The 57,671-nt window shown below is 38.5% G+C and carries 61 protein-coding genes, 1 tRNA gene, 1 riboswitch and 1 other annotated feature (2 of these 64 only partly in view); of the genes, 8 read left to right on the forward strand and 54 right to left on the reverse strand.

The features are described 5' to 3' along the window. From ACWPVF_RS05160 to gyrA, 22 genes are all read right to left on the reverse strand, one after another. Positions 1–289, reverse strand: partial view of a glucose-1-phosphate adenylyltransferase gene (locus tag ACWPVF_RS05160; protein WP_414307418.1) — the beginning only. Its footprint begins 854 nt before the window's first position; 289 of the gene's 1,143 nt are visible here — the first part of the coding sequence; the start codon lies at positions 287–289; its stop codon lies beyond the left edge, outside the window. Further along, on the reverse strand, positions 279–2,207 hold the full coding sequence (gene glgB, locus ACWPVF_RS05165) for a 1,4-alpha-glucan branching protein GlgB (RefSeq protein WP_454385075.1): 1,929 nt from the start codon (positions 2,205–2,207) through the stop codon (positions 279–281). Before glgB ends, ACWPVF_RS05160 begins: the two co-directional genes overlap by 11 nt. A gap of 408 nt (positions 2,208–2,615) precedes the next feature. Continuing rightward, positions 2,616–4,898 carry a type I pullulanase gene (gene pulA / locus ACWPVF_RS05170; RefSeq protein WP_454385077.1) on the reverse strand — a complete coding sequence of 761 codons (2,283 nt, stop codon included), beginning with the start codon at positions 4,896–4,898 and terminating at the stop codon, positions 2,616–2,618. A 105-nt stretch (positions 4,899–5,003) separates the two neighbouring features. Next, a complete protein-coding gene (ligA, locus tag ACWPVF_RS05175) occupies positions 5,004–6,962 on the reverse strand; it encodes an NAD-dependent DNA ligase LigA (RefSeq protein ID WP_414307421.1) in 1,959 nt (652 codons plus the stop codon). A 92-nt stretch (positions 6,963–7,054) separates the two neighbouring features. Further along, positions 7,055–8,314 carry a nucleobase:cation symporter-2 family protein gene (locus ACWPVF_RS05180; protein ID WP_247912398.1) on the reverse strand — a complete coding sequence of 420 codons (1,260 nt, stop codon included), beginning with the start codon at positions 8,312–8,314 and terminating at the stop codon, positions 7,055–7,057. Then, the gene (locus tag ACWPVF_RS05185) at positions 8,314–8,895 is read right to left on the reverse strand and encodes a xanthine phosphoribosyltransferase (protein ID WP_414307422.1); all 582 of its coding nucleotides are present in this window, start codon (positions 8,893–8,895) and stop codon (positions 8,314–8,316) included. Before ACWPVF_RS05185 ends, ACWPVF_RS05180 begins: the two co-directional genes overlap by 1 nt. Before the next feature lie 76 nt (positions 8,896–8,971). After that, positions 8,972–9,068: riboswitch (purine riboswitch) on the reverse strand. Further along, positions 9,062–10,045 carry a GMP reductase gene (gene guaC, locus ACWPVF_RS05190; RefSeq protein WP_414307423.1) on the reverse strand — a complete coding sequence of 328 codons (984 nt, stop codon included), beginning with the start codon at positions 10,043–10,045 and terminating at the stop codon, positions 9,062–9,064. (Overlaps the previous riboswitch by 7 nt.) A gap of 198 nt (positions 10,046–10,243) precedes the next feature. Continuing rightward, positions 10,244–11,023, reverse strand: a complete 780-nt coding sequence (locus ACWPVF_RS05195; protein WP_454385080.1) for an L-threonylcarbamoyladenylate synthase — start codon at positions 11,021–11,023, stop codon at positions 10,244–10,246. Positions 11,024–11,046: 23 nt separating this feature from the next. After that, positions 11,047–11,640 (reverse strand): 3-isopropylmalate dehydratase small subunit, encoded by a 594-nt coding sequence (leuD, locus tag ACWPVF_RS05200; RefSeq protein WP_414307425.1) that lies wholly within the window; start codon positions 11,638–11,640, stop codon positions 11,047–11,049. A 9-nt stretch (positions 11,641–11,649) separates the two neighbouring features. Further along, positions 11,650–13,032, reverse strand: a complete 1,383-nt coding sequence (leuC, locus tag ACWPVF_RS05205) for a 3-isopropylmalate dehydratase large subunit (RefSeq protein ID WP_454385082.1) — start codon at positions 13,030–13,032, stop codon at positions 11,650–11,652. A 3-nt stretch (positions 13,033–13,035) separates the two neighbouring features. Then, positions 13,036–13,305: a DUF1294 domain-containing protein gene (locus ACWPVF_RS05210; protein WP_414307427.1), complete on the reverse strand. Its 270-nt coding sequence runs from the start codon at positions 13,303–13,305 to the stop codon at positions 13,036–13,038. Beyond that, positions 13,302–14,339, reverse strand: a complete 1,038-nt coding sequence (leuB, locus tag ACWPVF_RS05215) for a 3-isopropylmalate dehydrogenase (RefSeq protein WP_414307428.1) — start codon at positions 14,337–14,339, stop codon at positions 13,302–13,304. Before leuB ends, ACWPVF_RS05210 begins: the two co-directional genes overlap by 4 nt. A gap of 11 nt (positions 14,340–14,350) precedes the next feature. Next, entirely contained in the window at positions 14,351–15,913 is a 1,563-nt protein-coding gene (locus ACWPVF_RS05220; protein ID WP_414307429.1) for a 2-isopropylmalate synthase, read from the reverse strand. Positions 15,914–16,228: 315 nt separating this feature from the next. Continuing rightward, on the reverse strand, positions 16,229–16,885 hold the full coding sequence (locus tag ACWPVF_RS05225) for an MmcQ/YjbR family DNA-binding protein (protein ID WP_414307430.1): 657 nt from the start codon (positions 16,883–16,885) through the stop codon (positions 16,229–16,231). Between the two features lie 43 nt (positions 16,886–16,928). Continuing rightward, a complete protein-coding gene (locus tag ACWPVF_RS05230) occupies positions 16,929–17,561 on the reverse strand; it encodes a copper homeostasis protein CutC (protein ID WP_414307431.1) in 633 nt (210 codons plus the stop codon). 93 nt (positions 17,562–17,654) lie between these two features. Beyond that, positions 17,655–18,014 (reverse strand): YbaN family protein, encoded by a 360-nt coding sequence (locus tag ACWPVF_RS05235; protein ID WP_004253454.1) that lies wholly within the window; start codon positions 18,012–18,014, stop codon positions 17,655–17,657. Between the two features lie 109 nt (positions 18,015–18,123). Next, entirely contained in the window at positions 18,124–20,211 is a 2,088-nt protein-coding gene (topA, locus tag ACWPVF_RS05240; protein WP_414307432.1) for a type I DNA topoisomerase, read from the reverse strand. Positions 20,212–20,330: 119 nt separating this feature from the next. Beyond that, positions 20,331–21,188, reverse strand: coding sequence for a DNA-processing protein DprA (gene dprA / locus ACWPVF_RS05245; protein WP_349815557.1), 858 nt, complete (start codon positions 21,186–21,188; stop codon positions 20,331–20,333). Positions 21,189–21,294: 106 nt separating this feature from the next. After that, the gene (gene dapA, locus ACWPVF_RS05250; protein ID WP_454385085.1) at positions 21,295–22,230 is read right to left on the reverse strand and encodes a 4-hydroxy-tetrahydrodipicolinate synthase; all 936 of its coding nucleotides are present in this window, start codon (positions 22,228–22,230) and stop codon (positions 21,295–21,297) included. A 234-nt stretch (positions 22,231–22,464) separates the two neighbouring features. Continuing rightward, on the reverse strand, positions 22,465–23,541 hold the full coding sequence (locus tag ACWPVF_RS05255) for an aspartate-semialdehyde dehydrogenase (protein WP_223332945.1): 1,077 nt from the start codon (positions 23,539–23,541) through the stop codon (positions 22,465–22,467). A gap of 142 nt (positions 23,542–23,683) precedes the next feature. Then, positions 23,684–24,433, reverse strand: a complete 750-nt coding sequence (locus ACWPVF_RS05260; protein ID WP_454385087.1) for a class A sortase — start codon at positions 24,431–24,433, stop codon at positions 23,684–23,686. Continuing rightward, positions 24,433–26,901, reverse strand: coding sequence for a DNA gyrase subunit A (gene gyrA / locus ACWPVF_RS05265; protein WP_454385089.1), 2,469 nt, complete (start codon positions 26,899–26,901; stop codon positions 24,433–24,435). The genes ACWPVF_RS05260 and gyrA overlap by 1 nt, the downstream gene beginning before the upstream one ends. 195 nt (positions 26,902–27,096) lie before the next feature. Between gyrA and ACWPVF_RS05270 the strand changes: the two genes are divergently transcribed. Further along, positions 27,097–28,083: an L-lactate dehydrogenase gene (locus ACWPVF_RS05270; protein ID WP_061863164.1), complete on the forward strand. Its 987-nt coding sequence runs from the start codon at positions 27,097–27,099 to the stop codon at positions 28,081–28,083. A gap of 59 nt (positions 28,084–28,142) precedes the next feature. On the opposite strand, the gene sdbB is transcribed toward ACWPVF_RS05270, so the two are convergent. From sdbB to ACWPVF_RS05320, 10 genes are all read right to left on the reverse strand, one after another. Then, positions 28,143–28,706 carry a thiol-disulfide oxidoreductase-associated lipoprotein SdbB gene (sdbB, locus tag ACWPVF_RS05275; protein WP_414307438.1) on the reverse strand — a complete coding sequence of 188 codons (564 nt, stop codon included), beginning with the start codon at positions 28,704–28,706 and terminating at the stop codon, positions 28,143–28,145. A gap of 12 nt (positions 28,707–28,718) precedes the next feature. Further along, positions 28,719–29,426, reverse strand: a complete 708-nt coding sequence (ccdA2, locus tag ACWPVF_RS05280; protein WP_414307439.1) for a thiol-disulfide oxidoreductase-associated membrane protein CcdA2 — start codon at positions 29,424–29,426, stop codon at positions 28,719–28,721. 125 nt (positions 29,427–29,551) lie between these two features. Continuing rightward, positions 29,552–30,412, reverse strand: a complete 861-nt coding sequence (locus ACWPVF_RS05285) for a methionyl aminopeptidase (protein ID WP_414307440.1) — start codon at positions 30,410–30,412, stop codon at positions 29,552–29,554. 15 nt (positions 30,413–30,427) lie between these two features. Beyond that, positions 30,428–31,705: a CBS-HotDog domain-containing transcription factor SpxR gene (spxR, locus tag ACWPVF_RS05290; RefSeq protein WP_045615002.1), complete on the reverse strand. Its 1,278-nt coding sequence runs from the start codon at positions 31,703–31,705 to the stop codon at positions 30,428–30,430. Further along, complete coding sequence (locus ACWPVF_RS05295) at positions 31,698–32,249, reverse strand: GNAT family N-acetyltransferase (protein ID WP_045615003.1); 552 nt, start codon at positions 32,247–32,249, stop codon at positions 31,698–31,700. Before ACWPVF_RS05295 ends, spxR begins: the two co-directional genes overlap by 8 nt. A 16-nt stretch (positions 32,250–32,265) precedes the next feature. Next, complete coding sequence (locus ACWPVF_RS05300) at positions 32,266–33,525, reverse strand: UDP-N-acetylglucosamine 1-carboxyvinyltransferase (protein ID WP_454385094.1); 1,260 nt, start codon at positions 33,523–33,525, stop codon at positions 32,266–32,268. 274 nt (positions 33,526–33,799) lie between these two features. Further along, positions 33,800–34,093: a 50S ribosomal protein L27 gene (gene rpmA / locus ACWPVF_RS05305; RefSeq protein ID WP_006149998.1), complete on the reverse strand. Its 294-nt coding sequence runs from the start codon at positions 34,091–34,093 to the stop codon at positions 33,800–33,802. Positions 34,094–34,109: 16 nt separating this feature from the next. Next, the gene (locus ACWPVF_RS05310; RefSeq protein WP_414307442.1) at positions 34,110–34,454 is read right to left on the reverse strand and encodes a ribosomal-processing cysteine protease Prp; all 345 of its coding nucleotides are present in this window, start codon (positions 34,452–34,454) and stop codon (positions 34,110–34,112) included. A gap of 15 nt (positions 34,455–34,469) precedes the next feature. Continuing rightward, the gene (gene rplU / locus ACWPVF_RS05315; RefSeq protein ID WP_003002830.1) at positions 34,470–34,784 is read right to left on the reverse strand and encodes a 50S ribosomal protein L21; all 315 of its coding nucleotides are present in this window, start codon (positions 34,782–34,784) and stop codon (positions 34,470–34,472) included. A 36-nt stretch (positions 34,785–34,820) separates the two neighbouring features. Next, positions 34,821–34,907, reverse strand: a sequence feature (ribosomal protein L21 leader region). A 54-nt stretch (positions 34,908–34,961) separates the two neighbouring features. Then, positions 34,962–35,657 (reverse strand): YoaK family protein, encoded by a 696-nt coding sequence (locus tag ACWPVF_RS05320; RefSeq protein ID WP_414307443.1) that lies wholly within the window; start codon positions 35,655–35,657, stop codon positions 34,962–34,964. Between the two features lie 146 nt (positions 35,658–35,803). Between ACWPVF_RS05320 and ACWPVF_RS05325 the strand changes: the two genes are divergently transcribed. Both ACWPVF_RS05325 and ACWPVF_RS05330 read left to right on the forward strand, forming a co-directional pair. Then, positions 35,804–36,781 carry a Gfo/Idh/MocA family protein gene (locus tag ACWPVF_RS05325; protein ID WP_454385097.1) on the forward strand — a complete coding sequence of 326 codons (978 nt, stop codon included), beginning with the start codon at positions 35,804–35,806 and terminating at the stop codon, positions 36,779–36,781. Then, positions 36,778–37,860 (forward strand): DEAD/DEAH box helicase, encoded by a 1,083-nt coding sequence (locus ACWPVF_RS05330; RefSeq protein WP_454385099.1) that lies wholly within the window; start codon positions 36,778–36,780, stop codon positions 37,858–37,860. Before ACWPVF_RS05325 ends, ACWPVF_RS05330 begins: the two co-directional genes overlap by 4 nt. Before the next feature lie 24 nt (positions 37,861–37,884). Here ACWPVF_RS05330 and ACWPVF_RS05335 read toward each other — a convergent pair whose 3' ends face one another. Then, the gene (locus tag ACWPVF_RS05335) at positions 37,885–38,262 is read right to left on the reverse strand and encodes a DUF1934 domain-containing protein (protein WP_454385101.1); all 378 of its coding nucleotides are present in this window, start codon (positions 38,260–38,262) and stop codon (positions 37,885–37,887) included. Positions 38,263–38,334: 72 nt separating this feature from the next. On the opposite strand from ACWPVF_RS05335, the gene ACWPVF_RS05340 reads away from it, so the two are divergent. Both ACWPVF_RS05340 and yidA read left to right on the forward strand, forming a co-directional pair. Further along, on the forward strand, positions 38,335–39,639 hold the full coding sequence (locus tag ACWPVF_RS05340; RefSeq protein ID WP_454385103.1) for an HD domain-containing protein: 1,305 nt from the start codon (positions 38,335–38,337) through the stop codon (positions 39,637–39,639). Positions 39,640–39,651: 12 nt separating this feature from the next. Then, entirely contained in the window at positions 39,652–40,458 is an 807-nt protein-coding gene (gene yidA / locus ACWPVF_RS05345; RefSeq protein ID WP_454385105.1) for a sugar-phosphatase, read from the forward strand. 75 nt (positions 40,459–40,533) lie between these two features. Here yidA and ACWPVF_RS05350 read toward each other — a convergent pair whose 3' ends face one another. The 14 genes from ACWPVF_RS05350 to ACWPVF_RS05415 form a co-directional block, all read right to left on the reverse strand. Beyond that, positions 40,534–40,860 carry a 50S ribosomal protein L7/L12 gene (locus ACWPVF_RS05350; RefSeq protein WP_454385107.1) on the reverse strand — a complete coding sequence of 109 codons (327 nt, stop codon included), beginning with the start codon at positions 40,858–40,860 and terminating at the stop codon, positions 40,534–40,536. A 103-nt stretch (positions 40,861–40,963) separates the two neighbouring features. Next, the gene (locus tag ACWPVF_RS05355; RefSeq protein ID WP_454385109.1) at positions 40,964–41,836 is read right to left on the reverse strand and encodes a hypothetical protein; all 873 of its coding nucleotides are present in this window, start codon (positions 41,834–41,836) and stop codon (positions 40,964–40,966) included. 394 nt (positions 41,837–42,230) lie between these two features. After that, the gene (locus ACWPVF_RS05360; RefSeq protein WP_454385111.1) at positions 42,231–42,425 is read right to left on the reverse strand and encodes a hypothetical protein; all 195 of its coding nucleotides are present in this window, start codon (positions 42,423–42,425) and stop codon (positions 42,231–42,233) included. Between the two features lie 120 nt (positions 42,426–42,545). Continuing rightward, positions 42,546–43,283: a hypothetical protein gene (locus ACWPVF_RS05365; RefSeq protein WP_454385113.1), complete on the reverse strand. Its 738-nt coding sequence runs from the start codon at positions 43,281–43,283 to the stop codon at positions 42,546–42,548. Between the two features lie 297 nt (positions 43,284–43,580). After that, complete coding sequence (locus tag ACWPVF_RS05370; protein WP_454385115.1) at positions 43,581–44,102, reverse strand: hypothetical protein; 522 nt, start codon at positions 44,100–44,102, stop codon at positions 43,581–43,583. 167 nt (positions 44,103–44,269) lie between these two features. Further along, a complete protein-coding gene (locus tag ACWPVF_RS05375; RefSeq protein ID WP_454385117.1) occupies positions 44,270–45,250 on the reverse strand; it encodes a hypothetical protein in 981 nt (326 codons plus the stop codon). 60 nt (positions 45,251–45,310) lie between these two features. Further along, entirely contained in the window at positions 45,311–45,973 is a 663-nt protein-coding gene (locus ACWPVF_RS05380; protein ID WP_454385119.1) for a DUF443 family protein, read from the reverse strand. Positions 45,974–45,975: 2 nt separating this feature from the next. Then, positions 45,976–46,620, reverse strand: coding sequence for a DUF443 family protein (locus tag ACWPVF_RS05385; protein WP_454385121.1), 645 nt, complete (start codon positions 46,618–46,620; stop codon positions 45,976–45,978). 202 nt (positions 46,621–46,822) lie between these two features. After that, positions 46,823–46,894, reverse strand: a tRNA-Arg gene (locus ACWPVF_RS05390). A gap of 44 nt (positions 46,895–46,938) precedes the next feature. Beyond that, positions 46,939–47,286 carry a 50S ribosomal protein L19 gene (gene rplS / locus ACWPVF_RS05395; RefSeq protein ID WP_001068669.1) on the reverse strand — a complete coding sequence of 116 codons (348 nt, stop codon included), beginning with the start codon at positions 47,284–47,286 and terminating at the stop codon, positions 46,939–46,941. Positions 47,287–47,404: 118 nt separating this feature from the next. Then, on the reverse strand, positions 47,405–47,734 hold the full coding sequence (gene crcB / locus ACWPVF_RS05400; RefSeq protein WP_454385123.1) for a fluoride efflux transporter CrcB: 330 nt from the start codon (positions 47,732–47,734) through the stop codon (positions 47,405–47,407). Then, positions 47,728–48,102 (reverse strand): fluoride efflux transporter CrcB, encoded by a 375-nt coding sequence (gene crcB, locus ACWPVF_RS05405; RefSeq protein ID WP_414307450.1) that lies wholly within the window; start codon positions 48,100–48,102, stop codon positions 47,728–47,730. Before crcB (ACWPVF_RS05405) ends, crcB (ACWPVF_RS05400) begins: the two co-directional genes overlap by 7 nt. Then, positions 48,099–48,365 (reverse strand): chorismate mutase, encoded by a 267-nt coding sequence (locus ACWPVF_RS05410; RefSeq protein ID WP_303942613.1) that lies wholly within the window; start codon positions 48,363–48,365, stop codon positions 48,099–48,101. Before ACWPVF_RS05410 ends, crcB (ACWPVF_RS05405) begins: the two co-directional genes overlap by 4 nt. Before the next feature lie 115 nt (positions 48,366–48,480). After that, on the reverse strand, positions 48,481–48,924 hold the full coding sequence (locus ACWPVF_RS05415) for a flavodoxin (protein ID WP_251935818.1): 444 nt from the start codon (positions 48,922–48,924) through the stop codon (positions 48,481–48,483). A gap of 103 nt (positions 48,925–49,027) precedes the next feature. Between ACWPVF_RS05415 and ACWPVF_RS05420 the strand changes: the two genes are divergently transcribed. After that, complete coding sequence (locus ACWPVF_RS05420) at positions 49,028–49,966, forward strand: DHH family phosphoesterase (RefSeq protein WP_414307451.1); 939 nt, start codon at positions 49,028–49,030, stop codon at positions 49,964–49,966. Between the two features lie 92 nt (positions 49,967–50,058). Continuing rightward, complete coding sequence (locus ACWPVF_RS05425) at positions 50,059–50,301, forward strand: type B 50S ribosomal protein L31 (RefSeq protein ID WP_000710764.1); 243 nt, start codon at positions 50,059–50,061, stop codon at positions 50,299–50,301. 211 nt (positions 50,302–50,512) lie between these two features. Here the strand turns inward: ACWPVF_RS05425 and ACWPVF_RS05430 are convergent, their stop codons facing one another. The 4 genes from ACWPVF_RS05430 to ACWPVF_RS05445 form a co-directional block, all read right to left on the reverse strand. Then, positions 50,513–50,788: an HU family DNA-binding protein gene (locus ACWPVF_RS05430; RefSeq protein WP_004253345.1), complete on the reverse strand. Its 276-nt coding sequence runs from the start codon at positions 50,786–50,788 to the stop codon at positions 50,513–50,515. 106 nt (positions 50,789–50,894) lie between these two features. Then, positions 50,895–51,731 carry a DegV family protein gene (locus ACWPVF_RS05435; RefSeq protein ID WP_414307452.1) on the reverse strand — a complete coding sequence of 279 codons (837 nt, stop codon included), beginning with the start codon at positions 51,729–51,731 and terminating at the stop codon, positions 50,895–50,897. Positions 51,732–51,910: 179 nt separating this feature from the next. Then, a complete protein-coding gene (locus tag ACWPVF_RS05440; RefSeq protein ID WP_414307453.1) occupies positions 51,911–53,143 on the reverse strand; it encodes a tetratricopeptide repeat protein in 1,233 nt (410 codons plus the stop codon). After that, positions 53,133–54,296: an AI-2E family transporter gene (locus ACWPVF_RS05445; RefSeq protein ID WP_454385127.1), complete on the reverse strand. Its 1,164-nt coding sequence runs from the start codon at positions 54,294–54,296 to the stop codon at positions 53,133–53,135. Before ACWPVF_RS05445 ends, ACWPVF_RS05440 begins: the two co-directional genes overlap by 11 nt. Before the next feature lie 188 nt (positions 54,297–54,484). Here ACWPVF_RS05445 and ACWPVF_RS05450 point away from each other — a divergent pair, with 188 nt between their 5' ends. Continuing rightward, the gene (locus ACWPVF_RS05450) at positions 54,485–55,498 is read left to right on the forward strand and encodes a lactonase family protein (RefSeq protein WP_454385129.1); all 1,014 of its coding nucleotides are present in this window, start codon (positions 54,485–54,487) and stop codon (positions 55,496–55,498) included. A gap of 42 nt (positions 55,499–55,540) precedes the next feature. Here the strand turns inward: ACWPVF_RS05450 and ACWPVF_RS05455 are convergent, their stop codons facing one another. From ACWPVF_RS05455 to ACWPVF_RS05465, 3 genes are all read right to left on the reverse strand, one after another. After that, a complete protein-coding gene (locus ACWPVF_RS05455) occupies positions 55,541–55,960 on the reverse strand; it encodes a F0F1 ATP synthase subunit epsilon (protein WP_006148659.1) in 420 nt (139 codons plus the stop codon). A 10-nt stretch (positions 55,961–55,970) separates the two neighbouring features. Further along, positions 55,971–57,377, reverse strand: a complete 1,407-nt coding sequence (atpD, locus tag ACWPVF_RS05460; protein WP_373074602.1) for a F0F1 ATP synthase subunit beta — start codon at positions 57,375–57,377, stop codon at positions 55,971–55,973. 191 nt (positions 57,378–57,568) lie between these two features. Beyond that, a protein-coding gene (locus ACWPVF_RS05465; RefSeq protein WP_004253324.1) for a F0F1 ATP synthase subunit gamma crosses the window boundary here: on the reverse strand, positions 57,569–57,671 show its 3' portion. The gene runs 776 nt beyond the window's last position; only the last 103 of its 879 coding nucleotides appear in the window; its start codon lies off the right edge, out of view; it ends in the stop codon at positions 57,569–57,571.

Below are 57,671 nucleotides of genomic sequence, written 5' to 3' on the forward strand. Positions count from 1 at the left end.
GATTTCCTTCACTTGCAGAGTATGGTTGAAGGATAGAAACACCTGAATCAATTACATCTAGACCCCAGCTCGAACCGTTCCCGATGTGATTGTTAAGAGCAAGAGGTTGATACTGTGTGATAACCCCAACATTGTGGATACCAGAGTTGGCACAGTTAGAAAGAGCAAAGTCAATGATACGGTAGCGCCCACCAAATTGCACAGCTGGTTTTGCAATGCTTTGGGTAAGTTTACCGAGACGAGTCCCTTGCCCACCGGCAAGGATTAAAGCTAGCATTTCATTCTTCATTTTCTACTCCTTTTTGAGATTTATTTGATTCTTTTTTTGTAGGTTTCAAGCGGCGTTTGATTTTCCAGATACTTGCACCCATAGCTGGCAAAGTAAAGGTCAATGTCTGCTCATAATCCTTCCATAACCCTTCTTGAGTTTGAACAGTTTGGTTGTGTTCTTTCCAAACTCCACCCCATTGTTCCAACTCTGTATTCCAAATTTCTTCGTAAATACCTGCAACTGGTAATCCAATTGTAAAATCAGGACGTTCAACCGGTGCCATGTTGAAGACACAGACTAGCATCTCGCCTTTTTTACCCTTACGAATAAAGGATAGAACACTTTGATCTCTATTATCAGCATCGATGATTTCAATTCCATCATAACTTGTATCAATTTCCCAAAGACAACGATGGTCTTTGTAAAGTTGATTCAGTTGAGAAGTGAAGTATTTCATCTTAGCATTCATTGGGTCTTCAAGGTTTGACCACTCTAATTGCTCTTCTGATTTCCACTCTAAAAATTGACCGAATTCGCTACCCATAAAGAGTAATTTCTTACCAGGGTGAAAAATTTGATAAGTATAAAGGTTTCTCAAGCCTGCAAACTGATTGTAGCGATCTCCCCACATCTTATGCATCATACTCTTCTTACCATGAACCACCTCATCATGTGAGAATGGTAGAAGATAATTTTCATTAAAGACATACATAAAACTGAATGTTACAAGGTTAAAATCATACTTGCGGTAAATTGGATCTTCTTCGTAAAAACGGAGAATGTCATTCATCCAGCCCATGTTCCACTTGTAGTCAAACCCAAGACCACCAATCTCTTTTGGACCTGTTATTTTAGTAGCTGAAGAGCTCTCTTCTGCAATCATCATGACATCAGGGTGAGCTAGCTTAATAACAGTATTTAAACGCTGAAGGAAATAATAGCCTTCATAGTTGAGATTGCCACCATCTTTATTTGGTGTCCAAGGTGCATTATCATAATCAAGATAAAGGATGTTACTTACAGCATCTACACGGATACCATCTAAATGATAAAAATCAATCCAGAACTTAATGCTAGAAATCAAGAAGGATTGCACTTCGTTTTTCCCTAAGTCGAAGTTTAATGCTCCCCAACCATAGTTATGAGCTTTGTTATGGTCTTGATATTCAAAAGTTGGTGTTCCGTCATAATAAGCTAGAGCATCATCATTGATTGTAAAGTGACCAGGAACCCAGTCCACAATAACTCCGATATTGTTTAAATGACACTCTTCAACAAAGTCTTGAAACTCTTCTGGTCTTCCGTAAGAATGTTCCAAACCAAAATATCCCATCAGTTGATAGCCCCAGCTCAAACCAAGCGGATGCGCCATCAAAGGCATAAACTCAATATGAGTGTAGTTCATCTCAACTAAGTAAGGAATCAACTCTTCTTTTAATTGAGCAAAACTGTATGGAGTTCCATCTGGATTTCGTTTCCACGAACCAGCATGTGCTTCGTAAATATTAACTGGTCTTTCAAAGAATCCCAAACGTTTTCTACGAGCTAACCAAAGTCCATCCTTCCATTTCTTTTCTGGAATTTCTGTTAACACAGCCCCTGTGCCTGGACGTGCCTCATACCGAACAGCTAAAGGATCAATCTTCATAAGCTGATGACCGTTAGCACGTGTGATATGATATTTATAAATCTGACCTTCTTGGGCTAAAGTTGTAAAAACTTCCCAAACTCCAGATTCATTTCGAACCATAGGGATTTGATTTTCAACCCAATTCGTGAAATCACCAACTAGATGAACAGCTTGCGCATTTGGAGCCCAAACACGGAATGTGTAACCCCATTCCCCATCTTTCTCCTCACTATGAGCGCCCAAATAGTGTTGAAGATGGAAATTTTCGCCTGTTGTAAAAGTTCTTAAAGCTTCTAATGTATCCATAAATCCCCCTTTATATTGTAAGCGTTTTCTATATTTCTATTATACAATCTTTTAAGAAAACTTTCAACCAATTTCCGAATTATCATAAATATTTTTTAGAAAATCTTCAAATAATTATCTTGACATTTCTTATATTTTCACTATTTAATGATATTCTACCTTGATTTCAGTTCTTGTAGCATTAAATTGCTTACAATATTTTTTTCAATCCTAATTTTGCAAAACAGACACCACAAAAAACTTAACATTATTTTCATAAATTAATATTTTTGTTCGGATAAAGTATCTTAAGTACAATTTTATCAAATTTTCTGAAATTTTCAACTATTTTTAGTAATATTTCCATATTTTTTATTAGGACAAATTTATATATAAAAAAACTCAAGATTAATCTTGAGTTTCATTTTTTTAAACTAAAACATTCATGACTGCTACACTCACATTATCAAGAGTGTTTTCTTGGTTTGAACGACTATTAGTGATTCGCATTTCAAGGTTTCCCGCATTTTCATAATAGTGGGATTCTCCTTTAGCATTAAAGACCACTAAGTAATGCTCGTCATCTTCCTGAATTTCATAGACAATCCAGCCACTATTTTCAATAGCTGTGTGAACAAAGACGTGACGGTATACTTCCTCGTATGTAGGGTATGAAAAGGCACTACTCTTTGTTTTAAGACCTATAATCTGACGAATAAATTCAATACTATCCTGACGCTCATTGATTAAGTCCCAGTCCACCTGGTTAACAGCGTCTGGAGCATTGTAACTGTTCATGGCACGTTCGCGATCATCATGAGTCAACTCACCGTTTTCACCTGTAGGAACCAGTTTGGTACGTCCAAACTCTTGACCAAGTTCCATAAAGGAGATACCTTGCATGAGTAGATTCATGGCAGTTGCTGTTTCTACCTTTTTCATGATACTTGCTTGGTCTTCTGTTGGATGAAGTGTCGCTAATAAATCATGCAAGTTATAGTTATCATGGGCTTCTACATAGTTGACAACCTGGTTAGGGCTTAGATAAGAGCCCAGTTCTCGACTACCAAGGATAGCTTTGGCAACAATTGGTTCAGTGGCAGCACCACTTACGAAGCCTGATTTGATATCACCATAAACTTCAGCACCCTTAACCGCATTACGTTGATCATCATTGAAAAATCCAATATTAGGCAACTGATAAGCATTGTCTTTCTTAGCCTTATCGTAAGGTGCTAGACCAGTACCCATATCCCAACCTTCTCCATAAAGGATGATTTTAGGATCGACTTCATCCATTGCCCAACGGATCATCTGCATGGTTTTAATGTCATGGATTCCCATCAAGTCAAAGCGGAAACCATCAATATTAAACTCATTCACCCAATAAAGAAGTGAATCAATCATGTACTTACGGAACATTTCATGTTCACTAGCAGTCTCGTTTCCTACACCAGTACCATTTTGATAACTTCCATCGCGGTTCATTCGGTAATAATAGTCTGGAACCGTTGTTTGGAATGGGGCATCAACAGTTGAAAACGTATGGTTATAGACGACATCCATAATGACGCCAATTCCAGCATCATGATAAGCTTGAATCATCGTCTTCAAATCGCGGATGACTTGACCTGGATCATTTGGATTCGTAGACATGCTGGTTTCTGGTGCATTGTAATTTTGTGGATCGTAACCCCAGTTGTAGGTCACATTTCCATCTGCATCATACTCTTTGTGACGATCAGCAATTGGTTGCAGTTGAACATAGTTCACACCAAGTTCTTTGATGTAGTCAAATGCAGTAGACTGACCATATTTGTTGACAGTTCCAGTTTGGGCAGCACCTAAGAAAGTACCTCTTAATTCTGGAGCAACACCTGAAGTTTCAGACTTAGTCAAGTCACGAATGTGCATTTCGTAAACAACCGCTTGACAAGGATTTTCCAATCGCCAAGTTGCTTCCGTTCCATTCTTAACTTCAAAACCTTCAACTTGACGTTCTTTTTCTGAAAGGATTGCTGAACGTTTGCCATCTGGACTTGTCGCAATGGTATATGGATCGCGGGTCAATGATTGATGATGTGGAAAATCAATCTGATATTGATAGGCACGACCTGCAAGACTTTCAGGAATTGTCAAATTCCAAACGCCAATTGTATTATCCTTGTGACTGTAGGAATAACTATTCCCACGTTTCATTTCATAGGTTTTTAGAATTGGAGCATCATTACTGGCTGATTCATAGACTACAACTTGTACAGTTGTTGCTGTTGGCGACCAAAGTTTAAAGCTTGTTTCTTCTTCAGAAACATGGCATCCCAACTCTCCTTGGTAACCCCAGTGGTGATCAAAACTAGCACTGTTAATCGCTTTGTCAAAAGCAAATGGATTTTGATCTTTATAGTGTGGACTTGCAATAGCTGGATTTTCAGAATAATAAACAGTGTCATCTCCATCTAAAATCCATACTTCCGTTAGAAGAGGATAATAATTAAATCGGATTGGATATTCTTTAGTTTCCCCATCTTTTTCTACTCTAAAAACCATTTGTGAAAGAGGACTTTCACTTGATTGAGTAAATGACAACTTCTCTCCAAAGTATTCTTCCTCTTTAACAAATTCTACTGAATCAGCTAGCCCCTTACTAAAGTTGCAATTCTGATATGCTCCATCCTTACGATGATAATGAATAAGTACAGGATAATTGTACATAGTTCTCCCTAATTTCTAATTGTTAAATTTTAAAAAATAATTTCTTGTTTATATTTTCGAGTTGGATCAAGAAATCTAAGATAGTCATTCTTTAGTGTGTAATGATTATAAACTCTCCAACCAAGCTTCATCTCGAATCTCAATTCCAAGTTCTTGTGCTTTTTGGAGTTTGCTACCTGCATCTGCTCCTGCTACCACAAGGTCAGTCTTCTTCGATACACTACCCGTTACCTTGGCTCCAAGATTTTCGAGTTTACTTTTAGCTTCCGAGCGAGTAAGACGTTCAAGTTTTCCTGTCAATACGACTGTTAGACCTGATAAGGCTGCATCTGCTGCAACGACCTGTCCTTTGTAGTCTAGATTAACATCTAATTCTTTCAATTCTCTTAAAAGGATTTTAGCGCCCTCAGTCTCAAAATAAGATTGGAGACTTTGAGCAATGACACTTCCTAAACTTTCAATGCCTGCAACTTCTTCAGGACTTGCTTGAGCCAGTGTTTCGATTGAGTGGAAATGTTGTAAGAGTAACTGACTTGCCTTGCTTCCTACATGTCGAATTCCCAAACCAAATAAGAGTTTTTCGGCAGAATTTTCTTTAGAAGCTTGAATAGCCTGATAAAGTTTTTGAGCCGATTTCTCCTTGATGCCGTCTAACAGGAGAAAATCTTCAATCGTCAATCGATATATATCTGCAACATCCTTGACCAATTGTGCATCAAAAAGTTTTTCAACGACTGATGGACCGAGGCCAGAGATATTCATGGCATCACGGGATGCGAAGTGAATTAGACCTTCCTTGATTTGAGCTGGACAACGTGGGTTTATACAACGAAGAGCCACCTCATCTTCAAAGTGTAATAGCTTGCTCTCACAACTTGGACAGTTTGTTGGAATATCTAGTTTCTCCCCAGACACACGCTTAGATTCCACCACTCGTAAAACGGCTGGAATGATATCTCCTGCCTTATAAACGATGACAGTATCATCCTTGCGGATATCCTTTTCAGCAATATAGTCAACATTATGAAGGGTTGCACGACTAACTGTTGTACCTGCCAACTGCACCGGAGTAAGATTAGCAGTCGGAGTTACAACTCCTGTTCGTCCTACTGTCCAGTCAACAGAAAGAAGTTTTGCTTCTTTTTCTTCTGCAGGGAACTTATAAGCGACTGCCCACTTTGGTGCTTTGACTGTAAATCCAAGTTGCTCTTGACCAGCTAGGTCGTTGACCTTAATCACGACACCGTCGATATCATAAGGCAACTGGTCTCTTTCTTGACCTACTTCTTGGATAAACTCCCAAACCTCATCCATGCTGTGGGCTAATAGGCGTCTTGGATTGACAACAAAGCCCAATTGTTTCAAATGGTCCAAAACCTTCTCTTGACTATCTCGTGTTGAAGGACTAGCTTCCTGATAGAGGAAGGTTGCAAGATTACGCTTAGCTACTACTGCTGTGTCTAACTGGCGAAGAGTTCCTGCAGCAGCATTTCGTGGATTAGCAAACTCTGGCTCCCCGTTTTCTTGACGCGTTTGATTGACCTGATCAAATGATGCCCTCGGCATATAGCATTCACCACGAACAGTGATATCTAATTTTTCTGGTAAAGTTAAAGGAATATCTTTCACTCGTTTAAGATTTTCAGTGATATTTTCACCAAAAGAGCCATCACCACGAGTTGCTCCAGCAACAAAAAGTCCTTGCTCATAAGTCAAGGAAATCGATAATCCATCAATTTTCAACTCACAGATATAAGTAACATCATCCAATTCCTTACGAACACGCGCATCAAAGGCATCGAGTTCTTCACGTGAAAAAGCATCCTGCAAACTATAGAGAGGATACTGATGACTATATTTTTCAAATCCATCTAGAATCTTACCGCCAACACGGTGGGTTGGACTATCTGGCAAGACTTGCTCTGGGTGAGCTTTTTCTAACTCTACCAGTTCACGATAGAGACGATCATACTCACTATCAGATACAGATGGGTTATCACTTGTATAATACTCTGTCGCATAGCGATTGAGCAACTCAACGAGCTCTTTCATTCTTTCATTCATAGAACCATTTTACCATAAAAAGGACTATAGAAACAATACAGAAGCTCTAAAAAACAAAATGAGAAGGATATTTCTATCCTTCTCACTTATTTTTATTTTTTACGATTCAAAATAGCGTTCAAAATGATGGCCACTGTACTTGCAATGACGATACCATTTGAGAAGAACATTTGTAATTCAGTCGGTAAAGTATTGAAGAGGTTACTTCCGTTTAATCCTACCCCAGCCGAGATAGACACTGCTGCAATGAGGAAGTTGTGTTCATTGTGCTCAAAGTCCACACGAGACAAGATTTGCATCCCTTGTAGAGAAACAAAACCGAACATGACGAGCATGGCTCCACCTAGAACAGGGCTAGGAATAATCTGTGCCAAGGCACCAAACTTAGGCAAGAGACCAAGTAAAATGAGGAATCCTGCTGCATAGTAGATCGGCAAACGTGTACGAATACCTGAAAGTTTCACCAAACCTACGTTTTGTGAAAAACCTGTATAAGGGAAGGTATTGAAAAGTCCACCAAGTAAAACAGCAAGACCTTCAGCACGATAACCATTACGGAGACGAGTGCTATCAATTGGATCTTTAGTAATATCAGAAAGGGCAAGATATACACCAGTTGATTCTACCATTGATACAGTAGCGATAATACACATCATTACAATAGAAGAAATCTCAAATTGTGGAGCACCGAAGTAGAATGGAGTTGGAATATGAACAAGTGGAGCTTCTGCTACTGGAGAGAAATCAACCAAGCCCATAGTCGCAGCGATGATAGTACCTGCAATCAAACCAATCAAAATTGAAATAGATTTAATGAATCCTTTTGTAAAGATATTAACCAAAAGAATGATGAGAATGGTGATTGTTGCTAATGCTAAACTTTGTCCCGTTGGTTTTTCGACGTTATTTCCCATATTTCCGATAGCTACAGGAATCAAAGTTAAACCGATTGTTGTAATGACAGAACCTGTTACGATTGAAGGAAACAGATTTGCAACCTTAGAAAATACGCCAGCTACAAGAACGACATAAATACCAGAAGCAATCAAGGCACCAAACATAGCACCACTACCGTGACTTTGTCCAATCATAATAAGTGGAGCAACAGACTGGAAGGCTACCCCAAGAACAATAGGTAAACCGACACCAAAATATTTATTAAGTTGCAATTGTAAGAGAGTTGCGACCCCACACATAAAGATATCTGTAGAGATAAGGTATGTCAGTTGTTGAGGTGAGTAACCTAGGGCACCTGCAATCATGATTGGTACCAGGATTGAACCTGAGTACATGGCAAGTAAGTGTTGCAAGCCCAATACGGCCGCTTTTGAGTGGTTTTCTTTTTGATTCATTAGATGTCTGCCTCCTTGAAGATAACTCTTCCATTTTCAAAACGCTCTAAACGAGCAAGTGATACGACTTGATGACCTGATTTTTCTAACAGTTCACGACCATATTGGAAAGATTTTTCAATCACAATTCCGACGGCCTCGACTGTAGCACCAGCTTGTTCGATAATCTGAATCAAACCATTAGCTGCTTGACCATTAGCCAAGAAATCATCAATAATTAATACTTTATCTCCAGGAGATAAGAACTTCCCTGCAATGGATACGGTACTAGTAACTTGTTTAGTGAAAGAATAAACCTCAGCAGTCAAAATTCCTTCATTCATGGTAATATTTTTTGCCTTCTTAGCAAAAATCATGGGTACATCCAACTGCTCAGCTACATAAAGAGCTGGTGCAATTCCAGATGCTTCAATGGTTACGACTTTGGTAATACCTGCATTTTTAAAAAATTCTGCAAAGGTGCGACCAATCTCGCGCATTAAGGAAAAATCCACTTGGTGAGTCAAGAATGAATCCACCTTAAGAATATTCTCACCTAGAATATTCCCATCTTTTAAAATACGTTCCTCTAGTAATTTCACAATAACCTCCGAAATAAAAAGGGACTCACAAAGTAAGCCCCTTAGAGAGATTGAAACAGATAGCTCTGCTTCTTGTATCTCTCTTCGACTTACTCATTGTTAGGTATTTACGGTACCTTGTAGAAACGCCACGCCTATTCATGGCATAAATAAGTAATGATATTTTTTAGTGAGCATCTCCATTCCAGATAGAGTTCTTCACAATTACATAATCTACATGTCTAAGATCAGCTACTTTACGACCTCCAGCATAAGAAATCGAACTTTGCAAATCTTGTTCCATTTCAGTTAGGGTATCTTGTAAGTGCCCTTTAGCTGGAAGAAGGATTTTCTTTCCTTCAACATTCTTATAAGCACCTTTTTGGTATTCAGAAGCTGATCCATAGTATTCTTTGAATTGTTTACCATCGACTTCAACTGTTTTACCAGGGCTTTCGATATGACCTGCAAATAGTGAGCCAATCATAACCATACTTGCACCAAAGCGAATTGACTTAGCAATATCTCCGTGTGTACGGATACCACCATCGGCAATAATTGGTTTACGGGCAGCCTTAGCACACCAGCGAAGAGCCGCTAACTGCCAACCACCAGTACCAAAACCAGTTTTAACCTTAGTAATACATACTTTACCTGGACCAATTCCGACCTTAGTAGCGTCTGCTCCAGCATTTTCAAGTTCACGAACTGCCTCGGGAGTACCAACGTTACCAGCGATGACAAAGGTATCTGGCAATTCTTTCTTGATGTGCTGAATCATTGAAATGACACTGTCTGCATGACCATGAGCAATATCAATCGTGATGTACTCAGGAGCATCTTCCTTTAATTGACTAACAAAGTCATACTCATAATCTTTAACACCAACAGAAATAGAAGCAATCAAGCCCTTATCATGCATGCGTTTCACAAAAGGAATGCGTCCAGCTTCATCGAATCGATGCATGATATAGAAATAACCACCTTTTGCAAGCTGTTCTGCAACATCTTCATCTAGGATTGTTTGCATATTTGAAGGAACAACTGGTAATTTAAAGGTGTGCTTCCCAAGTGTCACGTGTGTGTCAGCTTCTGCACGACTTTTAAGAACACACTTGTTAGGGATTAGCTGAATATCTTCATAGTCAAAGATCGGAAATTCGTTTAACATTTCGATGTCTCGTTTCTTTTATAATGACCTACCTATGCTTTCGCATCACTACGTCTTTTCCGACGTTTCCTCTAACGATTATAAACTAAGGTAAAGTTTTTGTCAATTATTTTGAAACCTAAAATTTATAACGTTCGGATTTTGCTTATTTTTCTATAAAAAAATAGAGAGATTATGAGCTCTCTAATTTTTACTGTCTTAATAATACTCACCTTGACGGTAATCCCATGAGTTAAAGGTATCTGATAAGTGCATCATGATTTTATCAATATCAAGTCCTTTACGAATCACAACTGGAGCTGGTGAGATTGAACGTGCTCCACCTTGTTCTGGGATGAGTTTTCCATCCTTATCAACCATAGAGACCATCACACCTTGCTCGTAACGAGTTTCAATCGTTTTGTCTGGTTGGATAGATGCAACATAGTCGTCAGCTTCGATGACAAGATCCACTGCTCCTTCGATACGTTCTCCGATACCTTCAACCTTACCTCGGTTTCCTTTCCCAGATGGGTTAGCTGATGAGGCGTAAACCATCTTGCCTTCTTCCCAAAGTTTGGCAGCTAATTGTTCACCAGCTTTCCCAAACTTGATAACGAAACAGCTCGTTCCACGCACATCGGTCATGAGTTCTTCACGACTATCACCGTATGCTTTCAATTTTTCAAAAGCTTCTGGTTTCCATGGAAGAATACAACCGAGAAGAATGTCTTCATCCCAATGTTTTTGATAGAAGGCTTCAATTTCTGGGTTGAGTTGTGCTAAAGCGCGAAGCTCGTCCATGCTACCACAGAGGACTACTCCTGGTTTATTACGATTACGTTCTTTGGCTTCAAACTTGCGCTCAAGTCCTGCCTTATCGCTAGTCATGATAATGTAACCAACTTTTGTAGGGCAAACGATACATCCGCCCTCACCTTTTAAAATTTCATAGCCTTCTTGCGAAAGTGTTCCGTTCCATTGAATGTGTTTTGTCATAGTTCTATTTCCTTTTCTATTTTTTATTCTTGCCAGTAGGCTGGTCGTTGTTTTTCATAAGCAGCAATCAAGTCTTCATACTGCAAGGTAATACCGATATCATCTAAACCATTTAAGAGCTTGTGTTTCCATTCGCTATCGATTTCAAAGAAGAATTCTCCAACTGGTGTGATGATTGTTTGTTGTTCCAAGTTCACAGTTACCTGGTCAGTCGGTTTAAGTTGGGCTAGCTTTTCTCTGATTTCCCTAGGCTGAACAATAGGCAACATACCATTATTGAGCTCATTATTGTAATGAATATCTCCAAAAGAGCCAGCAATCACGACCTTAAAACCATAGTCTGCTAATGCCCAAGCTGCGTGTTCCCTCGAAGAACCAGCCCCAAAATTATCTCCTGTGATGAGAATAGTGGCTTTGCGATATTTAGGTCGGTTAAAGACAAAGTCTGGATCCTCAGTATACTGATCATCCACATAACGCCAAGCATACATAAGGTATTTCCCAAAACCTTTCTTATCAATTAACTTCAGAAACTGTTTGGGAAGAATTTGGTCGGTATCGATATTGTCATTCATAAGAGGAACTGTTGTTCCCGTATAAACAGTAAATTTTTCCATATCCTCTCCTTACTGGGCTTCAGGCATTTGCCGTACATCTACGAAACGTCCTGCGATTGCTGCTGCTGCTGCCATGGCAGGACTACAGAGATGGGTCTTAGCACCAAATCCCTGCCGATCTTCAAAGTTACGGTTGCTTGTCGAGGCACAGTGAACACCATCTGGTACCTTGTCAGGGTTCATTCCTAGGCACATGGAGCATCCAGGGTCTCTCCACTCAAAGCCCGCATCTAGAAACACCTTATCCAAACCTAACCTCTCAGCTGCTCGCTTGACTGGTCGAGAACCAGGTACTACAATTGCAGTTAGATTTGGAGCGATTTTCTTCCCTTCTACAAACCGAGCTGCTAGTTGTAAATCGCTGAGTCGAGCATTGGTACAAGAACCTATAAAAACATAGCCAAGTTCGATATCTGCTGGTTTCTGACCTGGTTGTAAATCCATGTAATGATAAGCACGTTCATCATTCATATCTTTTATTTCTGGGAAGCTAGTCTCAAAGTCAACTCCCATGGCTGGATTGGTGCCCCAAGTCACCATAGGAGCCAATTCAGAGACATCCATTCGGATAACCTTGTCATAAACAGCATCGTCATCACTAACAAGCCTTTCCCAATCAGCAACTGCTACATCAAAATCCTTGGGAACACACTCACGTCCCTCAAGATAGTCATAAGTTGTCTGATCTGGGTTCATGATTCCCATCTTGGATCCAAACTCGATGGACATATTGCAGATGGTCATTCGCTCTTCCAAGCTAAGTGCATCAATGGCCTGACCTCGATACTCCACCACGTATCCTACACCACAGGCAACGCCGTACTTTGCAATCAAGGCTAGGATGAAATCTTTGGCATAAACTCCTTTTTGAGGAACTCCTGTGAATTCCACCAACATTTTCTTGGGTTTAACCTGCCAAATAGTTTGAGTAGCAAATACGTGCTCGACCTCACTAGTCCCAATTCCGAAGGCGATGGCTCCAAAAGCTCCATGGGTCGCTGTATGGCTATCTCCGCAGACGATAAATTTTCCTGGTTGTGTTCGTCCTGTTTCTGGACCAACCATGTGAACGATGCCTTGTTTTTCAGAACCGTGGGCCGCATGTTCAATCCCGAATTCCTCAACATTTTCTGCCAACTTATCAATTTGAGCCTTGGATATTACATCTCGAATATCATAAATATTAACCGTCGGGACATTGTGGTCAAAGGTACCAAATGTTAAATCTGGTCTCCTCAATCTTCTCCCTGAATCTCGTAATCCTTGAAAAGCTTGAGGACTGGTCACCTCATGGATGTAGTGCTGATCCACATACATGAGTTGCGGTTGTCCCTCTTCTCCTGTGATTACATGGAGGTCCCATAATTTATCAAAAATCGATTTTCCTACCATTCATTACCTCCATAACAAATACAAAGTTACTAGTGTAGTCACTATTCCTAGGAACCAAATCGTTTTAAAATACCATTTTCTAGTCTTGTGGTGAAAGGTAACACCTGCCAACCAAGCACCAAAACCACCACATAAGAATGCAAATGATAATAAATATTTTTCAGGGATACGCCAAGCACCTCTTTTGGCTTTGGATTTATCAATGCCATAAATCATAAATACCAATAGATTCCAAATCAAGAGAGCAAAAGTAATTCCTTCGTTTAGTTTCATAGTCTTGCGATAATGGCTTCTGTCATTTCCCTAGTCGAAGCCTGTCCTCCTATATCTCTCGTTAAAATGCCAGCAGCTAGACTTGCCTCAACAGCACGCTCGATACGCTCCGCATCCTCATAACGTCCAAAACTATCACGCAACATCATTGCAACTGATAAAATCATAGAAATGGGATTGGCAATGCCTTGACCTGCTATATCAGGTGCTGAACCATGAATTGGTTCATAAAGGCTCGGTCCATTTTCAGAGTGACTAGCCGATGGCATAACTCCAAGTGTACCAGATAGAACGCTTGATTCATCAGATAAGATATCTCCGAAAAGATTCTCTGTCACAATAACATCAAACTTGGCTGGATTTGTAATCATGAGCATGGCAGCTGAGTCAACTAGCTGATGCTCCAAGGTTACATCCGGAAAATCTTTTGCAACTTCTTCAGCCACTTTCCTCCAGAGTTTTGAAGTTGCTAACACATTTTGCTTATCGATACTAGTAACAATTTTATTTCGACCTTTTGCAATTTCGAAGGCCTTGCGTATAATCCGCTCTACTTCCTCATAGCTATAGTCGTTGATATCACGCGCTTTGCGCTCTTCAAGGATATGATCTCCAAAGTAAATCCCACCTGTCAACTCACGCACTACTACAAAGTCAACACCAGCAATTCTCTCTGGTTTAAGCGGTGACAAGTGCTTGAGACTCTCAAATATCTTTACCGGACGAATATTAGCATAGAGATTGAGTTCCTTACGAAGAGCCAGAAGCCCTTGTTCAGGTCTAACTGGAGCATCATCATAATGAGGACTACCAATTGCAGCTAGGAGAATAGCATCTGCTTCTCTAGCAGCCTTGAGTGTTTCATCTGGTAAAGGATGCCCTGTAGCATCAATACTTGCACCTCCAAATGGTCGTCTGTCTATCTCAAAGTCAAATCCTGTTTTTTCGGCTATCGATGCAAGAACTTCTAAACCAGCTTCCATGATTTCTGGTCCAATTCCGTCGCCTGCTAGGGCAACTATTTTCTTTGTCATAGAATTCTCCTTTAAACACTAGGCATGTCACGGTAGGAAAGATTTGGGCCGATCTCGCCAGTATTCTCTTTTTGAACAAAAGTATTGGCATTGATATAAGCAATAGCTGATGCTTTCAACACATCAAAATCAAGACCTGCTGCGTTAAAGATTGTTTCAGTATCTCTGTTTTCAACAGTAACCAAGACACGTGCCTGAGCATCAATCCCGTCTGTTACTGCATCAATTGTGTAGGATACCAAGCGAACAGATTGATTAAAGAATTTGTCGATAGCGTTAAAGATTGCCTCAACCGAACCTTGTCCTGTTGCATTAAATTCAACCTTTTCACCATCTAAATTAGCCAAGCTAACAGTCGCTTCAATATCATTTTCCGCATGAGTTTGGAGTTGTAGATCATCGAAGTGGAACCCTTCTGGATTTTCAACCATGGTACCAGCTACTAGAGCTCGAATATCTGCATCAGTGACTTCTTGCTTCTTATCAGCCAAAGCTTTAAACTTAGCAAAAAGTGGCTTGATATCTTCGTCTGTAAAGTCTAGAGCCAAATCTCTTAGTTTCTCAACAAAAGCATGGCGACCAGACAATTTCCCAAGCGGAAGACTGTTGCTCTTGACACCCACCAGTTCAGGTGTGATGATTTCATAAGTGAGAGGATTTTTAAGAACACCATCTTGGTGAATACCTGATTCGTGAGAGAAGGCATTTCCACCGACAACTGCCTTATTTTTTGGAACTGGAATTCCTGAGAAGCGAGAGACCATTTCGGACGTATTAATCGTTTCGTTTAGAACAATACTTGTCTCTGCTTGATAATAATCTTGGCGAATATTGAGAGCTACTGCTATTTCTTCTAAAGCAGCATTCCCAGCTCGTTCTCCGATTCCGTTAATGGTTCCTTCAACGCGTCCTGCTCCATTCTTTACAGCAGCAAGGCTATTTGCAACCGCCATTCCAAGGTCATCGTGACAGTGAGGCGAATAGATAATCTGACGATCCGTTTGAACATTGTCAATCAGATATTTAAAGATACTTCCATATTCCTCTGGAGTTATAAAACCTACTGTATCAGGAATATTGATATAAGTCGCACCTGCGTCTACCGCTGTTTGAACGACTTGTAAGAGGAAATCTAGCTCAGTTCTAGTCGCATCTTCAGGAGAGAATTCTACCACTTCAAATTTAGAACGTGCATAGGAAACATGCTCTTTAATAGCTTCCAATATTTCCTCTTTACTCTTATTCAACTTAAATTCACGATGAATAGGACTAGTAGCGATAAAAACATGGATTTGTGGATACTTGGCATCCTTCAGTGCCTCATAACAAGCGTCAATGTCAGATTTAACAGAACGAGCTAACCCTGTCACTGCTGTTTTTTTCATAGCCTTAGCAATTTCTTGGACAGCTGTGAATGAATCTGGACTAGCTGCCGGAAAACCAGCTTCGATTGCTGAAATACCCCATTTCTCTAGCTGTTTTGCTATAGCAACCTTTTCCTTTATTGAAAAATTGACACCTGGTGTCTGCTCACCATCTCGGAGGCTGGTATCTAAAAACTCAACTACACACATGAGAATTCTCCCTTCACATTTTCGTTATAGAAAAAAACATCTCGCTCGGAGTTCCAAGCGAGATGTTGATTTACTCCCGCTTGGTAAGCCAAACAGGACTAATGCTTTTGCACTAGTCCGAGTATCTCAACAACAAAGCAAATTGATTAAACTTAGCTGTTTTCATGTTTGGCTTTCTCCTTTGTTTGATGTCTTGTTTAGTATTCTAGCATAGGAAAAATCACTTGTCAAGAAAAAATCCAATATTTTCTGAAAATTTCTTCAATAAAGAATATTTTGCCGATTGAAAGTATTTGAAAACTCAAATATGTTCCTTCACTTCTTAGAGGTTAAAAACCAGCTTCTCTCAAATAGTTCAAGAATCTGTTCATCCGATAAAGTATCATCAAGTGGCAGACTTATCCAATAACGTTTATTCATATGAAAAGCTGGGTAAATGCCTTTTTCTACTAATAAATCAGCTACTTGATCATGCTTAAGATTTACGACTTCTACTTGTCCTTCCCGTGACTTATCTAGTTTTTCCCAGGAAATCTTCATTAATACTGCGTACCACTTCTGATTGTCATCATGACGTAAAACTGCCGTATCAGGCGATTTCTCCCATAAGTATTCTAATTGATTTTCATACTTTTCTTGGACTAGAGTCATAATTCTCTCTGTCTGCGGACAGAGAAATTCCTGTACCTCAAAACAAGCCTTTCGAATGCCATAAAGAACTTCTAAACAAGCCTCTCGAACACTTCCGACAAAAGTACCTCTCATACTTTCCATATGAACTTGAGGATAGAGGTCACCAGTTTCTTGGTCATAAACTTGAATATTTAAGTCTCCATTCTTAACTGTAAGCATCATGAGAAAATCTCCCTGCAAGATAGTCGAATTATAGGTCCATACACCTTGGTTTTCTACAAATCCATACTCTTTAGCCTTTTTACTATTAAACTGATAGGCTTTAAAAATTTCAAACATAAGCGAAAACTGCTACCATAAGCTAGCAGTTCCTTTCTATTTTTTAAAAGACAACCTTAGTTCCATGCAATTGTGTCACACCCAGTTGGTCAATAAAGGTTTGTCGGTTGTCCATGTCAATCCCACCACCAGGTAATATTTCAATTTTACCTGCAGCTTGTTCTAGAATTCTGCGGTAGTGAGCAAAACGTTTCTCTAACGAATCACCAGATACACCAGCACGAGTCAGGATGCGTGTCACTCCAGCTTGACTAAGCCAATCAATAGCTTCCAACTGATCTTCATCGCTTAATTCATCAAAAGCCATATGGAAAACAATTTCCATGCCTTTAGAGGCAGCAATCAATTTTTCAAGGTTGAATTTATTCAGCTTCTTATCCGCTGTCAATGCACCAAAGACAACCCCTTGACTACCTGCCTGAGCAGTTACACGAATGTCCTCAAGCATAATGGAAATTTCTAGATCATTGTAAACAAAATCACCACCACGTGGACGAATCATAGTCATGATAGTCGTATCGTAGTTAGATGCCAGTTCTACAGCTGCCTTAGTTACTCCATAACTCGGTGTCGTTCCACCAACAGCAAGATTGTCACAGAGCTCAATACGGCGAGCTCCTGCCTGCATAGCTTTTTCAAGCAAGGTTACATTTTCAGCACAAAATTCGTATATCATTTGATACTCCTTGATGATTCATTTGATATTATTATATCATATTGTTTTAAGTAACCCCTACTTTTTATCAAGGAAAAACGCTACTTATTAAAGCTATTCCTTATCTGGAATCACCTTAAAGAGGTAATAGGTTATAAATATTGTTAAACAACCTAAAGCAATTTTTACGGGTAAAAGCGGAGCGAAATAAATGGAGATTCCCATCAAGATATAGATCGAAACAATAATCTTCTTCTTGCGTTCACGTGCGATAGACTTTGTTTCTCTAAAATCAGCCACATATGTTTGATAAAGTTTGGTATGATAGAGCCAATCTTCAAAACGCTTAGAAGATTTAGAAAAACAGGCAATTGATAATAAGAGGAAGGGAGTTGTTGGCAATAGCGGTAAGACTACACCAACGATAGCCAAAGCTAATGAAATAAAGCCAATACTGAGATAAATGATACGCATGTCTACTCCTAGTTAAGAATAATCTTCTTCTAGTTTCGCATAAAAAGATGAAATCTGTCAAGTTTAAATTAGAAAAAGGCCTGAAGTATCTACTTCAGCCCTCTCACTATTATTTAATCTTTTCTTCTTCGTAGTCACCATTGCTACATACAATTTGTTTGCCACCACCACGGATTTTCTTCTCCATCAGGAAGTGGCCACACTTAGGACAATCACGTCCAACCGGTTTATCCCAAGAAGTAAAGTCACATTCTGGATAACGATTGCATCCATAAAAAATGCGATTACGTTTAGTTTTGCGTTCGATGATTTGCCCTTGATGGCATTTTGGACATGTGACACCAACTTCTTTAACAATGGCCTGTGTGTGTCGACAATCTGGGAAATTACTACATGCGTAAAACTTACCAAATCGTCCAATCTTAATCACCATCGGACTACCACAGACTTCACAGTCAAATCCAGCTGGTTCATCCTTGATTTGAATTTTTTCCATCTCTTCTTCAGCTTTTGCAACCTCTTTAGAGAATGGTTTATAAAACTCATCGATGACTCTTTGCCATTGTTCTTTTCCGACTTCGACATCATCTAGCTTCCCTTCCATTTCAGCAGTAAATTTCACATTAACAATGTCAGGGAAGTATTCGACAATCAGCTTGTTCACGACTTGTCCCAAATCAGTCGGTTCAAAACGTTTAGATGCGAGTCTTACATAGTAACGTTTTTGAATGGTTTCAATGGTTGGAGCATAGGTAGATGGGCGACCAACTCCGTTTTCTTCCAAAGTTTTAATCAATGTTGCTTCTGAATATCGTGCAGGAGGTTGTGTGAAATGCTGTTCAGGTTTGCTATTGACCTGTTTCACTACATCTCCTACTTTCATATCGGGTAGCATCTTATTCTTATCAGAATCGTTGTAAATGGCCAAATAACCATCAAACTTAACTTGACTACCATTAGCAGCGAATTGAACCCCATTTTGCGAAAGCTTAACAGCCATGGTATCAAAGATAGCACCAGTCATCTGACTCGCCACAAAGCGGTTCCAGATGAGGGTATACAGTTTAAGCTGGTCTTTATCCAAATACTTAGCAATTTTTTCAGGTGTATTGAAAACACTTGAAGGACGGATAGCTTCGTGGGCATCCTGAGCACCAGAAGCATTTTTTACCCGACTACCATGCTTAGAATAATTACTACCAAAACGTTCATTGATGTAGCTTGCTGCTTCATTCTGGGCAACCGGACTGATACGAGTAGAATCCGTACGCATATAGGTAATCAAACCTTGAACACCTGTACCAATATTGATACCTTCATAGAGTTGTTGGGCGACCATCATGGTTTTGCGTGTACGGAAGTTGATCTTGTTAGCAGCATCCATCTGCATAGAAGACGTTGTATATGGAAGAGGAGCATTGCGCTTTCTTTCCTTTTTATCTACTTGATCAACAGTAAAGTCTTTACTGCTAAGGTGAGATAAAACTTCTTTGACTTCTTCATTGGTAGTCAACTTCATCTTCTTGCCATTCATTCCATAAAAAGAAGCTTGGAATTGCTTGGTACCTTTTTTAAAGACACCATCAATAGTCCAATATTCTTCTGGTTGGAAGGCATTGATTTCATTTTCGCGATCAATGATTAGCTTAAGAGCAACAGACTGAACACGTCCTGCCGATAAGCCTTTTTTTACTTTTTTCCAAAGAATTGGTGAAATTGAATACCCTACTAAACGGTCCAAAACACGACGGGCCTGTTGGGCATCGACCAAATCCATATTGATTTTACGAGGTTCTTTAAAGGCATTTTTAACTGCATCCTTGGTAATCTCGTTGAAAACAACACGGTTGGTGTCATTCTCGTCAAGATTTAAAATATGAGCCAAATGCCATGAAATAGCCTCCCCTTCCCGGTCCGGGTCACTTGCAAGAAAGACTTTATCGGCTTTCTTAGCTTCTTTTTTCAAATCATTGATGAGAGGACCTTTCCCACGAATATTGATGTATTGCGGCTCGTAATTATTTTCAACGTCAACTGACATACTTGACTTTTTCAAATCACGGATATGACCGACGCTAGCTAAAACCTTATAATTACGCCCTAGATATTTTTCAATCGTCTTCGCCTTAGCAGGTGACTCCACGATTACAAGATTCTTTTTACTTGTTGATTTTTTCTTTTTGGTTGCCGTTACCACAGTATCACACCTTCTCAAAGTAATTAAACTTTATAAAGTGTAAACCATTTTTAAAAACCTGTCAAGACTTAACACCCATACAATAGAAGAAAAGTTTGCTAAATGAAATGATTCTATGTCTAAAACTCAAACTCAGCGAGAATATCCTGCCCACATGTTGCTAGTTTTGCTCCTTCTTGGATCAAATGATGACAGCCGTCTGAGCGTCCATCTAAAATGGAACCTGGAATCGCAAAGACATCTCTACCTTCCTCCATAGCACGCTCACAAGTGATTAAGCTACCAGATCTCATTTTAGCTTCTGCAACGATAACTCCTCGACACAATCCTGCAATAATGCGATTTCTGGCAGGAAAATGAAATTTCAAGGGTTCTTCCCCTGGTCCGTACTCACTTAGTATTAAATGATTGTCTCCAATGTATTCTTGAAGACGTTTATTGGAGCGGGGATAATAGACGTCTAAACCAGTCCCGATCACTGCAATCGTTTTGCCACCAGTTTGAAGAATTGACATATGGGCTGCTGTGTCAATTCCTCTAGCAAGTCCGCTCACCACAACTAATTCATTCTCCAGTTCTTCGATGACTTTCCGGACTGATTTGGTTCCGGTTTGACTACAAGAGCGACTCCCTACAACTGCTATCTTTGGTAATTTTAAGAGATTTAAATCTCCTTTATAAAAAAGCAATACAGGTGCATCGTAAATTTCACTAAGCGAAATGGGATAAACATCATCCAGAATCGAAAATGATGGGAACTTTTCAAAATCTTTCTTTAATCGTTCCATGCTTTCAAAAGTCAGTTTATGATATCGCTCCATAAAAACTACTGGATTACGACACTCTGAGGCTTCAGCAATTGTCTCTAAACTCAATTCCTGATCATAAATTTCTCCGTATTGAAGTACTTTCAGAACCTGCTGATTACTTAAACCTGCTTGCTTTAACTTATAAATCTCGAAATTATCAATCTTAATTTTCATGATCGACTCCTTTTTCTCTCTCTATTTATCTATTCGTAGAAAAAGAAAAAAACTCCCAACAATTTTACTTGTTAGGAAGTTTCTATTTATCTTTGTTATGTTAGTAATCAGGTCGAAGAACACCAGTGACAGTCTCTTTAGTCGCTTCATAGTCTCCGTCAATAACAACCTTGATAATGCGTTTAGCATCCTCTTCAGGCGCAGGGACCAATGGGAGGCGAGTTGGACCAGCTTCAAATCCCATATAGTTAAGGACTGCCTTGACAGGAGCAGGACTTGGATAAGAGAAAAGAGCATTAACTTTAGGAATAAATTTACGTTGAATCGCTGCCGCCTTCTTCATATCACTCTCTTCAATCGCAGTGAACATTTCATGCATTTCATCACCATTGGTATGAGAAGCAACAGAGATAACCCCGTCAGCACCCAAGTTCATAGCATGGAAGGCGTCTCCGTCTTCTCCGGTGTATATCAAGAATTCTTCTGGTTTGTGCTCAATCAAATAGGCCATATTTGCAAGGCTGGTACATTCTTTAACTCCGATGATATTTGGATGTTCCGCTAAGCGAAGCATGGTTTCCGGAGTCAATTCAACTACTACACGACCTGGGATGTTATAGATAATAATTGGCAAATCTGATGCATCCGCAATAGCTTTAAAGTGCTGGTACATCCCTTCTTGAGAAGGTTTGTTGTAGTACGGTACGATAGCAAGTCCAGCCGCAAAGCCTCCAAATTCTGCTACTTCTTTGACGAACTCAATAGAGTCGCGTGTATCATTAGTACCAACACCAGCAATTAAAGGAACACGGCCATTAACAACTTTCTGAACTGCTGCAAACAACTGCAACTCCTCATCGTGAGTAAGAGTCGGACTCTCAGCAGTCGTCCCCGCCAAGAGAATTCCGTCTGTATGATGTGCCAATAAATGTTCAATCAACTTTGGAATAGCGTCGAAATTTATGGAACCATCCTCATGGAAAGGGGTAATAAAAGCAGTGATAATTTTACACTCTTTTAAATCTTGATAAGCCATAGAAAAAACCTTTCTCTATATAAGAAAGAGGCTGGGGCATACTTGCCTTTGCCTCCTGTTCTGTACATAAAATAAGAGGAAGAAATCAAACTCTTCGAGATACTGATTTCTGTTTCATAACGCAGTGGTTGATTGGAACTACTCATGTTTGCAACATTCGTACTTACTAATCAACTGTGCGGGGGCAAAACTACGAAATCAAACTCTTCGAGTTACTGATTTCTGTTTTGCTCCCTATTTCAATTCAAATTTTAATTCTGTAGTTGGACGAACCAAACCACGTTCATGTAAAGTCTCTGCAATTTGAACTGAGTTCCAAGCAGCACCCTTGAGAAGGTTATCAGATACCACCCACATATGGATCCCTTTTTCAGCATCCAAGTCTTTACGGATACGTCCGACAAAGGTATCGCGAGAACCAACCGCATTGATAGCTTGTGGATAGATTTGATGAGCCACATCGTCTTCAAGAACTGCACCTGGAAAGGCAGCAATCGCAGCTTTGACTTCATCGATTGGAGCCACTTCTTTTGTTTCAATGTAAACAGACTCAGAGTGAGCTGACAAGACAGGAATACGCACGCAAGTTGCTGAAACGGCAATGCTATCATCTTCCATGATTTTCTTAGTTTCGTTTGTCATCTTCATTTCTTCATAAGTGTAGTCATTATCAGTGAAGACGTCAATTTGAGGAAGGGCATTAAAAGCAATTGGATAGTGTTTCTTATCGCCACCTGATGGCAAGATTTCCGCATGTAAATCACGTGGATTTACACCATCATTCAATACTTCACGCAATTCACGTTGTGTCTCAAGAATGGCTCCCATACCTGCACCTGAAACAGCTTGATAAGTTGAAACGATGATACGATCTAAGCCCCATTTTTGACGAACTGGTTCAAGAGCTACCATCATTTGAATAGTTGAACAGTTAGGACATGCAATGATCCCGTTATGAGCATCAAGAGCATGGGCATTTACTTCAGGAACGACCAATGGCACATCTGGATTTTGACGGAAATAAGAAGTGTTATCTACTACTACTGCCCCTGCTTTAACAGCATAAGGTGCGTATTTTGCAGAAGTTGAACCACCAGCTGAGAAGAGAGCAATATCAACACCTTCAAAAGCTTCTTCTGTTGTTTCTTCAATAGTCACATCTTGGCCCTTGAATTGCAAGACCTTTCCTGCAGAACGTGCAGACGCAAGGTAGCGAATCTTATCGATTGGAAGAGTTGATTCTTCCAACATTTTGATCATTTGAGCACCAACGGCACCTGTAGCACCGACAACAGCAACTGTATATCCCATAACAAACCTCTTTTGGAATTTTCTAAAAATTTCTATAATAGAAACATTATACTACTTTTTAGAAAAATTGAAAAGTCTTTACCTTATCTATTTTCTGAAATTGACAAGAAAAAAGCTCGCTATCATTAGCGAACCTTTTCTATTATTCATAAAATTGTTTATATGGCTTATTAAAAGCATCTAAAATCTTTGATGGAGTATCTAAATAAGATTTTGTCTCAGTCCAATTTCCTTTAACAATAATTCTTTCAGCCGCATTAGCATCTTCACAGGTCACTAGGGTGATTTCATTAATCCCCTCACGATCCTCAATTAAATCTACCCGGTCAGGAGTAACAATTTTAACTTCATCTATCTCATACGTATAGACTTTTTCTTTATCTGTTAGATAAATTTTCATCCCTTTCTCAGCTCGAGCTAGAGGTGAAAATAATTTCTTGTCTGCATTATTACCAGTAAATATACGGTGACTAGCTAGAGAATAGTTCCCTTCTCCCATTACTTGATTAGCTTTCATTGTACCAGCACCATAAAAAAGGTTGACGTTATCGAGTCCCTTAAATATTGGAAGATTCATTTCAAGTTCTGGAATAGCAATTCCTCCAATAACCGGGAGTTGCTGAGAATTCCATTGAGCTGAAAGAACTGCCTCTGATGAAAGTGCTTTGACAGAGTCGAAGTCAAAATTTCCTTCTGTTTCTTGATTCTTCTCAATATTTTCCTTCGTTACTTGACTAACCTGATACTTATTAGTATTTAAAATCATAAAAATATCACGTATCTTCGAATTAAAAATCAAAGCTAGAGACAAAAGGATTAGAAAGCCAGCCAAAATATTAATCAGCAGATTCTTACGCTTATTTTTTTTACTTTTTATTCTTTTTTGAGACATTATTCTTCACTTTCTGTTTCGTTTTCTGTCCCAACTTCTTCTTTCTCTGTTGCTGCAACTGTTGTAAAGGTTACAATCTTAGCATTTTCATCTAGACGCATAACTTTTACTCCCATAGTTGAACGTCCAGTCTGTGAAATATTGGCAACATTTGTTCGAATCATGACACCTGTATCTGTGATAACCATCAAGTCTTCATCGCCTTTTACTGTGAGAAGGCCTGCAAGTTGACCGTTTTTATCAGTAATATTAGCGGTTTTCATACCTTTACCAGCACGACCTTTAGTTGGATATTCAGTGGCAACTGTACGCTTACCGTATCCTTTTTCGGTTATAATGAGGACCTCATCTTGGTCAGTGATTACTCTAGCTCCAACTACAGCATCTCCTTCACGAAGATTTACCCCTTTAACACCAGTAGCACTACGACTCATGCTACGAACGGATGACTGGTTGAAACGAACTGCATAACCTAATTTAGTACCGATAATGATGTCAGTATCTTCTTGAGTAAGAAGAACATTAATCAATTCGTCCCCATCTTTCAAATTCAAGGCTTTTAGACCATTTTGACGAATGTTGGCAAATTCTTTAACGCTAGTTCTCTTAACAATACCTGCTCGAGTCGTAAAGAAGATGTATGCATCATCACTACGTTCTGATTCGACATTAATGATGGTTTGAATGCTTTCTCCCTCATCCAGTTTCAAGAGGTTAACTACTGGCAATCCCTTGGCTGTACGACCATATTCTGGGATTTCATAACCTTTCAAACGATAGACACGACCTTTGTTAGTAAAGAAGAGCAAGTGATCATGGGTGCTAGTAGAAACCAATTCACGCACAAAGTCATCGTCCTTAACTCCAGTTCCCTGTACGCCACGTCCACCACGTTTTTGAGCAGTGAACTCATCTTGGTCCAAACGTTTGATATAACCTTTATTTGATAGAGTGATAAGAACATCAGACTCTTCAATCAAGTCTTCATCTTCGAGCGTCAAAACCTCTCCCACCATCAACTCTGTGCGACGTTTATCAGCAAATTTGCGCTTCACTTCATCAAGTTCTTCTTTGATAATTTGCGCAACACGTTCTGGTTTAGCAAGAATATCTGCCAAATCAGCAATCAAAGCAATAAGGTCATCATATTCAGATTGTATCTTATCACGTTCCAAACCTGTCAAACGACGGAGACGCATGTCAAGAATTGCTTGACTTTGACGTTCAGAAAGCTTGAACTTGCTCATCAATTCTGCTTGAGCTTCTTGGTCAGTTTCGCTGGCACGGATGATACGAATGACTTCATCAATATGATCCAGAGCAATTAGCAAACCTTCCAAGATATGCGCGCGTGCCTCAGCTTTTTCTTTATCAAATTGAGTGCGACGAGTCACAACTTCTTTTTGGTGCTCAATGTATGCATCCAAGATTTGGCGAAGCGATAAAATCTTTGGAACACCATTTTGGATAGCAAGCATATTAAAACCAAAGCTAGTCTGCATCTGAGTCATCTTGAATAAGTTGTTCAAAATAACATTAGCTGATGCGTCGCGTCTAACTTCAATAACAAAGCGAACACCCTCACGGTTAGATTCATCACGAACAGCTGTAATTCCTTCAATACGTTTCTCTTGAACCAGACGCACAATATGTTCATGTACTTTGGTTTTGTTGACCATATATGGGAATTCAGTAACAACGATACGTTCGCGACCTGTTTTAGTTTCTTCAATTTCCGTACGAGAACGAAGAACAATAGATCCCTTACCAGTCTCATACGCCTTATGAATACCTGATTTACCCATAACTAGGGCACCAGTTGGGAAGTCTGGACCAGGCAAAACTTCCATCAAATCTTTGGTTGTAACTTCAGGATTGTCCATGACGAGTTTAACAGCATCAATGGTTTCACACAAATTATGAGGTGGAATATTGGTCGCCATACCAACGGCAATACCTGTGGCACCATTGACCAAAAGATTTGGGAAACGAGCTGGTAAAACAACAGGTTCTCGTTCATTGGCATCATAGTTATCTACAAAATCAACGGTATTTTTATTGATATCACGAAGCATTTCAAGAGCAATCTTGCTCATACGTGCTTCGGTATAACGTTGCGCGGCAGCACCATCACCGTCCATAGAACCAAAGTTACCGTGCCCATCTACAAGCATGTAGCGGTAGCTCCACCATTGAGCCATACGAACCATAGCTTCATAGATAGATGAGTCCCCGTGTGGGTGGTATTTACCCATTACGTCCCCTGTAATACGGGCAGATTTCTTATGAGGTTTATCAGGCGTAACTCCTAATTCGTTCATTCCGTACAAAATACGACGATGAACAGGTTTCAACCCATCACGAACATCAGGAAGAGCACGCGATACGATTACACTCATGGCGTAGTCGATAAAGCTAGTCTTCATCTCCTTGGTCAGATTGACATTCACTAAATTTTTATCTTGCATTAACAAATGCCTCGTTTCACTATTAGTAATTACATATATTATACCATAGTTTGGACTATTTTACAGTCTAACAACACGTGTAAAACGTTTACATGTTTATCCCGAAGGTATATCCGTGACAAAGCTTAGCAAAAGTGATAGAATGAAATCAAATGGGGTTTCCCTCTTAATAAAATAAAGGAGATGTTTAGACAAATGACAGCAACTAAACAACACAAAAAAGTTATCCTCGTCGGTGACGGTGCCGTAGGTTCATCTTACGCTTTTGCCCTCGTAACACAAGGAATTGCACAAGAACTTGGTATCATTGAAATTCCTCAATTGTTTGAAAAAGCAGTTGGTGATGCTGAAGATCTTAGCCACGCGCTAGCTTTTACTTCACCTAAAAAAATCTATGCAGCTAAGTACGAAGACTGTGCGGATGCTGACCTTGTAGTTATCACTGCTGGTGCTCCTCAAAAACCAGGCGAAACTCGTCTTGATCTTGTTGGTAAAAACCTTGCTATCAACAAATCAATTGTTGAACAAGTTGTTGCATCTGGATTTGACGGTATCTTCCTTGTTGCTGCTAACCCAGTTGACATTTTAACTTACTCAACTTGGAAATTCTCAGGATTCCCTAAAGAACGTGTTATCGGTTCAGGTACTTCACTTGACTCAGCTCGTTTCCGTCAAGCACTTGCTGAAACTATCGGTGTTGATGCTCGTTCAGTTCACGCCTACATCATGGGTGAGCACGGTGACTCAGAATTTGCCGTTTGGTCACACGCTAACGTTGCCGGTGTTAAATTGGAACAATGGTTACAAGCTAACCGTGACTTGAATGAAGCAGATCTTGTTGAACTCTTCATCTCAGTTCGTGACGCTGCTTACTCAATCATCAACAAAAAAGGTGCAACATACTACGGTATCGCGGTAGCTCTTGCTCGTATCACAAAAGCTATTCTGGATGATGAAAATGCAGTTCTTCCACTTTCAGTATTCCAAGAAGGTCAATACGGTGTTGAAAACGTCTTTATCGGTCAACCAGCTATCGTTGGTGCTCACGGTATCGTTCGTCCAGTTAATATCCCATTGAATGATGCTGAAACTCAAAAAATGCAAGCATCTGCTCGTGAATTACAAGAAATTATCGATGAAGCATGGAAAAATCCAGAATTCCAAGCTGCTTCTAAAAACTAATTATATTAAACTAAAAAAAGAAATGTCTAGATAAAATTGTCTAGACATTTTTTATAACTCTAATTCATTTGAGCAAAAGCTGCTTCAGCATCTGCGTTACTAATTGCCCCTAATTGAATCTTAGCAATTTTACCCTGTGAATCAATTAAATACTCTGTAGGGATACTACGAATTTGATAGGCTTGAAAAACAGATCCTTTTGTATCATATAAAACGGGAATGTCTTTATAGCCTTGATCCTCAAACCACTTTGGAAATTGATCTACAGTTTTTTCACCTTGAAGCCCTGGCGCAATGACAGATAAAATTTCGAAATCACGATCTTCCTTAGCAGCAAGCTCCATCAATTCTGGCATACTCTTCTTACATGGTCCACACCAAGATGCCCAAAATTTAAGATAAACTTTTTTACCTTTATAATCAGATAATTTCACTTCTTTTCCATCCATCGATTGAAGGCTAAAGTCAGGTGCCTCTGCTCCTACAGCCACTTGCTTCACAGTTGTTTGCTGTTGTGGCTGACTTGTTTGATTTTGTTGACTTGATTTTTTTTCTTCCTTGCCACAAGCAATCAAAAGAAAGATAGATAAGAAACTAAGTCCAAAATAGATAATTTTTTTCATGAATAACTCCTTTTATCCTAATATTCCAGATAAGATATTTAATTGTCCCAACATTAATAAAATTCCCATGAGGATAATCAGTAAACCACCAATTCTCTTCAATAAGAGGAGGTGAGATTTGATTTTATTAAAATAGGGCATAATAAGACCTGATGCCAAGGCAAGAACTAAAAATGGAAGCGCCATTCCGAGAGTATAGATAAGGGTTAATAAAGCCCCCTGAAGAGCTCCATTTCCTCCCGAGGCAGCCAATGCTAAAACAGAACTTAAAACTGGACCAATACATGGAGTCCAACCAAAGCTAAAGCTGATACCAAGTAAAAAGGCCGACAGATATTTACTAGACTGTTTTTGCTTAAATGTTACTGTTTTTTGGAACTCTAATTTACGTAGATGAAGGATTTCCATCTGATGCAACCCCAATATGATAATCATGATTCCCATGACATAACGGAACCAGTCAGCATAAAGTAAATTCCCAAGGAATCCTGCTCCAAATCCAAGAATAAAGAAAATGAGAGAGATACCAGCAATAAAACAGAGGGTACGAATCAATCCTGACCAGGCAACATCTTTACCCAAAAAACGAAATGTCTTTGACTCCTCTTGATCATCTAATAGAACACCTGCATATACTGGTAGCAGGGGAAAGATACAGGGAGAAAAGAACGATAAAACCCCAGCAAAAAATACAGAAATAAAAAATAAAATACTTTCCAATTAAGAACCTACTTTCATTTAGTTATATTTTATTTTACTATAAAAGAAAACGTTTGTAAGATATCTGCTACGCAAATTTATTTTCAACTTGAAAGAATCAAAAAAGGAGCTCAGCTCCTTTTTGATTAATAAGTTCCCTCTTCACCTTGACTGGTCAAGATTACAGGGCCATCTTTGGTAATAACAAACTGATGCTCGTACTGACAAGATAGACCGCCGTCAATCGTTTTATGAGCCCATCCTGTTTTCATATCTGTATCGATTTCCCAATCACCTGTATTAATCATTGGTTCAATCGTCAAAACCATACCTTCACGTAAGCGGAGACCACGACCTGCGATACCATAGTTAGGAACCATTGGCTCTTCATGCATAGTTGGACCAACACCATGTCCTACAAGATCGCGAACAACTCCATAGCCACGACTTTCAGCATATTCCTGAATAGCAGCTCCAATATCACCGATACGGTTTCCTACAACAGCCTGTTCAATTCCCTTATACATAGCTTCCTTGGTCACGTCCATTAAGTTTTTAACTTCTTCTGACGGTTTACCAACAGCGTATGCCCAACAAGAATCAGCTAATCCACCTGTAAAGTTTTGAGTATATTTTTTCATCTTCTCAACGTTGTTAAAATTGAGTTTAGAAACATTGAGGTCAGACTTAGCGATTGGTCCTCCAAGAACCATATCAACCTTGAGTAAATCACCTTCTTTTAAAATATAGTGGCGTGGAAAAGCATGGGCTACTTCGTCATTGAGTGAGCAGCATGTTGCATAAGGATAATCCATGATGGCTCCATCGACACCGATCTGTAGTGGAAGGAAATTTTCTTCTTTACAACGACGGCGCACATATTCTTCTACTTCCCACATGTCTACACCTGGTTTGATGATATCGCGCAAGCCAATGTGGATGCTTGCAAGAAAATCACCAGCCTTGTCCATAGCTTCAATCTCTCTAGCTGATTTTAATGTAATCATGTTCTCTCCTAGATTCTAATTAATTTTTACAGTAACATTTGCTTTTGATACAATTTGATGATTGAGATAAATGTCATAATCAATAATAGCCGATCGTCTCGTATGATGAATAATTCTAGCCTGAATACGTAGAACATCATCAATCTGAACAGCCTGTAAGAAGTAAATCAACATTTGTTCAATGATGAGGTTACGCCCACTATTAACGACCAAGTCTTGCGTCATATGAGTCAAGATTTCTGAAAGAACACCATTTGCAAGGACACCATTTTTCTCAAGCATGAAAGGTTCTACTGTAATGACAACCTCATCATGATGATAAGACAACTTTTGCCCAATCTGCTCAGAAAATGTTGGTAGAGCTGAAACCTGAGAACGACTCATTTTTTCCATGACATCCCGTCTAGTAATGACACCAAGTAAGGTTTGATTGCTCCTCACAACGGGTACCATTTCAAAGTCTTCAGCAATCATTCTCTGACTAACGTTAGCGATATTTGTTGCTAATCCAGTCATGTAGACAGTTCTAGTCATAACCTTATCAATGGTTGTTCCTGGAGATTTATCTCCTGCATCTCGCATGGTGACTACCCCAACAACGACCTGATGCTGATTGATGACAGGGAAACGACTATATCTATTCTTTCGAACCAAGTCTAAATAATCCTTTACAGTATCTGTTTCCTGTAAAAAACCATATTCATGACTAGTACGATAAATCTTTTCAACTGTTAAAATATCGGTTTTGATTTGAACATTTGACAAAGCACGGTTAATCATCGTCGCTATTGTAAATGTATCATGCTTGCTTCGTAATACTGGAATATTCTTCTTATCAGCTGCATTCAAAACATCTTTATGAACTTCAAATCCACCTGTTACCAAGACAGCATTCTCATTTTCAAGTGCCAACAATTGGATACGTGTTCGGTCACCAACAATGACTAATCCACCATCATGAAGGTATGAAAGTATATTTTTCTCAGTCATCGCCCCGATGGAAAATTTACTAAATTCTCTATTCAAACCAGCTTGTCCGGCTAAAACTTCTGAACCAGTAACTTCTGCAATTTCTGCAAATGTTAGCTTTTCGATGGCAACTTTTTTAGACTTAACACGAACAGTCCCACTTCGAGGACGTGTTTCAACTAAACCTCTATTTTCAGCCTCTTTGATAGCACGATAAGCCGTACCATCACTAACACCCAGGCGATTGGATATACTTCGAACACTGACTCGTTTTCCAACTGGTAATTCTTCCAAGTAGGCTAATATTTCTTGGTGTTTACTCATTTAGTTCCCCTTTTGTATAGCGAAATTCTAGATAATCTCGCATCTTACGAGTATAGCGATCGCTACCTTTGAAACGACGTGATAAAACAAAGCCTGATTTTTGTGCAACCTTTTGGCTGGCAGTATTTTCCAGATGCGTCACAATCAATAATTGCTTTATGTCGAATTCGGTCATGGATAAATCCCGCAATTTGCTAACAGCTTCAGTCATATATCCCTGAGACCAAAATTCTTTCCTTAAAAAATAGCCAATTTCTGCTTCTTTCCTAATTTCATCCAACTTCTCAAACTTGATTGCTCCAATCATTTTTTCTTCTTTTTTATCACAAATGGCCCAGATTCCCAATGGAGATTTCATGAAATAGTTAGCAAGGGCATATTGGCTTTCTTCAATACTTGCTTGCGTTGGAAAAATAAACTGGAGATTTTCAGGGTCTGAAGCTAACTGGTGGAAGTCTTCTACGTCCGTAAAAAAGAATGGACGGAAATACAATCGTTCCGTCTCATAGAAAGAAAACATTGCTAATTTTGTCCAGATATTCATACTTATCCTCAAATTACTAATCTTCGATTAGCTCAATATCTGCTCCAAGATTACGCAATTTTTCGATAATATTTGAGTAGCCTCGAAGGATAAATTCAACATTGGTAATCTCTGTTTTGCCTTCAGCCATTAAACCAGCAATAACCAAGGCGGCTCCAGCACGTAGGTCTGTCGCCTTAACTTTTGCACCCTGTAAAGGATTTCCGCCCTTATAAAGGATGTGGTCGTTTGTAGTTGAAATATCTGCATTCATTTTGGCTAATTCAAAAACATGGTTAACACGTTTTTCATAAATTGTATCAATCAATGTTCCACGACCTTCTGCTTTTAATAGCAAAGGAGTAATTGGCTGTTGAAGATCTGTAGCAAATCCCGGATATGGTGCTGTTTTGATATTAACAGCCTTTAAATTTGTTTGCTCTTCGACAAAAATACTGTCTTCAGAAACAGTCATGTGAACTCCCATCTCTTCAAGTTTAGCAATAAAAGCTTCTAAATGCTCATAGAGTACATTATTGATACGTATCCCTTGGCCAACTGCAGCAGCCATTGAAATATATGTACCAGCTTCAATACGATCAGGAATAACTTGATGACGAGTTCCATGTAAAGACTCAACTCCATCTATGGTAATCATATCTGTACCAGCCCCACGAATGTGAGCTCCCATATTATTTAATAATGTAGCCACATCAATGATTTCAGGCTCTCGAGCAGCGTTCTCAATGACTGTACGACCTTGAGCCTTTACCGCTGCAAGCATCGTATTAATAGTTGCTCCGACACTGACAGTGTCCAGATAGATGTGTGCACCTTGCAATTTAGAACCATTTGTTGAGAGATTCATATTGTTTCCCTCATAGGATGTGTTAGCTCCCATAGCTTCAAAGGCTTTTAAGTGCAAATCAATCGGACGAGGACCTAAGTCACATCCACCAGGTAAACCAACTGTTGCTTCACCGAAACGTCCAAGCAGACTACCGTAGAAATAATAGGATGCGCGAAGACTATTAATCTTACCATATGGCATTGGTTTATTTTGAACACCACGAGGATCAATTTCTAAAACGTCATCATAGCGCTTAACACTAGCTCCCATGATTTCCATAATTTCAATTAAACTGGCTACGTCTGAGATGTCTGGTACACAGTCCAAGATAACAACATCATCTGACAAAATAATAGCCGGAATCAGAGCTACCACACTATTTTTTGCTCCGCTTATAGTTAACTCACCCTTTAATGGACGGCCACCGTTAATGACAATTTTTTTCATTAATTACTATATACTCTTTCACTATTTATTCATAAGGTCTCACCCTATATTATACCATATTTCTTTCTTATTATCTATCAGTATAAATGAAATATATTGCTAATCTCTCAAGTAATTTCTACTAGTTTTAGGTTAAATTTTATCAGTTCGTCTATCACTGCTTTTTATTTATAAAAAAGCTTCCCGAAAACTCGGAAAGCTTTATTTAATGCTACTTAGAGCTTCCTCGCCTTTTTATTTCAAGGCTCGGGATAAAAAGGTTCACTGGACCTTTTTATTTTGCGATTGGATAAACAGAAACTTGTTTCTTATCGCGACCTTTACGTTCAAAGCGTACTACGCCTTCAACTTTAGCGAACAAAGTATCGTCTCCACCACGACCAACGTTTACACCTGGATAGATGTGTGTACCACGTTGACGGTAAAGGATTGATCCACCAGTTACAGTTTGTCCGTCAGCTGCTTTAGCTCCAAGACGTTTAGCTTGTGAATCGCGTCCGTTTGATGTAGAACCTCCACCTTTTTTGTGGGCGAAAAGTTGCAAGTTGCTAAGAGTCATTTTTAACATAATGTTTTCCTCCGTGTTAGTTTTCTGTGATAACTCTGGTTTGGACGAACTCAGAAGAGTTCTCCGATAAGTTTGCCATACCTAAGAAAAATGATTCGAAGAATAACTGCGTCATTTCTCTCTGGTGTGAAGGAAGATCAGTTGGAATTTCAACCATCAGATAACCACCTTCATTTTCGTTTAATTCTAAGATTGGTTCGTAGCCTGCAAATTTCTCAATGGAATTGATGAAGTTTATGGCAAGCGTAGAAACCGATGCACACACGACATCTAGGCCGTATTCGCCACTCTCGGCGTGTCCAGTAATCTCCGCACTCCTCAGCTCGCCATCTTCGGCTCTCTCAAAGACTGCTTGTATCATGTGTTCTCCTTAAAATTAAGCGTTGATTGCGTTGATGACAACTTTTGTATATGGTTGACGGTGACCTTGTTTACGATGGCTACCTTTTTTAGGTTTGTACTTGTATGTAACAACTTTCTTTTGTTTTCCTTGTTTTTCAACAGTTCCAACAACAGTAGCTCCAGAAACAAGTGGAGTTCCAACAACAGTGTTTTCACCACCAACAAGAACAACTTCGTTAAAAGTAACTTCTTGACCAGCTTCAACGTTCAATTTTTCAACGTAGATAGCTTGACCAACTTCAACTTTAACTTGTTTTCCGCCAGTTTTGATAATTGCGTATGTGCTCATCATGCACCTCCTATGAATTTTATGGGTTTCCCCGTATTTTTTGTGAAGACTCGCCTAGCATCGTGGGACGAACCACTTATACTTGAAAATCAAGCAACGATGTTCGTGCGGTTGCACAGGAATGTGCATAGTCAACTCTAAAAGTATAACATGTTTCTAATTTTTTGACAAGTATTTTCAATCAAAATGATGTGTTTTCTGGTACTTTTTTTGCAGAGAAGATAAAAGCATACTTAGATAAAAAATGCTCATCATGATTGGAATGCCTAAAATCGTTTTCTCAGTGAAAAAAATTGTCAAATAAGCCGAGAACACTACTCCAAAAACAAAACTACTAAGCAAGCTTACAAAGATAAGACCTTCTAGTAAAAAAGGTGTATGTTTGGTCCTGACATATTCTCCAAAAGCAAGCATAGTCCGTTTGATATTTCCTGTCATAAATGCATTGTTGTAGGCAATACCAGAAACCTGACCAAAAGCCGTTGTTACAAGTCCCATACAAAAGGCAAGAGGCGGTACAATGTAGATATTGTCAACCGTTAAGGGAACAAAGCCAATTATTAAGGACAAGATAGCAAGTGGAATTAACGATAAAATCGGTTTTTTTACCACACGTAATTTTTCCTTATAGACAGTCAATAGAAAGACGCCCATCATGAAGGAAAGCAAGGTCATGACTTTTGTACTTGCATCTGACACATTATCTTGAATGATTCCAACGGAAAGAAATACAACGTTCCCCGTTTGCCCAGCAACCAAGGTATTCCCTCTTACAATAAACGTATAGGCATCTACATAACCTGCACAGAAAGTCAAAAAAAGCGCCAATCTTTTTGAATGACGAGAAATTTTTCTCATAGGTAATAATCTCATACTAATCTCCTAAATATACTGTGACTATTGTACCATTTTTTCTAGAAATTTCGAAGCATCAAAGCAAAAGAATTATCTCAAGGTAACGAGTTGACTCTTTCTATGTTATAATGAAATCAATCATTACTTGTGGAAAAGGAGTAACTATGCTAAAACTTGGTATCATAGGAACTAGTTCAATCAGCCATCATTTTCTAGAGGCTGCCCATACTAGCGGGAAATTTCAACTGGGTGCAGTTTATTCAAGAAAAATAGAAACTGCAAAAAAGTTTGTTGAACAGTATCAGGGCGTTAAGCTATTTGATCAGCTAAATGATTTCTTGAATGATTCATTCGATGTGGTATACATTGTTAGTCCAAATTCCCTGCATTTTAGTCAGGCAAAGATGGCCTTATCTGCTGGGAAACATGTTATCCTTGAAAAACCAGCTGTCACTCAACCACAAGAATGGCAGGAATTAGTTCAAACGGCTAAAGATAATAAATGTTTTATCTTTGAAGCAGCACGTAACTACCACGAAGATGCTTTTGCCACAATTAAAGACTTTCTTGCAGACAAGCAAATTCTTGGTGCAGATTTTAACTATGCTAAATACTCTTCTAAGATGCCTAACCTCCTTGCTGGCGATACTCCTAATGTTTTCTCAGACCGTTTTGCAGGTGGTGCACTTATGGATCTTGGTATTTATCCGATTTATGCAGCTGTTCGCTTATTTGGAAAACCGACTCATGCAACCTATCAAGCTCAGAAACTAGATAATAGCATTGATTTAAATGGGGATGGTATTCTCTCCTATCCTAACTATCAAGTACACATCAAAGCAGGAAAGAATATCACTTCTAATCTTCCTTGTGAGATTTATACGACTGATGGAACATTGACTCTCAATACAATCGAGCATATTCAATCAGCTATTTTCACAGACCATCAAGGAAAAGAACTTCAACTTCCTATCCAGCAAGCTCCTCACAATATGACTGAGGAAGTCACTAATTTTGCAAACATGATTAAACAAGCAGACCCAACTCTCTACCAATCTTGGATTGATGATGCGACACACGTCCACAACCTACTTTACACTATGCGCCAGGATGCTGGCATTAGATTTGAGGCAGAAAAATGAAAAGCAAACTACCTACCGAATGGCAAGAATTGATTGACCAACTGGGATTCCAAGAATTTACTCCCATTCAGACTCAACTTTTTGAACCTATAACAGAAGGTGAAAACCTACTTGGAGTCAGTCCAACTGGTACAGGGAAGACTTTAGCCTATCTCCTACCTAGTTTACTTAAACTCCAAAAGAAAAAAGCCCAGCAACTGTTGATTTTAGCTCCTAACACTGAACTTGCTGGCCAAATTTTCGATGTTACCAAAACTTGGGGCGAAGCTATCGGCTTAACCGCTCAGCTATTCCTTTCAGGTTCAAGTCAGAAACGTCAGATTGAACGTCTTAAAAAAGGACCAGAAATTCTGATTGGAACACCTGGTCGTATCTTTGAACTCATCAAATTGAAAAAAATCAAGATGATGAATGTAGAAACCATCATTCTGGATGAATTCGACCAACTGCTAGATGATTCTCAGATTCATTTTGTTGAAAAGATTACCCACTACGCTCCTCGTGACCACCAACTCATCTATATGAGTGCGACTACCAAATTTGACCAAGATAAGATTGCACCTAGCACGCGCACCATTGATCTATCAGACCAAAAGTTAGACAACATCCAACACTTCTACATGCAAGTAGACCAACGTCACAGAGTAGATATGCTTCGGAAACTAGCACACGTCGATGATTTCCGCGGCCTCGTATTCTTTAATAGCTTGTCAGACCTTGGAAGCGCTGAAGAAAAATTGCAATATCGCGATGTTTTAGCAGTTTCACTTGCGAGCGATGTCAACGTTAAATTTAGAAAAGTTATCTTAGAAAAGTTCAAAGATAATCAACTGACACTACTTCTTGCGACAGACCTTCTAGCTCGTGGTATCGACATTGATAGCCTGGAATGCGTGGTAAACTTTGATGTCCCTAGAGATATGGAAACTTACACTCACCGCGCTGGACGTACTGGACGTATGGGCAAAGAAGGCTATGTGATTACTCTTGTAACCCATCCAGAAGACCTCAAAAAACTGAAGAAATTTGCAAGTATACGGGAGATCGTCTTAAAAAATCAAGAACTCTATATCAAATAAGGTTGGCTTTTGCCAACCTTATTCTTATCCCCAAGTAATTTCTAAACGGTAATCCGCAAATGGAACTCCTTCTTTGTTTTGCAACTGATAGGCTAGCTCAATCTTCTCTCCACCAACTTCATAGTGGCTAGTTTGAATGATAAACTCCTGCATACCCATAGGTGTTGGAATATAGGCTAAACTATCGGAATCCTTCAGAAAACGCATGATAGTCTTGGGATTTGAGAAGCGCGTCATGACGAGCTCTTCTTTCTGAAACTTAATCACAACCTTTTCTTGCTCTTCATTGTAGAAAAGGAGATAAGAAAAATCTCCCTTTTCACGTAGTTCTACATCATAAAGTTGGTCGATTACTTCCAATTGTTCATCGAACTGGATAGTATTTCTCATTCTAATCTTCACAAGAGTTCCTCTTTCTTCTCACTTATCCCTACTATTTTACCAAAAAGGCAAGGAATTTGCTATAATGGTCTTATGAATGAAAAAGTATTTCGTGACCCTGTTCACAACTATATCCACGTTAACAATCAAGTCATTTATGACTTGATCAATACCAAAGAATTTCAACGGCTCCGTCGTATCAAACAGTTAGGGACATCTAGCTATACCTTCCATGGCGGAGAGCATAGTCGTTTTTCTCACTGTTTGGGTGTCTATGAAATTGCCCGTCTAATCACTGAAATTTTCGAAGAAAAATACCCTGAAGAATGGGATTCCAATGAGTCTCTCTTAACCATGACTGCAGCGCTTCTCCACGACCTTGGACATGGTGCCTACTCTCATACTTTTGAGAATCTCTTTGATACTGACCATGAGGCAATTACTCAGGAAATAATCCAAAGCCCTGAGACAGAGATTCACCAGGTTCTTTTGCAGGTCGCACCAGATTTTCCTAAAAAGGTTGCTAGCGTTATCGACCACACTTATCCCAACAAACAGGTGGTTCAGCTGATTTCTAGTCAGATCGATGCGGATCGCATGGACTATCTCCTGCGCGACTCCTACTTCACCGGTGCTTTTTATGGCCAGTTCGATCTGACACGGATTCTTCGTGTCATTCGCCCTGTTGAAAATGGTATCGCCTTTCAACGTAATGGAATGCACGCTATCGAGGATTATGTCCTCAGCCGTTACCAGATGTATATGCAGGTTTATTTCCACCCAGCTACACGGGCCATGGAGGTTCTTCTGCAAAATCTTTTGAAACGTGCCAAAGAACTCTATCCTGAAAATAAGGACTTCTTTGCCCTAACATCCCCACATCTACTGCCTTTTTTTGAGAAAAAGGTAACCTTATCTGACTATCTTGCACTTGACGACGGGGTTATGAACACCTACTTCCAACTCTGGATGACTAGTACAGATAAAATTCTAGCTGATCTTTCGCAACGTTTTATCAACCGTAAGGTCTTTAAATCTATTACTTTTTCTCAGGAAGACCAAGACCAGCTTGAAATCATGCGGAATTTCGTAGAAGAAATTGGGTTTGACCCCAACTACTACACTGCTATCCACAAGAATTTTGACCTTCCATACGATATTTACCGACCAGAGTCCGAAAATCCAAGAACGCAAATTGAGATTGTGCAGAAAAATGGTGAGTTAGCTGAACTTTCTAGTCTTTCACCTATCGTCCAATCTCTTGCAGGAAGTCGTCATGGTGACAACCGTTTCTACTTCCCTAAAGAAATGCTCAATCCAAACAATATTTTTGCTTCTACCATTCAACAATTTTCACATTTGATTGAAAATGATCATTTCGCTCCAGATAAGAAATAAAAGAGGAAATTTATGAGTATTAAACTAATCGCCGTCGATATCGATGGTACCCTAGTCAATAGCAAGAAAGAAATTACCCCAGAAGTCTTTGTAGCTATCCAAGATGCCAAACAAGCTGGTGTTAAGGTTGTGATTGCAACAGGTCGTCCTATTGCTGGTGTTGCTAAACTTCTTGACGACTTACAGTTTAGAGATGAAGGCGACTATGTTGTAACCTTCAACGGTGCCCTTGTTCAAGAAACTGCTACAGGACATGAGATTATCAGTGAATCCTTGTCCTACGAAGACTATCTAGATATGGAATTTCTCAGTCGAAAACTAGGCGTTCACATGCATGCCATCACTAAGGATGGTATCTATACAGCCAATCGCAATATCGGAAAATATACCGTACACGAATCAACCCTCGTCAGCATGCCAATTTTCTATCGTACACCAGAAGAAATGGCTGACAAGGAAATCGTCAAGTGTATGTTTATCGATGAACCAGAAATTCTCGATGCTGCTATTGAAAAAATCCCAGCGGAATTTTATGAACGTTACTCTATCAATAAGTCTGCACCATTCTACCTCGAACTTCTCAAAAAAGGTGTAGATAAGGGCTCAGCTATTACACATCTGGCTGAAAAACTAGGATTAACAAAAGATGAGACTATGGCTATCGGAGATGAAGAAAATGACCGTGCTATGCTCGAAGTCGTTGGAAATCCAGTTGTTATGGAAAATGGAAATCCAGAACTCAAAAAAATCGCCAAATACATCACCAAAACAAATGATGAATCTGGTGTAGCCCATGCTATTCGTACTTGGGTCTTGTAAATTTATTAGAATATAAAAAAGCACCTCAGAAGTTAGAGATAAAAAACTAACTCCTGGGGTGTTTTAACTTATGGATTATTCTTCCTCATCAAACATAAGTGCGTCTAATTCTTCTCTTTCAGCCGCAATCTCTTCATAGGTAGTAATAATATTATTTAATATTTTTAAGGTGATAACACCAGTCGAATCTTTCATAGTAACCATGGTTCCAATGCCACTCAAGTCATGAATAAGAACCCTTACTTTTTTTAATTCGTCCAAATCTAGAATATCCACATCCATAACTGAATCATGATTTTTTATTCTTGATTGAATTAAGGAAAGAGTCAAGGATGAAAAGTTTCTTAACAACTTATAGGTCGCTGACTTATCCCCTATAGAATCAATATAAATGGCTAACATCGTCCTTACTCCTTTACTCACACTTTAGCACTCTGAATATTCTACCTTCAATCTCATATCATTGTGTTATAAGACTTTATAAACAGCATTAGCATAGTAACTCCTACTGTAAATCTTTGATAAATGCCACAACTTGACTGTTTGCTATTCTCACATAATATCCACCGCTATTATTAACAAGTTTATCCCCTTCATATTTATCAATCTTTACAGCATAAAGACCGCTAGGTAAGGGTTGATTGTAAAAGAATTCCTTCATTTGCGATTCGAGATCTTTAAGATAAGCATCATATAACTGATCCTTCTTGTCTTCTGGAGTATAGTATCGAAATTGAAATTCTGGTATAAAAATATCTTTTTGGAAAAGCTTTTGAGCATCCATGGGATACATCCCTTGTAATGCTTGTCCATTTTTTTGATTTTCCTCTAAGATTTCATCATAAAGATTCATGTTACCAGAATTACTGTTAAATTGAAAACTGATTCCTTCATACTTCAAATATGTCATTTTTGGGTCTGTTATTGAATTCTCCAATGTTTTTAAAAATTCGCTGGTGCCTGGACTAATCTCAATCCCTAGATAGGCTAGTTCTGGAAAAGTTCGATAAATTTTTTTGTTTTGTTTATAATCTACTTCCGCATCAGTCTTTCTATACGTTTCTTTTTCAGAAGGACGAGTATAGTATTCAAAACGAGAATTAACCTGATAGGTTTTACCATCTATATTTTCAGTGTATGTTCCATGAATTACAAATCCACCAACGCTTGTATAGTTTTTTTCATATTTTTCTAACTCAAACTGACCTGTAAGACCATAGTTCTCATAAGAGCGATGTACAGCTTGCTCAAGTTCATTCCGACTTGCATGGGCAAATAGACCCCACATATCCATCATGGCAATAATAGGACTCAGTACTATGAACATTGCAAATAGTATAACTATGGATAAACAGCCGATTAATAAGCCTTTTTTCATCTCTTTCTCCTAAACATGTTATGTCTATTATAACACGCCATCGATATCTTATGAGTGGTTCAAAATTTGATCAAAGAAAAACACTGCTTATCCAGTGTTTTGTGGCTAGTACTACTTATAAAATACGCTCAGAAAGCCTATTCTAATAGGATTTAGGATAAACTTGGTCAAAAGTTTGTCTAAATTATTTTAGGATTAACCTTCATATTTTTGTAAGAAATGAAATTTAGCGAGACATTTTAAAGATTAAAAATTATCAACACCTTTGTAAAATGACTCTAATTATTTGTACAATGCATAGACTTCGAATCTATAATCAAACTAGACAGAAAGCCCAAAAAGTTTACAAATAAACATAACTTTTGGAGGCTGGAGATTATCAGATGAATCTGACTTACTCCTTCAACACTCCTACTTTTATATCTGTATAGAATTTTTCATTAATTGCTGTTGTAAAAAAGAAGGAAGGGGTCAACTCTTTATAATCTCGAAAACGAATATAGCCTGCTAAAAAGTCGATTCCTTCTCTCACTGATTCATCATATGGTTCCAAAATTCTAGTTGAAACAGTATTTAAAACTTTAGACATACTGTGATACAAAAGACTTTCGACAAAGAATCTTCGATATACTCTTCTTCAACTGAATATACTGTGTAATTCTTTAAGATAACATTCCTATACTGTTTATCTAAGTATTATATAACGTTTTTAAATAATATCTGAAATCTCATTAATGGGATGCTTTTTCACATAAATAGCTGCATAAACTGCATCTACCATGACAGCAGGCAAAGTCAAGGTCAACAAAATTCCCAATAAAATTCCAAAGGCATTCTGAATATAGCCCGTTAAGAGGGAAGGAATAATTGTTGCCCCAGCAAAAGCTATTGCAAAATTATTCCACCACGTTTTCTTTCTATCTCCTTCTTTTACTTGATTGAAAGCCCAGACTTTACCCTGGTTCTTTGGAAGATAATACCAAGTATAGAGGGTACAAACAAATATAAAAAGAAAAAGCATCAACACTACATAAAATGGAGTGAGAGGGGACTGATATATTCCCTCTATACTATTTGAATCTCCTACTGTTATAAACATTAACATTCCGATAAAATTGGTCCAAACTAATGTCGTCCAAGTAAGTAAAGCAATCATTATATATGTTAAAAATTTAAATCGATTGATTAAAAACTTAGAAAAACCAAACAACATACTGACAACATTAAGAATGATACAAGTCAAGAATAGAACTTTAATCCCTCCCTGACGACTTCCTGTTTCACCTATAAGTCCCCAGTAAAAGAAAAAGGAACAAAATGGTAAATTAATCCATGGATATAGCTTAATATAACCTAAACTAACGCCATGTGTGATCAAAGGACCGTGGTATCTCTCGTCTTCTATGCTAGTAATCTTTGATTTATTTTTTCTATTTATCTTTGCCATTAGCTAAACCACCCTTCTATTGCTTTTAAGCCATTGCCAATTGCATCCTTAGCAACATCCGCTACAGATTAATTATTTAATTCCTTAAATTAAAAGTCATTCATAAACCATCCAATGGCTGCACCTAGTCCTAAACCTACAACTATTCCTTCAACTGATGATTTGGCAAGACGTATCATTTTTCATCTCGAAAATAAAGATATAAATATGTGCCAGACAATAAAATTATGGATAAAAGAATAACAACTGTAGCAAATAAAAATAACATGGTTTCTGTTGTCACATTCTTCTCCTAACTTAGTCAACACTCTTCGCATCTGACATCGAAAGTTTCATCTTGGAAAGATCTGACATCGAGTCAACAATCTCCAATTGCTCTGAATTTAATGGTAACAAAATTAACGTGGTTGTATAAGAAGGTAATTCTCCGCTATCCTTGATAGCATAACTTATTTTTTGATTGTCAAAAATAATTTTTCCATCGTAAGACCAACTCAGTGAAAACTCTAAATCTTTTTTGATATCTACATCTGTCTTGTTAACCAACATTAGCGCTGCTCTACCATCTGAGACAGCACCTGTAAAATAGATAGCCATATTTCCTTTACTACCAATTTCTGGATGTTCTTCGGTTAATTTTTTTCCAAGTTCAATCAATTCAGATGTTTTACCTTCATATTGGGGTGCTACAACAAATTTCAATTTTTTATCCTCAGTTATAACTGTATTACTTTTACTAGTCTCATTTTTTCCAGTTTTATTCCCGTTTGAGCAACCTCCAAGGATTAGCAACAAAATTATAAAAAGTACTTTCTTCATTTCTCTCTCCCAAAAACAACAAAATCTATGCCTATTATACCACAAAAAGAGAGCGGTTTCGCTCTTTATCTATTTCCATATACTCTTATAACATACAACTAGCATCTTGTGAGCTAGAAGAAAAAATAAAGGTAAAGAAAAAGCAAGCACAATAGCTTGCTTGATAGTTATGGAATTAAGAATTGATTTTCATAATCTTTTGGGAGATCATAAGATATTTCTCCATTGCCATTACCAAATCGACTTTGATTAAAAATAGGAAATAGTTTGGAGTCATACTCAGTTTTTTCAGTTTTTATAGAAAAACGTTCTCTATCAAAACTAATAGTTGCAGCTACTGAGGGATCCTTAAAAACCGTTTGTTTCCCTTGGGAATACAAACTACAGTTTATAATAGCTACTTCTTCAGGATATTTCTCAAATCGAACATCAAAACGAATGTCTCTACCTATCGAAGGAGTGTATATTTGATGTTTACTTACACTTACACTGATACTTTGAATCTTTCCTAATTTCTGTTCCAATTCTGGGTCGTTTCTATACAGGTTGGTTTGGATAGCTAGTTTGAAATTTTCCTCATGTTCTTGTAGCCATCTGTTAAGTAAACCAATCATAATCTCTTTTTGAACTTTCCAGGATACATCCTTGCCTTTGTTAACAGAGGCATTCAAAAGATTATTCATCGTTTCATTCAATTTATCATACTCTCTCTTCCAATCCCATGAGGGATCACTTGATACCTCTACTACTGATAAGTACCATCTCCTCATAGTTTCAGGAGATTTATAAGGATTTGGTTTTATAAATGTAAAAGGACCTATACCAGCATCAGGAAAGACTAATTCTACTTTCATTGACTGCTTGCGATTATTATTAGCATAGGCTGTAAAGGAAATATGATAATTTCCACCTACATCTCCACCATTATCAAAGCCTCCACTGGCAGAACCTGGTAAAAGCGTCACTGACTTTATATATTGCCCTTGACTGTCTATGTCTGCAATAATTTCTCTCTTGATAGAATCCTCGTGATCATGAATAAACTTACCAGTGTTCCCAATCGGTACCCTAATAAACAAATAAGACAAAGCAAGAATCATAAAGGGAACGGAAATCGCAAAGAATATCCACTTGTTCGATTTTAACATACTATCTCCTGATGCTCATTAAAAATTAGCTATAAAACAGCGTTTATATTGTTTTTTAACTTATAACTTCTCTATTTTTTCAAAAATAATCTCTTGTTTTTCGTAACTTTCTCGGAGTGGTAACATACCTAAGATAACCGTAAAGAAACCGAAAAATAAAATACCGTTAATGATAAGGATAGAGGCCTCTGTCCCATTATCAGTAAATATATAAAATGCTAAGCATCCTATAACTGCAACAAAAAGAATAGGCAGAAGTTTATACAGTTTTAACTGACGTTGTGAGCTTGCTAATTTGAAAACTATTTGATACTTCGTTTCTTTACTTGAAAGCTTTTGTTGAAGATTACGTCGAACCACAAAAGCAATGAACCTGAAAGTAAGATAAGCTAAGACAATAGAGAGGAAAAACAATCCTAATTTAAAAGAAATATTATGGCTAATGTCATAACTCTTAAAAGCATTCGTAACAATCCCATAACCAGCTCCCCCTATTGCTACACCTATTCCAATACCAAGAGATTTGCTCATAGTTGGAGCTAAGCTCTCAAAACTCGTATCTCTTTTATCTAACTTTAAGCATTTAGCTGTGATTTCACTAGGAAGAGAACCCCAGAAATAAGTTTTAGGACTAATGCTGGTCATATCCAAAAGATATTTATCACCTTTAAATTCTACAATTTTATGAAACGTTTTATTTGTTTCTTTAAATTTTAATTCCATATTTACAACTCTTCGATTTCAGTTAATATTAGTGTCTTATAATATGAGGGAACTTGTGGCATTCTCATCATTACAAAGTAAAACCAAGAAATTATACCATTAATAATCAACAAGACTCCTTCTGAGCCATCATTAATTCCCATAAAAAACATTAAACAAACAATATTAATTGCTAAAATCACATACCAATCAATCATTCGTTTACCTTTGGGTTCAAAAACAAGTCGACAGCGTTTACTATTTTGGGGAATTCTTGATTCAAACTTTCCAATCGCACTTTTTTCATAGAAGACAGCCATAAGATAAGACAAGAATAAGGAGAATGCAAACACACCTAATTTCAAAAAAAACTGTTGACTTATACCCCAATAAATGAATGCATCTTTTATAAGTCTATATGAGATAGCTACGAATGGCTGAACCATGATGACTAAAGCAGTAGACGATCCTATTGGTGTCTTAGATTTTATTCTAAAACTATCATTTGATGGAGATAGTTCAACCATTTCAGCACTAACTTCTTTAGGAAGTAAACCGAAAAAATAGGATTTGCCTTTTATGGAAGTAGGATCTAAGATATAATCTTTGTTCTTAAACTCAACGATTCTAAAAACTGCTATATTCGAATATTTAAATTTTAATTCCACATTTACCACCCAAACTACACCTATTCAGCGCAAAAGTGTCGAAAGTATTATCATAACACTAATAACCCAAAATAAGGCTTTTTTCATCTCTTTCTCCTAGACTTTCTATGTCCATTATACCACACCATGGATATCTTATGAAGTTGTTCAAAATTTGGTCAAAGAAAAAACACTGATGATTCAGTGTTTTTATGGCTAGTACTACTCCCTGCAGGAATCGAACCTGCAACTACTCCTTAGGAGGGAGTTGTTATATCCATTGAACTAAGGGAGCTAGAGAAAAACCCTGCCGTATGAGCAGAGTTTTTGTTCATCGAATTAACGACGGATTTCTTTGATACGAGCTGCCTTACCTTGAAGAGCACGCAAGTAGTACAATTTCGCACGACGTACTTTACCGTAACGAACAACTTCGATCTTTTCAACACGTGGAGTGTGGATTGGGAAGATACGTTCAACACCTACACCGTTAGAGATTTTACGAACTGTGTAGTTTTCTGAGATGCCAGCACCTTTACGTGCAATAACAACACCTTCAAAAATCTGGATACGTTCACGGTTTCCTTCGACAACTTTCGCGTGTACACGAACAGTGTCACCAGGACGGAATGAAGGGATATCTGTACGAAGTTGACCTTCAGTCAAGCTTTGGATTAATGGATTCATTTTATTCTCCTATCTTTGTCAATCTTGAGGAAACTTCCTCAGCGGATAAACTGTATTTTTGTGCGTCCATTACACACAAGATACAGTTTATCAAATTTCCTAGAAAAAGTAAAGAAATTTAAAGCAAAATTCCCAAAAAAATCGCAAGCAAACCACCCAAGTAAGTCACAAGTAAATAACTATAAAATGTCTTCTTGTCATTGAGCAGTCTTTGGAGTTCATCATTCAAGGTTGAAAATGTCGTCAAGCCTCCACAAAAACCTGTTGCAAGAATAAGATAGACTTCTTTCGACTCCACATGATTGTAAAATAAGCCAATCAGAAAACAGCCCAGAATATTGGCTATGAGAGTTCCTAGAGGCAGTACTGAACCCTGATTATAGCGAGAAAAGAAATAACGCACAAGGGCGCCCAGTCCACAAGCCAGTGCTAGATAGATTACTACCATTTCTTCCTCCCTAGACAATAAGCAAATAGAAGCCCACCACCGATGCTCAAAAGTAAATAGATGACTAAGCTCAGATAGCGCCCTGTGTCCACTAATTTCACAGCGTCTAATAGTAGACTAGAAAATGTCGTTAAGCCACCACAGAACCCTGTTCCAAGCGCTAAAATGATGCCCTTACTAGTTCCTTTAGAAACCAGATAACCTTTTACAAGATAGACTAGGCAGAAAATCCCTAGATAATTGACAATCAATGTTCCCCAAGGGAAGTCTGGACTAGCTGGTAAGTATTTTGTAATCTGAAAACGAACTAGTCCTCCTAACATGGCGGCTAGAAAGATGCCTAGCGGATAGAATTGTTCTTTTTTCATTTGATTGTTTTATCCTGATAATCACGCGAACGTTTGAGAATATCTGAAAAAGTCTCAACAATTGTTTCTTCGTATTTTTTATTGCTGACGCGATTTCTAACCTTTTCAAAGATAGCTTCTTCTCTTTTAGTATCCAAAATTGGTTTTCCTGTAGACTTTTTATAAGCAACTACACCCTCAACTAGATGCATTCTTTCTTCTAAAAGTTGAACGATTTGGTCATCAATTTGATCAATTTCTTGTCTAATAATATCTAAATCCATTGAGTCTCCTTCCTTATTTGAATCATTGTTTAAAAAGCTACTAAATAGGCAAGTTTTTCTCAGGCATATCTAATAAAAAACTGCACTGACATCTATCATCAGTGCAACTACATGCTTATCCCACTTTGGAAGCCAATTCTTCTGCAAATTGCTCTAAACGTTCAATATCTTCTTCTTCTGCAGATAGGTCTACTTTGACGCACTCTGAACCCTTTTCAGCTCCTGTCGCCACAAATACTCGGTCAAAGTCATCAACAGCTTTACAGAATTCATCGTAGAAAGTATCACCTGAACCAACTACACCATAGATTTTACCACTTAAGTTAAGGTCTGCTAGGTCTTCGTAGAAGTCCATCATTTCGTCTGGTAATTCTCCATCACCATAAGTATAGGTTGCTACAATGGCGATGTCTGCTTCTAAAAAGTCAGAAGCGTCAACTGTTGTACACTCATCAACATCGACATCTAATCCACATTCTCTTAATTTATCTGCTACAATATCTGCGATTTCTTCAGTATTACCGGTCATACTGGCAAATACAATTTTTGCTAATGCCATAAGGTCCTCCTCAATTAATCTTTCTCCATTATATCACATCTTTTTCATTTTAAAAATAAAAACTCTTATGCTACAATGAAATGAGAAAGAATTGAGGTTCAATATGGAAATTTGTCACCAAATTTTAGAAAAAATCAAAGCATACGATACTATTATCATTCACCGCCATATGAAACCAGATCCAGACGCCTTGGGTAGTCAGGTAGGATTAAAAGCCTTACTTGAGCATCATTTTCCTGAAAAAACTATCAAAGCCGTGGGTTTCAATGAACCAACCTTATCTTGGTTAGCTGAAATGGATCAAGTAGATGACACAGACTATCAAGATGCCCTTGCCATTATCTGTGACACAGCAAATACAGCTCGTATCGATGATAAACGATATACTCAAGCTGAGACTATTATTAAGATTGACCACCATCCAAACGACGAAGTCTACGGTGATTTAGTTTGGGTAGATACTAATTCAAGCAGTGCGAGTGAAATGATTGCGCTCTTTGCTGAAGCAACTAACTTAGAATTGTCCGACTACGCTGCCAAAATGCTCTGCGCTGGAATTATTGGTGATACCGGCCGTTTCCTCTACCCTTCTACTTCTGCACGTACGCTTCGTATTGCAAGTAAACTCAGAGAACATAACTTTGACTACGCTGAATTAACTCGCAAAATGGATACTATGAGCTTTAAGATTGCCAAACTCCAAGGTTATGTCTATGATCACTTAGAAGTTGATGAAAAGGGTGCCGCTCGTGTCATTCTTACTCAAGAAATTTTGAAGAAATATGACGTTACTGATGCTGAAACAGCTGCTATCGTCGGAGCTCCAGGCCGTATCGATACTGTTAGCCTTTGGGGAATCTTTGTGGAGCAATCAGATGGTCACTATCGTGTACGTCTTCGCAGTAAATTTGTCCCAATCAATGAAGTCGCAAAAGAACATGACGGCGGTGGACATCCACTTGCTAGCGGAGCAAATTCTTATAGTGTAGAAGAGAATGAGCTCATCTACCAAAAATTAAAAAACTTACTGAAAAATAGATAAAAAGCTTGCCAAACTTTTCAGAATCTGATAGACTAGTATAGTAACAATCTATGGCTCGCAAAGAGACCATGGCAGAAAGGAAATATTGCAAAATGAAAAAAGATATCCATCCAGAATATCGCCCAGTTGTCTTCATGGACACAACTACTGGTTACCAATTCCTTAGCGGTTCAACAAAACGCTCTAATGAAACAGTTGAGTTCGAAGGCGAAACTTACCCATTGATCCGTGTGGAAATTTCATCAGACTCACACCCATTCTACACTGGACGTCAAAAGTTCACTCAAGCAGATGGACGCGTGGATCGTTTCAACAAAAAATACGGTCTCAAATAATCAACCGCATCACTTGCATAAGGTTGAACGAAAACAACTCCGATTCGGAGTTGTTTTTTTGTTTCTTTTATTTTCTAGGCTTTAATTTTATTATAGCTTATAATACTCCCAATTCTTATTTCTACTTCTCCTTTCGTAACAAGTCCTCTATAAAACAAAAAAACCTACTAACCAAGCTTGACGCTTGATTAATAGGTTTTTTATAAAATCATTATTTAACGGCTTCTTTAAGAGCTTTACCAGCTTTGAATGCTGGAACTTTAGAAGCTTTGATTTTGATTTCTTTACCAGTTTGTGGGTTGCGACCTTTACGAGCTGCACGTTTACGAACTTCGAAGTTACCAAAACCGATCAATTGAACTTTTTCACCAGCTGAAAGGAATTCAGTTACTGCTGCAAATACAGCGTCAACTGCTGCTGCTGAATCTTTCTTAGTCAATTCTGTAGCTTCTGCTACTTTAGCGATCAAATCTTGTTTGTTTGCCATGTTAATGAATCCTCCAAATAATTTCTAATTAACACTTATAATCATAACCTAAAATTCCTTTTAGGTCAAGTCAAAAACACCTTTTCTTTGATTTTTCTCAATTTTTTTAGGAATTATAATGAATTAAGATAGCCCAGGCGTTTTCTCCGGTATGAGTTTGGATAATAGAGCCTGTTTCTAGGACTGAAATTGGCTTTTCAACGTATGGTTGAAGCACCGCTTTCATCTCATTTGCCCATTCGTTAGTACCAGCATATGAAATGCCAATCTCGGCAACTGAACGTTGTGACAAAGTCTCTACTAACTCATCCAACCATTTTTTAAAGGTTTTAGCTCCACGTCCCTTAACAATTGGTTGAAGCTCATGGTCTTTCATTTGCATAACTACTCGAATATTCAGTAAAGAGCTCAACAACCCAGTAACACGGCCAATACGACCACCTTTTACAAGATTTTCTAAAGTTGAAACACCGATGTAGAGTTCAGTGTGATTTTTTACGTCCTCTACATGGGTTAGAATAGTTTCAAGGTCTTTTCCTTCTTGAGCTAGTTTGGCAGCTTCCACAACTTGGAACTTCAAGGCCTGATCTGTGAATGAACTATCCAAAACAGTGACATCTGCTGTTGACAAACTTGCTCCTTGACGAGCCGCTTCAACAGTTCCTGATAAAGCATGGGACATGTGAATAGCTAGAATCTGACTACCATCCTTACCCAAATCATCAAAAATTTCTGCAAAGAGTCCCACTGGTGGTTGACTAGTCTTAGGAAGATTTTTACTAGCTTGCATCAAGCGAAGAAATTCACCTTCTTCAAAATCTGCATCTGAATAGAGGACACTATCAATCATTACAGATAAAGGAACAATCGTAATATCTAATTCTTTGACCACTTCTGGTTCAATGGTAACAGACGAATCCGTTACAATTTTTACTTTTGACATAATTCAAATCTTTCTATTTTCAAATTTTGTGATTATTCTACTTAACTATAACAATTATATCAAAAAAAAACTAAAAATTCATACTGTATTTATCTATTTTAGTGCGATTCTTGATTTATTTTTTTGATGTGTATATAAAAAAAATAACCGCCCCTTTTCAGGCGATTATTATGGATATCTTACATTAAACGATTATATAATTCCTGCATCTGCATATCGTCTGGTACTAAGTGAAGATAAGATAGGATATATGTTTTTGCCTCTTCTAACTTCCCTAGTTCTCTTAATAAATAAATGTATTGTTCCAAGAACTCAGGATTATCCTTCAATTCTGTAGCGAGGTCTTTATAAAGCTCGTAAGCTGCGTCCAATTCCTCAGTCTCTTGGTAGCTACGGGCAATCATCCATTTTGTTAAGAGATTTTCAGGTTCATGCGCTTCTAAGGCTAAAATATCTTCATATCTCTCTTGTTCTTGGTAGATGGTCGCTAAGCGCAATAAAATCTCTTCTTGATCTTCAGCATTCTCTTGTGCTTGCAAAAGATAAGCTTCGGCTTGCTCTGGTTGATGCAATTCGTAAGATAACTGAGATGCGAGGAGCAATAAACGGGTTTCAAAAGGATTTTTTGCCAAACCCTGTTGAGCAATTTTAAGAGCTTCTTCCGTTTGATGTTCCTTATGAAGTGCCTGGCTATAGCCATACTCATATCCTTCGAAATCTGGAGAAATCGTATCTAATTGTTTAAAATATAAAGCTGCTTTTTGATAATCCTCTTGGTCAAAATAGAGACTCGCAAGTTCATAGGCTGTTTGATCATCATATTCTAACTCTAAGGCTTTTTCTAAAAACTCAACAGCTGATTCGAACTTTCCAAGTCTTGCATATGCTAGACCAATTCTCTGATAAGTCGAAATTCCTGTTTGATCATAGATAGCACGATTATCTAATTGAGCATAGCCTTTAATAGCCTCTAAATCGTTTCCTAGCTCGCTATCTAGTTCTGCTAGTCCAAATATCAAGAGTGGATCATCGGAGTAGCTACGAGCTTCTAAGAGCTTCTCACGCGCAACATCTGTCAATCCTTCCATCTGATATAAATCAGCCTTTAAGGCAAGAGCTGATACATACCATTCGCTCTCCGGACCAATATTCTCTAGATAGTCAAAAGCTTCTTCAATCAGTCCATCTTCGCCAGCGATTGCAGCTAGATTGATATAGACTTCTGGGAATTTCGGTGCTAATTTCTCATAAATTTGCCCTGCTTGTGGGTAGAAACCTATTCCTTCGAGATATGCAGCAAGTTCAAGAAGCATTTCATCTGAGTCTTCTTCTATTGCTTTTTGAAAATAGGAATCTGCTTTGGGCAAATCTTGTTGTTCTAAAGCCTCGAGCATTTGTTGACTATTGTTCACAATCAGTCTCCTCTACTGGTTCATAAAGTCCACTAACTCCTTTATACCAATCAAAAATTTCTGAGATCACTACTTTTGCAGAAGCGTAGATTGGAATACCTAGCAATACACCCCAAATACCAAACATAGATCCTGAAGTTAATAGAACAAACAGAATGGTGATTGGGTGAATATTGAGTTGGCTTCCTAGAATCAATGGCGATACGAAGCGTCCTTCAATGGTTTGCTCAACAATAAAGACGATAATAACCTTTAGGAGCATGACAGGACCAGCAATCAGTCCCAAAACAAGCGCTGGAATCATAGCAAGGAAACTACCTAGATAAGGAACTAGATTGAGAATACCAGCAGTAATACCTAAAGTAACAGCATACCGAAGTCCAATAATCTTGAACAAGATAATAAACATGATGGCCACGATAACGGCTACGGTAATTTGACCTCGCACATAATTAGCAAGTTGTTGGTTGACATCTGAAAGAACTTTACCGACTGGTTCTCTCAATTTATTTGGTAGAAATTGAGTAATATAGTCTCTTAGCCCTTTACCGTCTCGGAGGAGGTAAAAGAGCATAAATGGCATGATAATCAAAGCGACGATTACTTGAGAAGTTCCACTAATAAGAGCACTCACCCAGTTAACAGCTTTAGAAGAAATATTACTTGCCCATGCAGTTGCCTGAGTTGAAAATTGCGCTAAAACCTGCTCCAATTGAGGTCTAAAGTCATCTGGCAAACGCTTGGTTACGAGATCATCAATAACTTTATCAGCATCTTCGAGATAACTTGGGACATTTTGTGCAAAAATTACTACTTGACGTTGAAGGTTTGGAATTGCAACAGCTAGACCAATAATCAAGAGTACGGCAATAATGACGAAGATAATACTAATGGCTAAGACGCGGTTAATCTTGTACTTCTCCATCAGATCTACTAGTGGATTCAAGAGGTAGAAAAGTAGTCCCGATAAAATAACCGGCAACATGACTACTGATAAAAAGTCTATAACAGGGATAAATAAAAAGCTGATTTTACTGAGAATAAAAATATTCAGACCTAGTAACAAGGCCACCAAAAATACAGTAACAGCCTTATTATCTAAAAACCATTTAAAAAACCAAGATAAGGTAAAGTGTTTCTCTTTTTGTTCCATTTTTTCTTCCTTTCCTTTGTCCTAACATTATACCATGTTTTAAGAAAAATAAGGGGTTTTTATAGTGTTTTAAAAAAGGATAAATTTAGCTTTTTGGCAAGAGTCCAGGACCGTTTTATGAATTAGAATTTTCATCAAGTAGACCTTTTTATGTTATAATTGAAGTATATTTTTCTAGAGGTATGAATATGAAAGAAACAGTCTATTTTGGAACTTATACACGCCGTATTTCCCAAGGGATTTACAAGGCTGATTTTGATACGGAAACAGGCAAACTCTCAAATCTAGAGCTCTTTGCATTAGAACCAAGTCCAACCTATTTGGCCTTTGATCAAGACCAGCATTTATACACAGTTGGAAGCCATGATGGCAAAGGTGGAATTGCAGCCTACAAAACTGATGGTAGTCTCCTTAATCATGTCGTTGAAGATGGGGCTCCTCACTGTTATGTTGCAGTTGATGAGAAACGAGGGCTAGTCTATGGCGCTAACTATCATAAAGGTCAAGTTCTAGTCTATAAACGTAAAGAAGATGGCAGTCTTGAACTGGCAGACATTGACCAACATACTGGCCACGGACCACATGAAAACCAAGCTTCTCCTCACGTACACTACACAGATTTAACACCAGACCAATATTTAGTAACTTGTGACTTAGGTACTGACCAAGTTACTACCTACGATGTTAGTCCAGAAGGACAATTAAAGAAATTAGCAACCTACAATTCTAATCCTGGTGCTGGGGCTCGTCACCTTGTTTTCCACCACCACTACAAGATTGCTTATCTCATTTGCGAACTCAACAGTACGATTGAAGTATTGATTTACGATGGTGTTGGAGAATTTGAACAAATGCAGGTCATCTCAACCCTACCAGATGACTATGATGGTTTCAATGGAACTGCCGCTATTCGTCTCTCTAAAGATGGTAAATTCCTCTACGCTTCTAATCGAGGCCATGATTCTATCGCTGTTTATAGCATTTTAGCAGATGGAAGCTTAGAATTATTAGAGATTGTTCCAACGCATGGGAAAAATCCACGTGATTTTGATTTATCACCTGACCAAGAATTCCTTATCGCTGTTCACCAGGATTCTGATAATGCTACCGTTTTTAAACGCAATCCTGAAACTGGTAGACTTGCTGAACTTTCTAATGAATTCCAGGTACCTGAAGCAGTCTGCATTAGTTTTACTAAATAAGGCATAATAAAAAATGAACTTGATTAAACAAGTTCATTTTTTTTATAATTTATTTCCGACATTAATACGGTTAATAGCACGTTGCAATGCAATTTTAGCACGGCGCTCTTGGTCGATTAAGTGTTTGTCTTGTGCTTCTTCGATTTCACGTTCTGCACGAAGTTTAGCACGTTCTGCACGACTAACATCAATATCGCGCGCACGTTCAGCTGAGTCAGCAATAATGGTAATGACATTATTAGCAATCTCAATGATTCCTCCGTTTACTGCTATCCAGTTCACATGAGTATCATCATCGATGCGTTTAACCTTTACTTCATCAACTGCTAGAACCGCAATCATATTTTCATGTCGTGGCAAGATCCCCATCTCACCATCCAGAGTTCGTACCGATACAAAGCTGGCATGGTGATCATAGACGAGGCCATCTGGTGTCACGATCTGGACAGTTAAATGAGCCATAGATCACCTCTTAAAATCCCATTTTTTCAGCCTTAGCAATAACATCTTCGATTGAACCTACTCCACGGAAGGCATCTTCTGGAAGGTGATCGTGTTTACCGTCAAGAATTTCCTTAAATCCACGAACTGTTTCAGCTACTGGAACATAAGATCCTGGTTGACCAGTAAATTGTTCCGCAACGTTGAAGTTTTGTGACAAGAAGAACTGAATACGGCGCGCACGAGCAACCAAAGTCTTTTCTTCATCAGAAAGTTCATCCATACCAAGGATGGCGATGATATCTTGCAACTCATGGTAACGTTGAAGCACACGTTTCACTTCTGCAGCTACTGCATAGTGCTCTTCTCCAACGATTTCAGGTGCCAAGGCACGTGAACTTGAAGCAAGTGGGTCAACGGCTGGGTAAATCCCCAATTGAACCAATTTACGTTCCAAGTTTGTTGTAGAATCCAAGTGAGCAAAAGCTGTTGCTGGCGCTGGGTCAGTATAGTCATCCGCTGGCACGTAGATGGCCTGGATAGAGGTTACAGACCCCTTCTTAGTTGAAGTGATACGTTCTTGCAATTGACCCATTTCAGTTGCGAGTGTTGGCTGGTAACCAACGGCTGATGGCATACGACCCAAAAGGGCAGATACTTCTGAACCAGCTTGTGTGAAACGGAAAATGTTGTCAATGAAGAGAAGAACGTCTTGACCTTCTACATCACGGAAGTATTCAGCGATTGTCAAACCAGTAAGGGCAACACGCATACGGGCTCCTGGTGGCTCATTCATCTGACCAAATACCATGGCTGTTTTTTCGATAACGCCTGATTCTTTCATTTCCCAGTAGAGGTCGTTCCCTTCACGAGTACGTTCCCCAACACCAGTAAATACTGAGATCCCACCGTGTTCTTGGGCAATGTTGTGAATCAATTCTTGGATCAATACGGTCTTACCAACTCCGGCACCACCGAAGAGTCCGACCTTACCACCTTTAAGGTAAGGGGCAAGAAGGTCGATAACCTTGATCCCTGTTTCTAGAATTTCTGAAGAGGTTGACAATTCATCAAAAGTTGGTGCTTTTTTATGAATTGGCTGACGCTCTGCATCTTCACCAAAAGGAGCTTCCAAGTCAATGGTATCTCCCAAAACGTTGAAGACACGTCCTAGAGTTTCTTTCCCAACTGGTACTGAGATTGGACGACCTGTGTCCAATACTTCCAAACCACGGGTCAAGCCATCAGTTGATTCCATAGCGATAGTACGAACCATACCATCTCCCAACTCCAAAGCTACTTCAAGGACGATTTTTGTTTTTCTTTCGTCATTTTTGTAGACGACAAGTGCATTATTAATCTCTGGTAGTTTCTCACCTGCTGCAAACATGACGTCTACAACGGGACCGATAACCTGAGCAATTTTACCTGAACTCATCTACTTCTCCTATTCTGTATAAGATACTGTCGGTTCCTAGCTCAACTAGGTCCTAATACTCTTCGAAAATCAAATTCAAACCACGTCAGCGTCGCCTTACCGTACTTAAGTACAGCCTGCGGCTAGCTTCCTAGTTTGCTCTTTGATTTTCATTGAGTATAAGTTCATTTTCATACGAGCTGGACTAGAGCCTATTCTAAAGCACTAGCTCCTGCTACGATTTCTGTAATTTCTTGTGTAATCGCCGCCTGTCTGGCACGGTTATACTGGATAGTCAAATCATTGATAACTTTT

It is taken from the genome of Streptococcus sp. Marseille-Q7087, assembly GCF_965111935.1.

Excerpts from the sequence above, each read along its gene's own strand:
- glgB (WP_454385075.1), bottom strand. The coding sequence starts at position 2,207 with ATGGATACATTAGAAGCTTTAAGAACTTTTACAACAGGCGAAAATTTC.
- pulA (WP_454385077.1), bottom strand. The coding sequence starts at position 4,898 with ATGTACAATTATCCTGTACTTATTCATTATCATCGTAAGGATGGAGCA.
- ligA (WP_414307421.1), bottom strand. The coding sequence starts at position 6,962 with ATGAATGAAAGAATGAAAGAGCTCGTTGAGTTGCTCAATCGCTATGCG.
- ACWPVF_RS05180 (WP_247912398.1), bottom strand. The coding sequence starts at position 8,314 with ATGAATCAAAAAGAAAACCACTCAAAAGCGGCCGTATTGGGCTTGCAA.
- guaC (WP_414307423.1), bottom strand. The coding sequence starts at position 10,045 with ATGTTAAACGAATTTCCGATCTTTGACTATGAAGATATTCAGCTAATC.
- ACWPVF_RS05195 (WP_454385080.1), bottom strand. The coding sequence starts at position 11,023 with ATGACAAAACACATTCAATGGAACGGAACACTTTCGCAAGAAGGCTAT.
- leuD (WP_414307425.1), bottom strand. The coding sequence starts at position 11,640 with ATGGAAAAATTTACTGTTTATACGGGAACAACAGTTCCTCTTATGAAT.
- leuC (WP_454385082.1), bottom strand. The coding sequence starts at position 13,032 with ATGGTAGGAAAATCGATTTTTGATAAATTATGGGACCTCCATGTAATC.
- ACWPVF_RS05210 (WP_414307427.1), bottom strand. The coding sequence starts at position 13,305 with ATGAAACTAAACGAAGGAATTACTTTTGCTCTCTTGATTTGGAATCTA.
- leuB (WP_414307428.1), bottom strand. The coding sequence starts at position 14,339 with ATGACAAAGAAAATAGTTGCCCTAGCAGGCGACGGAATTGGACCAGAA.
- ACWPVF_RS05220 (WP_414307429.1), bottom strand. The coding sequence starts at position 15,913 with ATGTGTGTAGTTGAGTTTTTAGATACCAGCCTCCGAGATGGTGAGCAG.
- ACWPVF_RS05225 (WP_414307430.1), bottom strand. The coding sequence starts at position 16,885 with ATGTTTGAAATTTTTAAAGCCTATCAGTTTAATAGTAAAAAGGCTAAA.
- ACWPVF_RS05230 (WP_414307431.1), bottom strand. The coding sequence starts at position 17,561 with ATGATATACGAATTTTGTGCTGAAAATGTAACCTTGCTTGAAAAAGCT.
- ACWPVF_RS05235 (WP_004253454.1), bottom strand. The coding sequence starts at position 18,014 with ATGCGTATCATTTATCTCAGTATTGGCTTTATTTCATTAGCTTTGGCT.
- dapA (WP_454385085.1), bottom strand. The coding sequence starts at position 22,230 with ATGGCTTATCAAGATTTAAAAGAGTGTAAAATTATCACTGCTTTTATT.
- ACWPVF_RS05255 (WP_223332945.1), bottom strand. The coding sequence starts at position 23,541 with ATGGGATATACAGTTGCTGTTGTCGGTGCTACAGGTGCCGTTGGTGCT.
- ACWPVF_RS05260 (WP_454385087.1), bottom strand. The coding sequence starts at position 24,433 with ATGTCTCAAAAAAGAATAAAAAGTAAAAAAAATAAGCGTAAGAATCTG.
- gyrA (WP_454385089.1), bottom strand. The coding sequence starts at position 26,901 with ATGCAAGATAAAAATTTAGTGAATGTCAATCTGACCAAGGAGATGAAG.
- ACWPVF_RS05270 (WP_061863164.1), top strand. The coding sequence starts at position 27,097 with ATGACAGCAACTAAACAACACAAAAAAGTTATCCTCGTCGGTGACGGT.
- sdbB (WP_414307438.1), bottom strand. The coding sequence starts at position 28,706 with ATGAAAAAAATTATCTATTTTGGACTTAGTTTCTTATCTATCTTTCTT.
- ACWPVF_RS05285 (WP_414307440.1), bottom strand. The coding sequence starts at position 30,412 with ATGATTACATTAAAATCAGCTAGAGAGATTGAAGCTATGGACAAGGCT.
- spxR (WP_045615002.1), bottom strand. The coding sequence starts at position 31,705 with ATGAGTAAACACCAAGAAATATTAGCCTACTTGGAAGAATTACCAGTT.
- ACWPVF_RS05295 (WP_045615003.1), bottom strand. The coding sequence starts at position 32,249 with ATGAATATCTGGACAAAATTAGCAATGTTTTCTTTCTATGAGACGGAA.
- ACWPVF_RS05300 (WP_454385094.1), bottom strand. The coding sequence starts at position 33,525 with ATGAAAAAAATTGTCATTAACGGTGGCCGTCCATTAAAGGGTGAGTTA.
- rpmA (WP_006149998.1), bottom strand. The coding sequence starts at position 34,093 with ATGTTAAAAATGACTCTTAGCAACTTGCAACTTTTCGCCCACAAAAAA.
- ACWPVF_RS05310 (WP_414307442.1), bottom strand. The coding sequence starts at position 34,454 with ATGATACAAGCAGTCTTTGAGAGAGCCGAAGATGGCGAGCTGAGGAGT.
- rplU (WP_003002830.1), bottom strand. The coding sequence starts at position 34,784 with ATGAGCACATACGCAATTATCAAAACTGGCGGAAAACAAGTTAAAGTT.
- ACWPVF_RS05320 (WP_414307443.1), bottom strand. The coding sequence starts at position 35,657 with ATGAGATTATTACCTATGAGAAAAATTTCTCGTCATTCAAAAAGATTG.
- ACWPVF_RS05325 (WP_454385097.1), top strand. The coding sequence starts at position 35,804 with ATGCTAAAACTTGGTATCATAGGAACTAGTTCAATCAGCCATCATTTT.
- ACWPVF_RS05330 (WP_454385099.1), top strand. The coding sequence starts at position 36,778 with ATGAAAAGCAAACTACCTACCGAATGGCAAGAATTGATTGACCAACTG.
- ACWPVF_RS05340 (WP_454385103.1), top strand. The coding sequence starts at position 38,335 with ATGAATGAAAAAGTATTTCGTGACCCTGTTCACAACTATATCCACGTT.
- yidA (WP_454385105.1), top strand. The coding sequence starts at position 39,652 with ATGAGTATTAAACTAATCGCCGTCGATATCGATGGTACCCTAGTCAAT.
- ACWPVF_RS05350 (WP_454385107.1), bottom strand. The coding sequence starts at position 40,860 with ATGTTAGCCATTTATATTGATTCTATAGGGGATAAGTCAGCGACCTAT.
- ACWPVF_RS05355 (WP_454385109.1), bottom strand. The coding sequence starts at position 41,836 with ATGAAAAAAGGCTTATTAATCGGCTGTTTATCCATAGTTATACTATTT.
- ACWPVF_RS05360 (WP_454385111.1), bottom strand. The coding sequence starts at position 42,425 with ATGTCTAAAGTTTTAAATACTGTTTCAACTAGAATTTTGGAACCATAT.
- ACWPVF_RS05365 (WP_454385113.1), bottom strand. The coding sequence starts at position 43,283 with ATGGCAAAGATAAATAGAAAAAATAAATCAAAGATTACTAGCATAGAA.
- ACWPVF_RS05370 (WP_454385115.1), bottom strand. The coding sequence starts at position 44,102 with ATGAAGAAAGTACTTTTTATAATTTTGTTGCTAATCCTTGGAGGTTGC.
- ACWPVF_RS05375 (WP_454385117.1), bottom strand. The coding sequence starts at position 45,250 with ATGTTAAAATCGAACAAGTGGATATTCTTTGCGATTTCCGTTCCCTTT.
- ACWPVF_RS05380 (WP_454385119.1), bottom strand. The coding sequence starts at position 45,973 with ATGGAATTAAAATTTAAAGAAACAAATAAAACGTTTCATAAAATTGTA.
- rplS (WP_001068669.1), bottom strand. The coding sequence starts at position 47,286 with ATGAATCCATTAATCCAAAGCTTGACTGAAGGTCAACTTCGTACAGAT.
- crcB (WP_454385123.1), bottom strand. The coding sequence starts at position 47,734 with ATGGTAGTAATCTATCTAGCACTGGCTTGTGGACTGGGCGCCCTTGTG.
- crcB (WP_414307450.1), bottom strand. The coding sequence starts at position 48,102 with ATGAAAAAAGAACAATTCTATCCGCTAGGCATCTTTCTAGCCGCCATG.
- ACWPVF_RS05410 (WP_303942613.1), bottom strand. The coding sequence starts at position 48,365 with ATGGATTTAGATATTATTAGACAAGAAATTGATCAAATTGATGACCAA.
- ACWPVF_RS05415 (WP_251935818.1), bottom strand. The coding sequence starts at position 48,924 with ATGGCATTAGCAAAAATTGTATTTGCCAGTATGACCGGTAATACTGAA.
- ACWPVF_RS05420 (WP_414307451.1), top strand. The coding sequence starts at position 49,028 with ATGGAAATTTGTCACCAAATTTTAGAAAAAATCAAAGCATACGATACT.
- ACWPVF_RS05425 (WP_000710764.1), top strand. The coding sequence starts at position 50,059 with ATGAAAAAAGATATCCATCCAGAATATCGCCCAGTTGTCTTCATGGAC.
- ACWPVF_RS05430 (WP_004253345.1), bottom strand. The coding sequence starts at position 50,788 with ATGGCAAACAAACAAGATTTGATCGCTAAAGTAGCAGAAGCTACAGAA.
- ACWPVF_RS05435 (WP_414307452.1), bottom strand. The coding sequence starts at position 51,731 with ATGTCAAAAGTAAAAATTGTAACGGATTCGTCTGTTACCATTGAACCA.
- ACWPVF_RS05445 (WP_454385127.1), bottom strand. The coding sequence starts at position 54,296 with ATGGAACAAAAAGAGAAACACTTTACCTTATCTTGGTTTTTTAAATGG.
- ACWPVF_RS05450 (WP_454385129.1), top strand. The coding sequence starts at position 54,485 with ATGAAAGAAACAGTCTATTTTGGAACTTATACACGCCGTATTTCCCAA.
- ACWPVF_RS05455 (WP_006148659.1), bottom strand. The coding sequence starts at position 55,960 with ATGGCTCATTTAACTGTCCAGATCGTGACACCAGATGGCCTCGTCTAT.
- atpD (WP_373074602.1), bottom strand. The coding sequence starts at position 57,377 with ATGAGTTCAGGTAAAATTGCTCAGGTTATCGGTCCCGTTGTAGACGTC.